We start from the raw sequence: 57,671 nt of genomic DNA, 5'->3' as shown, positions 1-57,671 counted from the left end.
GCACATGGAGATCATCCAGGAGCGTCTGGAGCGCGAATACGATCTCGATCTGATCACTACTGCACCGACGGTGGTGTATGAAGTCGTGACCACCAGCGGCGAAATCGTTCATGTCGACAGCCCATCCAAGCTGCCGGCACTGAACAATATCGAAGAGCTGCGTGAACCGATTGCCGAATGTCACATGCTGCTGCCGCAGGAGTATCTGGGCAACGTTATCACGCTCTGTATTGAGAAGCGTGGCGTGCAGACCAACATGGTTTACCACGGCAATCAGGTGGCACTGACTTACGAAATTCCGATGGCTGAAGTGGTACTCGACTTCTTTGACCGTCTGAAATCAACCTCGCGCGGTTATGCCTCGCTGGATTACAACTTTAAACGGTTCCAGCCTTCAGACATGGTACGCGTTGACGTACTGATTAACTCTGAGCGTGTGGATGCGCTGGCGCTGATTACCCACCGTGACAACGCGCCTTATCGCGGACGCGATCTGGTTGAGAAAATGAAAGAGCTCATCCCGCGTCAGCAGTTTGATATTGCGATTCAGGCTGCCATCGGCAACCACATTATCGCGCGTTCAACGGTGAAACAGCTGCGTAAAAACGTTCTCGCCAAGTGTTATGGCGGTGACGTCAGCCGTAAGAAGAAACTGTTGCAGAAACAGAAAGATGGTAAGAAGCGAATGAAGCAGGTTGGTAACGTTGAGCTGCCACAGGAAGCGTTCCTCGCCATTCTGCATGTCGGTAAGGACAGCAAATAAGGATTTCCAATGGCTAATATGTTCGCCCTGATTCTGGCGATAGCGACGCTGATTACTGGCATCGTATGGGTAATTGATCGTTTTAAATGGGCACCCGCGCGTCGCGCGAAACAGGCTGAGGCTCAGGCCCAGACCGGTAACGCGCTCGACAGCAAAACGCTGGCGAAGGTCGCTGCAAAGCCAGGCTGGGTTGAAACCACCGCATCTGTGTTCCCGGTGCTGGCCGTGGTTTTCATCGTGCGTTCGTTTATCTACGAACCGTTCCAGATTCCCTCTGGCTCGATGATGCCGACGCTGCTGATTGGTGACTTTATCCTGGTGGAGAAGTTTGCTTACGGCATCAAGGAGCCGATCACCCAGACGACGCTGATCCCAACCGGTCAGCCGAAGCGCGGCGATATCGCGGTATTTAAATACCCGAAAGATCCGAGCCTGGATTACATTAAGCGCGTTATCGGCCTGCCGGGCGACAAAGTCATTTATGATCCTTACAGCAAAACGCTGACGGTGAAACCGACCTGCTCCGATGATAAAGCCTGTGACACAGCGTTAGCGGTAACTTACACCGACGTTGAGCCAAGCAACTTTGTTCAGACCTTTAGCGGCTTTGATGGCAACGAAACCGGCAACGGTTTTTATCAGGTGCCGCAGGGCGATACGCTGCGCGGTGGTTTGCGCCTGGGAACCCGCAAAGAGACAATTGGTAACGTGACGCATGACATTCTGCTGGTAAACGAAGCGCAGAGTCAGGCAGGCATGTATTATCAGCAGCCGGGTCAGCCGCAGGCGAGCTGGGTCGTGCCGAAAGGGCAATACTTCATGATGGGCGACAACCGTGATAACAGCGCCGACAGCCGCTACTGGGGCTTTGTCCCGGAGCGTAATCTGGTCGGTAAAGCGGTCGCTATCTGGATGAGCTTTGAGAAACAAGAAGGCCAGTGGCCAACCGGCGTGCGATTCAGTCGCATCGGTGGTATCCACTAACATTATTGTCTGATTAACAGGCAAATCGGGTGGCCTCCTCAGGGAGGCCACTGCACACCAAACGGAACGTGTTGGATTACCAGCCCCGTTTGGTATGCAGAGTCACAGACGCAACAAAGAACTGGAATCGCATGAACCCCATCCTGATTAACAAGCTTCAGCGCAAACTGGGCTACACTTTTACTCATTCGGAACTGTTACAGCAGGCCCTGACTCACCGCAGCGCCAGCAGTAAGCACAACGAACGCCTGGAATTTCTTGGCGATTCTATTCTTAGCTATGTGATTGCTAATGCCCTTTATCACCGCTTCCCGCGGGTTGATGAAGGTGACATGAGCCGCATGCGCGCCACGCTGGTGCGGGGCAACACGCTGGCTGAAATGGCACGCGAATTTGATCTTGGCGAGTGCCTGCGCCTGGGACCCGGTGAGCTGAAAAGCGGCGGTTTCCGTCGTGAATCGATCCTGGCGGATACGGTGGAAGCGCTGATTGGCGGTATCTTCCTCGACAGCAGTATCGAGCGGGTAGAGCAGCTGATCCTCGACTGGTATCAGACCCGCCTCGACGAAATCAGTCCTGGCGACAAACAAAAAGATCCGAAAACGCGCCTGCAGGAGTATCTGCAGGGACGTCATCTGCCACTGCCAAGTTATCTGGTGGTACAGGTACGTGGCGAAGCCCACGATCAGGAATTCACCATCCACTGTCAGGTGAGTGGCATGGCCGAGCCGGTTGTCGGCGTCGGCTCCAGCCGTCGTAAAGCTGAGCAGGCAGCGGCTGAACAGGCACTGATAAAATTAGGTCTTGAATAGATCTGTCGGGATGACAGTGCCGGAACCGGCACTGAACCATTGACCCGACATTCTATCCCGGCGTCAGAAGACGCTGAATGACACATGACTCAAATAGCACTCTTTCGGCGCCGCATCAGGCGCTGAACAATTCAGGACTCGAATGAGCGAAAACGTTACTTATTGCGGCTTTGTCGCGATTGTTGGCCGACCAAACGTCGGTAAATCCACCTTACTGAACCAGTTGCTGGGGCAGAAGGTGTCGATCACCTCGCGTAAGCCGCAAACCACGCGCCACCGCATAATGGGCATTCATACCGAAGGCGAATATCAGGCGATCTACGTCGATACTCCCGGTCTGCACATGGAAGAGAAGCGCGCCATTAACCGTCTGATGAACCGCGCAGCCAGCAGTTCCATTGGCGACGTAGAACTGGTGATCTTCGTGGTTGAAGGCACCCGCTGGACGCCCGATGATGAGATGGTGTTGGGCAAACTGCGCGACAATAAAGTGCCGGTGGTGCTGGCGATCAATAAGGTCGATAACATCCAGGATAAAAGCATTCTGCTGCCGCATCTGCAGTTCCTGAGCCAGCAGATGAACTTCCTCGATATCGTGCCTATTTCTGCTGAGAGCGGCAAAAACGTCGATACCATTGCGGCAATTACCCGCAAGCATCTGCCGCAGGCCGATCATCACTTCCCGGAAGATTACATCACCGACCGCTCACAGCGTTTCATGGCGTCAGAGATGATCCGTGAAAAACTGATGCGCTTCCTGGGTGCTGAACTGCCTTACTCCGTTACGGTTGAGATCGAGCGCTTCGTCACCAACGAACGTGGCGGTTACGACATTCACGGTCTGATTCTGGTTGAGCGCGAAGGGCAGAAGAAGATGGTGATTGGCAACAAAGGTGCCAAAATCAAAGTTATCGGAACAGAAGCGCGCAGGGACATGGAAGAGATGTTCGAAGCGAAAGTGCATCTCGAACTGTGGGTGAAAGTGAAATCCGGCTGGGCAGATGACGAACGTGCGCTGCGCAGCCTGGGTTATACAGACGATCTCTGATTCAATGGAAGGCTGGCAACGCGCCTTTGTGCTGCATAGTCGCCCCTTCAGCGAAACCAGTCTGCTGCTCGACCTGTTCAGCGAAAGCGAAGGGCGGGTGCGGGTTCTGGCCAAGGGCGCACGTTCGCGGCGCTCGCAGCTGAAGGGGGCGTTACAGCCTTTTACCCCGCTGCTGGTTCGCTGGAGCGGGCGCGGGGAAGTCAAAACCCTGCGCAATGCCGAGGCGGTGTCGCTGGCCTTACCGCTCAGCGGCATCACGCTCTACTGCGGTCTCTACGTCAATGAGTTGGTCTCTCGCGTATTGCAGCAGGAATTCCCCTTCTCAGAACTCTTCTTCGACTATCTCAATTGCCTTCAGGCATTAGCCTCAACGCACGGCAAGCCCGAACCGGCACTGCGACGTTTTGAACTGGCGCTGCTCGGTCACCTGGGTTATGGCGTCGATTTCCTGCACTGCGCCGGCAGCGGCGAGCCGGTCAGCGACAACATGACGTACAGCTACCGCGAAGAGCGCGGCTTTATTGCCAGCCTGGTGGTCAATCAGCGTAGCTTTACCGGCCGCGAATTGCGCGCCCTGTGCGAGCGAGAGTTTCCCGATGCCGACACCCTGCGCGCCGCGAAGCGGTTTACCCGCATCGCCCTGAAGCCCTATCTTGGTGGCAAGCCGCTGAAGAGTCAGGAGCTGTTCCGCCAGTTTATCCCGAAGAAAAAGCCTGAACAGGCAGAAGAATAGCGCTGGTCGTACCGCCTGTTTCACTTTGCGCGGTACACTCAACATCACGATGAAAAAGAAGTGAGGATGGTCATGGCTGAGTTGCTGTTAGGCGTCAATATCGATCACATTGCTACGGTGCGTAACGCCCGTGGGACAAACTATCCCGATCCGGTGCAGGCGGCGTTTATCGCCGAGCAGGCGGGCGCAGACGGCATTACCGTGCACCTGCGCGAAGATCGCCGTCACATCACTGATCGCGACGTGCGTATCCTGCGTGACACTATCCAGACGCGGATGAATCTGGAGATGGCGGTCACCGATGAGATGATCGGCATCGCCTGTGATATCCAGCCCCATTTCTGTTGCCTGGTGCCGGAAAAGCGTCAGGAAGTGACCACTGAAGGTGGGCTGGATGTGGCGGGGCAGCAGGAGAAGATGAACGCGGCCGTACGACTGCTGAGTGACGCAGGCATTCTGGTTTCGCTGTTTATCGATGCCGATCACCGTCAGATTGAAGCGGCCGTGGCCAGCGGCGCGCCTTACATCGAAATTCATACCGGCGCTTACGCCGAAGCACCAGAGGGACTGGCGCGTGACGCTGAGCTGGCGCGTATCCGTCACGCCGCAACCTTTGCCGCCAGCCTGGGACTGAAGGTCAATGCCGGTCACGGTCTGACCTATCACAACGTGCTGCCGATTGCGGCGCTGCCGGAAATGCACGAGCTGAATATCGGCCATGCGATTATTGGTCGTGCGGTGATGAGTGGCCTGCCGGATGCGGTCAAAGAGATGAAGCAGCTGCTGCGTGAAGCCCGTCGCTGATGGCTATTCTGGGACTGGGTACGGACATCGTTGAGATTGAACGTATCGCCGGGGTGATAGAGCGCTCCGGCGACCGGCTGGCACGGCGGGTGCTGAGCGAAGCCGAATGGCAGCAATATCAGTCGCACAAGCAGCCGGTGCGCTTTCTCTCTAAACGCTTTGCGGTAAAAGAGGCGGCAGCAAAAGCCTTTGGCACCGGCATTCGCGGTGGTCTGGCGTTTAATCAGTTTGAAGTTTATAACGATGCGCTGGGAAAACCGGGATTACGCTTCTTTCAGCATGCCGCTGAAGTGGCAGAGAGGCTGGGCGTTAAACACGTTCACGTGACGCTGGCCGATGAGCGTCACTACGCCTGCGCCACGGTGATCATTGAAAGCTAGCCGTGCAGCAGCACGAACTTCTCCCACAGCGCATCACGTGATTCGGTGTGCTGTGGGTCAATGATGATGGTGTTGTCGATGGGGCATACCTGCTGACAGGTTGGCGTCTCATAGTGCCCGACGCATTCCGTGCAGCGGCTGACATCAATCTCATAGATCGCATCGCCCAGTGAAATGGCCTGGTTCGGGCACTCCGGTTCACACATATCGCAGTTAATGCATCTGGACGTAATCAACAGCGCCATTTTACCCACCTGATAACAACAGAAAAAGCGCGGGTATTATACGCGCTGCCGCTGATCAGACCAGCTTTTTCACCAGCGCTTCGCTGTGGCGAATATGACTGGACGCGCGTTCCGGATCGTTTTGCACCAGCGCCATAAACAGCAGATCGGTCAGGGCCAGCTGCGCCGTGGTCGAGGAGATGGCCGCGCTGCGGGTACTCTGCTCCTCCGCCACCGTATAGAGACAGTAACTGGCGCTCTGCTGCAGCGTATTCGGCGTAAAGCCGGTAAACGCCACCACATCGGCGCCTACCTGAACCGCCTCCTGCGCGGCCAGATTGATCTCCCGCCGTTCACCGGTGTAAGAGATGGCGAGCAGCACATCGCCTGGCCCCATCGCCTGCACGCTGGCCAGCAGGGCGTGCATATCCTGCTCCGCCACCGCATTAATGCCGATCTTCATCAGTTTCCAGGAGAAGTCCTTCGCCACCAGACCCGAAGCGCCGATGCCCACCAGTAAAATACGCCGGGCATTTTTCAGCAGCTGCAACACATCGTTGAGTTTCTCTTCGCTGTTGATATCCAGCGTGGCGCGGATCGCCGAGAGTTTCTCCGTCAGCAGCTTCTCACCCACCATTTTAAGGGGATCGTCGCTGAGGATATGGTTATGCACGGTAATGGCATCCTTGTCCGCCAGTGACTCACTCAGGGCCAGCTTAAGCGCCGGAAAACCTTTGTATCCCAGTTTCTGAGCAAACTTCACCACGCTCGACTGGCTGACGCCAGACTCTTCCGCCAGCTTTTGCGAACTCAGGTGGCGCGCCCGATCGGGTTGCGATAGTAAAAAATCAGCCAGCCGACGCTCGTTCAATGCCAGACGTGGATAAAGCTGGCGAATGCGCAGCAATGAACTCATGCCCAATCCTCGTAATTCAGGGATAATCTGTGAAGAATAAACTATTCATCAGGCATTGTAGTCATCGGAATTAAAAATGACAGTCATCGCCGTAGCGCCTGATGATGGCTACACTACTCTTTATCATTCCAGAATCAGCCTGAAGGAGAGTTGTTTGACCAGGGGAACACAACGTCGCGTCGTATTTTTTGACCTGGATGGCACTTTGCACCAGCAGGACATGTTCGGCACTTTTATGCGCTATCTGCTGCGTCGCCGACCGCTTAATCTGCTGCTGGTGGTGCCGTTATTGCCGGTAGTAGGTATCGGCTTGCTGTTTAAAGGCCGGGCGGCACGCTGGCCCATGAGCCTGCTGCTCTGGTCTATTACTTTTGGCCGTTCTGAGCGGACGCTGCTGCAACTCGAAGCCGAATTTGCGCAGTGGTTTCGCCTGCGCGTCAAAGCCTTTCCGGTGGTTCAGCAGCGTCTGACCGATTACCTCGGCAGTGATGATGCTGACGTCTGGCTCATCACCGGATCGCCACAGTCTCTGGTGGAGCAGGTCTATTACGACTCCGCGTTTCTGCCACGGGTGAAGCTGATTGCCAGTCAGATGCAGCGCGGCTGGGGCGGGCGGGTACTGGCAATGCGCTGCCTCGGCCATGAGAAAGTGGCACAGTTGGAAGAGAAAATCGGCACGCCGCTACAGCTCTACAGCGGCTATAGCGACAGCAAACAGGATAACCCGCTGCTGTTTTTCTGTCAGCATCGCTGGCGCGTAACACCCGCAGGTGAGCTGCAACAGCTGGAATAAGTTTCTAAAGGATCGGTGAGACCGCTATAATGCGCCGCTTTTCTGTCGCCCGGAGTGGTCAGCATGAAACAACAAGATGAATACTGGATGCGCCATGCGCTTGACCTGGCGCGCCGGGCGTGGGAGCAGGGCGAAGTGCCGGTGGGTGCGGTGCTGGTTCAGAATGACCGGGTGATCGGTGAAGGCTGGAACCGGCCCATCGGCCAGCACGATCCGACGGCGCATGCGGAGATTATGGCGTTGCGGCAGGGCGGTAAGGTACTGGAAAATTATCGTCTGCTGGACACCACGCTCTACGTGACGCTGGAGCCGTGCGTGATGTGCGCCGGCGCCATGGTTCACAGCCGCATCAGCCGGCTGGTCTACGGTGCGCACGATATCAAAAGTGGAGCGGCAGGATCGCTGCTCGATGTGCTGGGGCACCCCGGCATGAATCATCAGGTTGAATTACAGAGCGGCGTGCTGGCTGAAGAGTGTGCCGCTATGCTGAGCGACTTCTTCCGTATGCGTCGCGAGCAGAAAAAAGCGCTGCGTCAGGCGCAACGCCAGGATTAATTCATGGCGATCTTCGGTTCGACCGCCGGATAGCCTTTGGCCAGTTCGGCCTGTGCTTCTTGTGCTTCAGCCTGCTGCGCCAGGCGTTTTTCCTGCTCCTGCAGATAACCCACCAGGCTTAACTGATATTTGCGGATGTTCTCCACATAGTTATAGGCTTCATGCCCACGGGCATAGCCATAAGCCGTCTGGGTGTAGTAACGCTTCTGACTCAGCATGGGCAGACGCAGCTTCACATCCGCCCAGCTATCCGGATTACCCCCCTGGCGGGCAGTGAGTTTACGGACATCCAGCATATGGGCATAGCCCATGTTATAGGCCGCCAGCGCAAACCAGATGCGCTCATCTTCCGGGATGGTCTGCGGCACCTTCGCCATCATATCCTGCAGATACTGACTGCCGCCGCGAATGCTCTGTTCGGGATCGGTCCGGTCGCCCACATCCAGGCTCTCAGCGGTGTTACGGGTCAGCATCATCATGCCGCGCACGCCGGTAGGGGAGGTGGCCTGCGGGTTCCAGTGCGACTCCTGATAGGAGATCGCCGCCAGCAGTCGCCAGTCAATGCTGGTGGCGTACTTCTCAAACAGCGGTTTGATGTCAGGCAGCGTGTTGTCGATGGCGCGCAGGAAAGTGCGGGTATCGACATAATCAAAGGTGCCGACGTGGCCGAGATATTTCTCCTCCAGCCGCGCCATCGCCCCTTCTTCACCCATACCGTTAAAGAAGTCGAGCATCGCGGCATTCAGGCTGTCGTCATCGCTGTGCCGCACATACCAGGTGACCGGCTCTTCATCAGTGACGTCAAACGCCACCGCCAGCTGCGGATAAATGCGCTGCAACAGAGCGATGGTCACGGAGTCGCCAATCGTATAGTCGAGCTTGCCGTCTGCCACCGCTTCCAGCAGGGCTTTAGGACTTTGATCGGTGGAGATCGCCCAGTCCAGATCGGGGTACTGATTTGACCGCGCGCTCTTCAGCGTTGACAGATACGCCGATCCAGACGCAACAGTCAGCCGCCCCTTTAAGTCACCGAGGTTTTTAGGGCGCGGCTTATCCACGCGATAGACCAGCTGCTGCGAAACGTTGTAGTAGCCTGGCCCGGTCTGATAGCGGGTCAGGCGTTCGCTGTTGTAGTTCAGACCCGCAGCCAGCAAATCGGCTTTGCCATCATCTAAATCGTCAAACAGATCGCTCAGGTTGGGACGTACTGTCACCTTGAGTTTGACGCCCAGATAATCGGCGAAGCGTTTTGCCAGCTCATAATCCATACCGGCCGGAGATTGGTTCACTGTGTAGTAAGTCAACGGGGAATTGATGGTACTGACACGCAGTACTCCCCGTGATTTAATCTGTGAAATCTGGTCCTGCCCACCCCCATACCAGGGAATGGATGGCCATAGCGCTAACGCTAACAGCACGGCAACCAGACCGATAAACAGATAATTAAATTTTAGGCGTTTCAAATATTTATCTCTCGCTGGCTCTAAGGCCTCTGTCTTTTAAAGGCAGTATTTGTCTTCTTTGAACTCCCAGAGCGAGGGGCATTTTGCGCAACAAAATCACGCTGAGCAACTTTTATAGCAGCTTTTGCGCAAAATTCAGGCAAATCCGGGTCGCCAAAAATTGTGCGCAAACGGTTTCGTCGCGAGGTCGCTTTCTCTATAATACGCCCCGTTTTCCCTGTTGCGCCCAATGAAGCGTCGCCCGGCGCCCTGACGAGAGATTTATTAATGGAAATTCTGCGTGGTTCGCCCGCCCTGTCGGCATTTCGTGTAAACAAACTGCTGACCCGCTTTCAGGACGCTCATCTGCCGGTGAGTGATATTTACGCTGAGTACATCCATTTTGCTGATGTCAGCACGCCCTTAAGCGCTGACGAACAGAGCCGTCTGCAGCGCCTGCTGAAATATGGTCCCTCTCTCGCTGAACATGCCCCAAAGGGTCGTCTGCTGCTGGTGACGCCTCGTCCCGGCACCATTTCGCCCTGGTCATCCAAAGCCACTGACATTGCCCACAACTGCGGCCTGCCGCAGGTACGTCGTCTGGAGCGCGGCCTGGCCTTTTATGTGCAGGCCCCACAACTGACGGAAGCGCAGTGGCAAACGCTGGGCACACTGCTGCACGATCGGATGATGGAAACGGTCTTCGGCGATCTGGCGCAGGCTGAACAGCTGTTCGCGCATCACACGCCACAGCCGGTGAAAAGTGTCGATCTGCTGGGTGAGGGCCGTCAGGCGCTGGTTCAGGCGAATATCTCCCTGGGTCTGGCGCTGGCCGACGATGAAATCGACTACCTGGTGGCGGCGTTTACCGCACTGGGCCGCAATCCCAACGACATTGAACTCTATATGTTTGCGCAGGCGAACTCTGAGCACTGTCGTCACAAGATCTTCAACGCCGACTGGATTATCGACGGCGAGAAACAGCCAAAGTCGCTGTTTAAGATGATCAAAAACACCATGGAGCAGACGCCGGACTACGTGCTCTCTGCTTACAAAGATAACGCCGCCGTGATGGAAGGCTCAGAGGTTGGCCGCTTCTTTGCTGACGCCGGAGAGAGCGAATACCGCTGGCATCAGGAAGCCGCTCACATCCTGATGAAGGTGGAAACCCATAACCACCCAACGGCCATCTCGCCGTGGCCTGGTGCTGCGACCGGTTCCGGTGGTGAAATCCGTGATGAAGGCGCAACCGGAAGGGGTTCGAAGCCAAAAGCGGGCCTTGTCGGTTTCTCAGTATCGAACCTGCGTATCCCAGGCTTTGAACAGCCGTGGGAAGAGGACTTCGGCAAACCGGCCCGCATCGTCAGCGCGCTGGAAATTATGACCGATGGCCCGCTGGGCGGCGCTGCATTTAACAATGAATTTGGTCGTCCGGCTCTGAATGGTTACTTCCGTACCTATGAAGAGCAGGTCACCAGCCACAACGGCACTGAGCTGCGTGGCTACCATAAGCCGATTATGCTGGCGGGCGGCATCGGGAATATCCGTGCCGATCACGTGCAGAAAGGTGAAATCACCGTAGGCGCGAAGCTGGTGGTGCTGGGCGGTCCGGCAATGAACATCGGCCTGGGCGGCGGCGCGGCGTCATCGATGGCCTCGGGCCAGTCTGATGCCGATCTCGACTTTGCCTCGGTACAGCGTGACAACCCGGAGATGGAGCGCCGTTGTCAGGAAGTGATCGACCGCTGCTGGCAGCTGGGCGAAGAGAACCCGATTCTGTTTATCCACGACGTGGGCGCTGGCGGTCTCTCCAATGCGATGCCGGAGCTGGTCAGCGATGGCGGTCGTGGCGGCCGGTTTAACCTGCGTGACATCCTGAGTGATGAGCCAGGCATGAGTCCGCTGGAGGTCTGGTGTAACGAATCACAGGAACGTTATGTGATGGCAGTGGCACCCGATCAGCTGGCGCAGTTTGAGGCAATTTGTCAGCGCGAACGCGCACCGTTCGCGGTCATTGGTGAAGCTACCGAAGAGCTGCACCTGAGCCTGGAAGATAGTCATTTCGGTAATAAGCCGATCGATATGCCACTTGATGTCCTGCTGGGCAAAACGCCGAAGATGACGCGGGATGTGGTGACGCAGCAGACGCAGGGCACTGCCCTGCAGCGTGACGGCATTACGCTGGTCGATGCGGTGAACCGCGTGCTGCATCTGCCTGCCGTGGCGGAAAAAACCTTCCTGATCACCATCAGTGACCGCAGCGTGACCGGCATGGTGGCGCGCGACCAGATGGTGGGACCGTGGCAGATCCCGGTTGCCAACTGTGCGGTGACTACCGCCAGCCTCGACAGCTACCACGGCGAAGCGTTTGCACTGGGCGAACGTTCACCGGTTGCGCTGCTGGACTTCGCAGCGTCGGGTCGTCTGGCGGTCGGTGAAGCCCTGACCAACCTGGCAGCTACCCACATTGGTTCGCTGAAGCGTGTGAAGCTTTCCGCAAACTGGATGTCCGCAGCCGGTCATCCGGGTGAAGATGCCGGTTTATATGCGGCGGTGAAAGCGGTCGGCGAAGAGCTTTGCCCGGCGCTGGGGATCACCATCCCGGTCGGTAAAGATTCGATGTCGATGAAAACACGCTGGCAGGAAGGCAGCGAACAGCGCGAAATGACCTCACCGCTGTCGCTGGTGATTACCGCTTTTGCCCGCGTCGAAGATGTCCGTCGCACCGTCACGCCACAACTGCAGGCCGATCAGGATAACCTGCTGCTGCTGATCGATCTGGGCAACGGCGCGAATACGCTGGGCGCAACGGCGCTGTCACAGGTTTATCGTCAGCTTGGCGACAAACCTGCCGACGTGCGCGATGCCGCTCAGCTGGCGGGCTTCTTCAATGCCATCCAGGCGCTGGTGGCTGAGCAGAAACTGCTGGCTTATCACGATCGCTCCGACGGTGGTCTGCTGGTGACGCTGGCCGAGATGGCCTTTGCCGGTCACTGCGGTGTTGACGTTGACATCGCCTCGCTGGGTAACGATGCGCTGGCCGCCCTGTTTACCGAAGAGCTGGGTGCGGTGATTCAGATCAACGCCGGCGATCGCGCCGTGGTTGAGCAGATCCTGGCGGATCACGGCCTTGCCGGCTCGACACATCTGCTGGGCAGCGCGCAGCCGGGCGATCGCTTTGTGATCCGTTCTGGTGACAGCGCGGTCTATAGTGAAAGCCGCAACACGTTGCGTACCTGGTGGGCGGAAACCACCTGGCAGATGCAGCGTCTGCGCGACAACCCGGCGTGTGCCGATCAGGAACATGAAGCGAAGAAAAACGACAGCGATCCTGGACTGAACGTTAATCTGACCTTTAATCCACAGGAAGATGTTGCTGCCCCGATGATCGCCACTGGCGCACGTCCAAGGGTGGCGGTGCTGCGTGAGCAGGGCGTGAACTCCCATGTAGAGATGGCCGCCGCCTTTGATCGGGCAGGCTTCACCGCCATTGACGTTCACATGAGCGATCTGCTGGCCGGACGTCGCGGTCTGGAAGAGTTCCAGGCGCTGGTCGCCTGTGGCGGCTTCTCTTACGGTGATGTGCTGGGAGCCGGTGAGGGCTGGGCGAAATCGATTCTGTTTAATCCGCGCGTGCGTGACGAGTTCGAAACCTTCTTCCACCGTCCGCAAACCCTGGCGCTGGGCGTCTGCAACGGTTGCCAGATGATGTCTAATCTGCGTGAACTGATCCCAGGCAGCGATCTCTGGCCACGCTTTGTGCGTAACCAGTCTGAGCGCTTTGAAGCGCGCTTCAGTCTGGTAGAAGTGGCCGCCAGTCCCTCGCTGTTGCTGGACGGCATGGCCGGTTCGCATATGCCTATCGCGGTTTCGCACGGTGAAGGCTTTGTTGAAGTGCGTGATGCTTCACATCTGGCGGCGCTGGAGTCGAAAGGGCTGGTGGCACTGCGCTTTGTCGATAACTTCGGCAAGGTAACAGAAACCTATCCGGCTAACCCGAATGGCTCACCAAACGGCATCACTGCCGTGACCAATGAAAGTGGTCGCGTCACTATCATGATGCCGCATCCGGAGCGGGTGTTCCGCACCGTCAGCAACTCCTGGCATCCGGCAGAGTGGGGCGAAGATAGCCCGTGGATGCGTATTTTCCGCAATGCGCGTAAACAGCTGGGTTAATTTAATCCGCTGAAAAGAACAGGAGGCCAGTGTGCCTCCTGTTCTTTTTTGTGGCTCTGTTGGCAAATGGCGACAATGAGCATCTCGCACTGTCTCTTTATGGCGACATCTATCTCGTTGATTTTTAATGAGCGTCCATCAGGCGCGATTTCATGTCGCTCTGCGGAGACAGTTTTCACTTACTGTAATCAGATTTTGCGCAACAGTTGTCCGGTAAGCTTATTCAATCTGCTGAAAAATATAATGATTTATTTTCTGGCATGGAACTTGCTATACTCATGCAGCTGCTCATTCACCTGTTTATGATTGCCCCGCTTAGCGGAGAAGAGCTCATAAAGCCCGAATGACGCACCAAACGGAGCCTGCCGTCCAACTGACCGATAATCGCTTGCGTTATCAAACACCGGACGTAACGTTGAGTAAGGCTCCACCCATTTTTACGCGATGCATCACGCGTCGTGCCAGCGGCAGGCCATTGAGCCTGCCGTTTTCTTTTGTTCCCCTTTCTTCCGCCGACACCTTTCTTCCGCTGACAGAGTCCGTTAGCATCCAGACAGCAAATCTTAAGGAAGCGGCTGCGTGAAAAAATGGCGTTTATTTCCCCGTTCTCTGCGTCAGCTGGTGCTGATGGCGTTTGTACTGGTGCTGCTGCCGTTGCTGGTGCTGGCCTGGCAGGCGTGGGAAAGTCTCTCTGCATTAAGCGAACAGGCAGCGGATACCAACCGCAATACTTTCACCGACGTTCGCAGAAGTGAGGCGATGGCGCGAACGGCGGTGGAGCTGGAGCGCAGCTATCGCCAGTACTGCGTGCTGGATGATGCCTCGCTGGCGCGCCTTTATCAGACCCAGCACACCCGCTACAGCCAGATGCTGAGTTCGCACAGCGCCAGCCTGCCCGAGCTGCCCGCATTCCAGACTTTACAGGCGACATTGCCGCTGCTGACACCGTTAAAGTGCGATAACGGTAATCCGGTTACGCCTGCCGCAGAGGCGCTGGATCGTTTTTCTGCCACCAATGCGCAGATGGTGCAGGACACGCGCGAAGTGGTGTTTTCGCGCGGCCTTCAGCTGCAGCGCGAAATTGCCGATCGCGGCCAGTTTTTTGGCTGGCAGGCGCTGATTCTGTTTATCATCAGTCTGGCGTTGATGACGCTGTTTACCGGCATGATTATCGGGCCGGTCAAGCGTATTGAGCGGATGATCAACCGGCTTGGCGAAGGCCGGGAACTGGGTAACAGTGTGACATTTCGCGGCCCGCGCGAGTTACGCTCGCTGGGACAGCGCATCGTCTGGCTCAGCGAACGGCTTCAGTGGCTGGAATCGCAGCGCCATGAATTCCTGCGCCATCTTTCTCACGAACTGAAAACGCCGCTGGCCAGCCTGCGTGAAGGCACCGAACTGCTGGCGGACGAGGTAGCCGGGTCGCTGAACGCCGATCAAAAAGAGGTGGTCACTATCCTCGACGGCAGCAGCCGTCATCTGCAGCGGCTGATTGAACAGCTGCTTGATTACAACCGTAAACTGGCAGATGGCCCGATCCAGCTGGAACCGGTCAGCGTGGCGGAAATTGTGGAGGGGGTGGTGAACGCACACGCACTCTCGGCGCGCGCCAAACTCATGCAGACGGTTGTCGATCTGGCGGTCAGTCACTGCCTTGCCGAACCGATGTTACTGATGCGGGTCATCGATAATCTCTATTCGAACGCCGTGAACTACGGCAGCGAATCCGGTACCATCTGGCTGCGCAGTCAGCAGCAGGGCGATCGGGTCTGGATTGATGTCGCGAACAGCGGTACGCCGATCCCGCCGGAAGAACAGGCAATGATTTTCGAACCTTTTTTCCAGGGTAGCCAGCAGCGCAAAGGGCCGGTAAAAGGCAGCGGGCTGGGATTGAGTATTGCCAAAGATTGCCTGCGCCGTATGCATGGCGACCTGACGCTGGTCTCCTGCGAGCAGGCTGACGTCTGTTTTCGAATTGAACTGAACACCACAGCCGGGAATGTCTGACTGATGAAATATTTACCCGCTTTGCTGTTGAGCACACTGACCACGCTGCTGCTCAGCGGATGTACGACCTCCCCGGCCACCTCATCCCTGCCGTCAGGCCATCAGGTGGCGGAACCCGAGATCAGAGTGGCTGATTACCTGGCGACCCGCTGCAGTGACCTGTGGACGATAGAGAATAGTACGGCGCTGGGTAATCCCCTCTACTGGATGCGGGCGATCGATTGCGCTGAACGCCTTTCCCCCGCCGAGGCCCGAGCCGAAGCCCACCGCTGGCCGGTTGAGAGCTGGTCGCGCGCTTTCAAGCAGGGCGTGCTGATGTCGAACGGCAACGTGACGCCAGTGGAGCGTCGTCGCTATGTTGAAACCCTGGATCGCTACAGCAGCGATTTCCCGCAGTCTTTGCGTCCGCTGCTCCAGTTGTGGCGCAGTAATCAGGCCGCGCAGCTCGACCTGAGTGAAGCGCGCACCCGTTATGTCCATCTGCAACAGAGCAGCGATACCCAGCTGGAGGCGATACGCCAGCAGATGGTTAAACAGCAGCAGCAGCTCAGCGACACGCAGCATAAGCTGGAGCGGCTTACTGATATTGAGCGCCAGCTTTCATCGCGGAAAGCCCCGGATGTTTCTGACAGCGGCCATGGCACTGCGCTGCCGCAGGATGAGGAGCAATAATGGTCAGACAAGCGGCAAAACTGCTGCTGGTGGATGACGATCCCAGCCTGCTAAAGCTGCTGGGCATGCGTCTTCGCAGCGAAGGTTATCAGGTCACCACCGCGGCCAGCGGCCCCGAAGCGTTGCGTCTGTTGCAGAAAGAGAAGATCGAGCTGGTGATCAGCGACCTGCGAATGGATGAGATGGATGGTCTGGCGCTGTTTGGCGAGATCCAGAAACGCCATACCGGTCTGCCAGTGATTATCCTGACGGCGCACGGTTCTATCCCGGACGCGGTTTCCGCCACGCAGCAGGGCGTCTTCAGCTTCCTGACCAAGCCGGTGGATAAAGATGCGCTCTACAAAGCGATTGATGAAGCACTGGCTCAGCAGGCGCCAGTCAGCGATGACCGCTGGCGGGAAGCGATCGTCACCCGCAGCCCGCTGATGTTGCGGCTGCTGGAGCAGGCGCACATGGTGGCGCAGTCGGATGTCAGCGTGCTGATTAACGGGCAGAGCGGCACCGGTAAAGAGATGCTGGCACAGGCGATTCACGCCGCCAGCCCGCGAAACGGCAAGCCTTTTGTCGCCATTAACTGTGGCGCACTGCCGGAGCAGCTACTGGAGTCAGAGCTGTTCGGGCATGCCAAAGGGGCCTTTACCGGCGCAGTCAGTGCCCGTGACGGCCTGTTTAAAACTGCAGGTGGTGGCACGCTGTTCCTGGATGAGATTGGCGATATGCCGCAACCGCTACAGGTTAAGTTGCTGCGGGTGTTGCAGGAGCGTAAGGTCAGGCCGCTGGGCAGCGATCATGATATTGAGATCGACGTGCGCATTATTTCAGCCACGCATCGCGATTTGCCCAAGGCGATGGAGAAAAAGGAGTTTCGTGAGGATCTCTTCTATCGTCTTAATGTGGTGAACCTGAAGATTCCGGCGCTGCATCAGCGCACTGAAGATATTCCGCTGCTGGCTAATCATCTGTTGCGTCAGGCGGCGGAGCGGCATAAACCGCAGATCCGCAGTTTTTCCGTTGATGCGATGAAGCGGTTGATGGCAGCCAGCTGGCCGGGCAATGTGCGTCAGCTGGTTAACGTGATTGAGCAGTGTGTGGCGCTGAGCTCATCGCCGGTGATCAGCGATGCGCTGGTGGAGCAGGCGCTGAGCGGTGAGAACAGTGCTTTGCCGACCTTTGCTGAGGCGCGCAATCAGTTTGAGCTGAACTATCTGCGTAAGCTGTTGCAGATGACTAAAGGCAATGTGACCAATGCCGCACGTCTGGCTGGACGCAACCGCACGGAGTTCTATAAGCTGCTGTCTCGTCATGAGCTGGATGCCAGTGATTTCAAAGAGTAGCGGAGGCTGCGGCGTGATACCGGCAGGTTGCCTGCTCAGGCCCGAATCAGAATGGGTGCGGTCAGCATAATCTGACAGCGCTTGCGGCAACCTGAAGAATCCCGGATATTACCGCCCGACAGCGCCAGCAACATTTATACTTGATAAACCCTCTGACCATGGAGGGAGTGAAAAAGGGTCTGACATGAAAAAGATTGATGCGATTATCAAACCATTCAAACTCGATGATGTCCGTGAAGCCTTAGCGGAAGTCGGCATCACCGGGATGACCGTGAGTGAAGTGAAGGGTTTTGGCCGCCAGAAAGGGCACACCGAGCTTTACCGCGGCGCAGAGTATATGGTCGACTTTTTGCCTAAAGTGAAAATCGAGATGGTGGTGGGCGACGATATCGTTGATACCTGCGTCGAGACCATTATGCGCACTGCGCAGACCGGCAAAATCGGTGACGGTAAAATCTTTGTCTTCGACGTGGCGCGCGTGGTGCGCATCCGTACTGGCGAAGAGGATGAAGAGGCGATCTGATTGTCTCTTTATCAGCATAAAAAAGCCCGCGCTGCGGGCTTTTTTTATTGCTCAATTACATCCCTTTGTGCGGGCCAAAAAGTTCGTAATGAATGCGTGTGTCTTCCACGCTGGCATCGCGCAGTTGCGCCACCACATGCTGCATAAAGGGCAGCGGACCGCAGAGGTAGAAGTGGGTGTCGGGTGAGGCGAGACGTGCGGAGATCGCGGTGATATCCATCAGACCCTGCGCGTCATAGCGACCGGCATCTTCAGCGGCGGGATCGCGATACCAGACCTGACTGACGAAATCGGTGAGCTGCGCGCCCGTGGCTATCACTTCCGGGCCAAATGCATGCTGTTTGCCGTTCTCTGCTGCGTGCAGCCAGCTGACCGGCGCGCGGTGCTGGCGTGCCGCCAGGGCATGCAGCATGGCCAGCATCGGCGTCTGACCCACCCCCGCGGAAATCAGCGCCACCGGGGTTGCAGCATCGATCTCAAGGAAGAAGTCGCCATGCGGTGCGGCCAGCATCAGCTCATCACCCACTTTGCCATTCTGATGCAGCCAGCCGGAGACGGTGCCCTGCGCTTCACGTTTCACCGCAATCCGATAATCTTTGCCATTACTGAGATGAGTAAGCGAGTACTGACGAATCTGGTGATGTTCAAAACTGGCGGGCTGCAGATGCACCGTCAGATACTGACCCGGTTTAAAGGCCGCTACCGGGCCGCTATCTGCCGGACTGAAGGTAAAGCTTTTAATCACCTCGCTCTGTTGCTCAATAGCACTGATGCGAAACGCACGAGTGCCGCGCCAGCCACCGGTTTGCTGCTCCGTCGCCTGATAAATCTCCTCTTCGCGATTAATGAACACATCCGCCAGTACGCCATAGGCCCGGCCCCAGGCTGCCAGCGCCTCTTCACCCGGATTCAGCAGCTCTTTAATGGTTGCCAGCAGATTTTCACCGACGATGGCGTATTGCGCAGGCTGAATGTTCAGGCTGGTATGTTTCTGCGCAATCTTTTCCACTGCGGGCAGCAGCACGGCCAGGTTCTCCAGATTCGCACCATAAGCGCAAATGGCATTGAACAGCGCTTCACGCTGATCGCCAGTGCGCTGGTTGTTCATATTGAACACATTTTTGAGTTCAGGATGGTGCGACAGCATGCGGTCATAGAAGTGTGCGGTAAGCGCAGGACCACAGGCGGCGATGGCAGGCAGGGTCGATTTAACCGTGGCGATAGTGTGTGCATCAAGCATAAAAACGGCCTCTCATTTAAAGTTGTATTTTAAATGCATCTTATAGCCGTCTCGCCTGTTGTGTAAATAACCCGATAAATTTCCCGGTTGTCAGAGTGGCAACTTTTAGGTGCATCCTGAGAAACCGCCGTCACATCCTGAAGAAAAATTGTGGGGTATGAACAGGGTGAAAAGGTGTAAAAAAGCCCTGCCAGCAGCCAGCCAATCGTTTGCGTAAAAAGAGGAGGTTCACCCTACCTTCACCTGTTAAAACGGTTTACACTGTGGGCCTTCGCCCCTGAAGGGGGGTAAATACCGTCAGAAAGTTAGCTGAGTCAGGAGATCCGGATGTTAAAGCGTGATATGAACATTGCCGATTACGATGCCGAGTTGTGGCAGGCGATGGAGCAGGAGACAGTGCGTCAGGAAGAGCACATTGAACTGATTGCTTCTGAAAACTACACCAGCCCGCGTGTTATGCAGGCACAGGGTTCTCAGCTCACCAATAAATACGCTGAAGGGTATCCGGGCAAACGCTACTACGGCGGCTGTGAGTACGTTGATATCGTTGAGCAGCTGGCGATCGATCGCGCAAAAGAACTGTTTGGTGCCGATTACGCTAACGTACAGCCACACTCAGGTTCACAGGCTAACTTCGCGGTTTACACCGCGCTGCTGCAGCCGGGCGATACTATTCTGGGGATGAACCTGGCGCACGGTGGGCACCTGACTCACGGCTCACCGGTTAACCTGTCGGGCAAACTCTATAACGTCGTGGCTTACGGTATCGATGAGACCGGTAAAATTGACTACGACGAACTGGCTGAACTGGCGAAAACCCACAAGCCAAAAATGATCGTTGGCGGATTCTCAGCTTATTCCGGCGTTTGCGACTGGGCGAAAATGCGCGAAATCGCGGATAGCGTAGGTGCATGGCTGTTTGTGGACATGGCACACGTTGCCGGCCTGATTGCTGCAGACGTTTATCCAAGTCCGATCCCACATGCGCACATCGTGACCTCTACCACCCACAAAACGCTGGCGGGTCCGCGCGGTGGTATCATTCTGGCGAAAAACGGCGACGAAGATTTCTATAAGAAACTGAACTCTGCCGTCTTCCCTGGCGGTCAGGGCGGTCCTCTGATGCACGTTATCGCTGGTAAAGCGGTCGCGTTCAAAGAGGCGATGGAGCCGGAATTTAAAACCTACCAGCAGCAGGTGGCAAAAAACGCTAAAGCGATGGTTGAGGTGCTGATTGAGCGTGGCTATGACATCGTTTCTGGCGGCACGTATAACCATCTGTTCCTGATCGATCTGGTGAGCAAAAACCTGACCGGTAAAGAAGCGGATGCGGCGCTGGGCCGTGCCAACATCACGGTTAACAAAAACAGCGTGCCTAACGATCCGAAAAGCCCGTTTGTGACTTCCGGTATCCGTATCGGTACACCAGCTGTTACCCGTCGTGGCTTCAACGAAGCAGACGTGCGTGAGCTGGCTGGCTGGATCGCGGATGTGCTGGATAACATCAATGACGAAGCGACCATTGAGCGCACCAAGAAGAAAGTGCTGGAAATCTGCAGCCGTCTGCCGGTCTACGCTTAATCGTTAACCTGTTGTGAGACAGCATACAAAGGATGGCATCAGCCATCCTTTTTTATTGTTAAAAAACGAGTGCGTGTTAGCTGTGATACCGGAGTTGCTCAGGAAACGCGGTCAGATCGGAAAGTCGCTAAAGCCAATCCCTGGCCGCTCGGCCCGCGCGACTACGCACCTCATCCCTGAGGTGCGCCCGTAACCGGGCCAACGCTTTGCATTGTTCAAAAACGCTCCCGGCGTTTTTGTCCCTGGCGCGGGACGCTTTCCTCCTCTGACCGTGTTTCCTGCGCGTGAAATTCAGATGTAGCGGCAAGAGGCGCTCTGATTTGGATTGGTTAGTGTTCTGAAAGGATGGCATCAGCCATCCTTTTTTATTGCCTGTCCTGCGGCGCTCTGCCAGAGTAGCGCCCACTCATGCTGCCAGGCAGCACTCTTGCTGGAGGGAATATGGCAATCGGCTCTGCCAGATGGCTCGGATTGGGCTACTTCACTTACTTCTTCTGTTACGGCATCTATCTGCCATTCTGGGGCGTGTGGCTGAAAGGCACCGGTCTTGATGCTGAAAAGATTGGCCTGCTGCTCGGCTGTGGCATGGTGGCACGCTTTGTTGGCAGTCTGCTTATCGCCTCTCAGGTCAAAAATCCTTCACGGTTGATTACGGCGCTGCGTCTGCTGGCGCTGATGACCTGCCTGTTTGCTGCTGGTTTCTGGGTGGGTGAGCAGTGGATGTGGCTGCTGACGGTCATGATCGGCTTTAACCTCTTTTTCTCGCCGCTGGTCCCGCTCAGCGATGCGCTGGCTGCTACCTGGACACAGCAGATTGGGCTGGCGTATGGGCCGGTCAGGCTGTGGGGTTCGCTGGCCTTTGTGATCAGCTCGGCGTTAACCGGCGTGCTGGTCAGTGCTTACTCTTCAAACGCCATTTTGCTGCTGCTCTCCGTCGGCGTCATCTCTATGCTGGCAGGCATGATGCTGACCCCCGCCACCCAGCCACAGGGTAATGAACGGCAGGGCGCGGCGGGCGGCGGCTGGCAGGTGTGGCGTGAATTGCTGCGTGAGAATGCGGTATGGCGATTTATGCTCTGCGTAACACTGCTGCAGGGTGCGCACGCCGCCTATTACGGCTTCAGTGCTATATGGTGGCAGGAGAGTGGCTATTCCGCCTCCACGGTGGGTTATCTCTGGTCACTGGGCGTGGTGGCCGAGATCGTTGTGTTTGCTCTGAGCAACCGGTTGTTCCGCCGCTGGAGCGCGCGCGATCTGCTGCTGCTTTCGGGCATTTGTGCGTTGATCCGCTGGAGCCTGATGGGGGCCACTACCGCGCTGCCGCTGCTGATTGTGGCGCAAATTCTTCACTGTGGCAGTTTCACCGTCTGTCATCTGGCGGCGATGCGCTTTATCGCGGCGCGTCAGGGAGCGGAAGTGATCCGCCTGCAGTCGCTCTATTCCGCGCTGGCGATGGGGGGTGGCATTGCGATAATGACCATGATCTGCGGCGTGCTGTTCGCTCATCTGCAGGGGCATCTGTTCTGGGTGATGGCGCTGGTGGCACTGCCCGCGCTATTTCTGCGTCCCGGCTACGACTCCAGTAAATAACGAATGCGCTGCTGATGGTGTAACGTCAGCGGCAGCTCCGCATGCACCAGCGGCGGAGAGAAGAGTGGCAGCGAGGTGGGGTAGGGCGAAATGATGATGTCCACATCCCGCGGTGCGCCATCCCGCTGAAACTGTTTCACGTCCTGATAGGTAATATTGATCGGCAGCAGCGTGATCTCCCGGATCTGCTGCTCCACATCCTGCTCCAGATCGGTATCGTCACCCGTCAGAATCAGCACCTGCTTCTCCTGCAGCGCATTCTCCTGCATCAGCCAGGCACCAAAAATAACGGTGATTAAGCTCACCTCTTCCGGGCTGAACGCAATCCCATATTGCTGCTCAAACGCCTGCAGCGCCTGCTGAGTGGTGCGCAACAGGCGGGGATAGAGGCGGCTGACATCCAGCGCCACGCTGTTGTCGATGCCGATAGTGAAGTGGGTGCGATCCAGCGCCTGTGCCAGATGAGGATAGAGCTGGTTAAGCAGCTCGTCGCGATCAGCAAAAGTGATGTCGGCACACCGTTCAAAGTCATTAATCAACTGCTGGGTCGCAGCCATTAACTGCTGCTCAGCAGGATGGGCAATCGCATCCACGACAGGCGTATGTATCTGGCTGAACAGCAGTGTCCAGAAGTCGGTTTCACTGACGGGCGGCGCAAGGTGGCAGCGTTTTCGCCAGTGGTGAATTACATCCTCGGCGGCCTGCCGTTCAGCCTTCTGCTGCAGCCAGTGACACTGCGCCTCACTGAACAGCACCGGCTGGCGCTGGCACAATCCATATTTCATGAAAATCTGCAGAAAAAGCCGGTCGCGTTCGCTGAAATCGCGCTTCAGACGCAGGCTACAGTGCTGGATCAGCGCCTGTAAATTGGTCTCATCCCAGAGCGCTTTCTCAATCTTCATTACCTTCAGGCGCTGACGCAGGGGGGCTGCAAAATGCTCGCAGACGAAATCCTGCGATAAACGCAAACTGCGTCGCAGGTTGTGCAGCAGACAGAGGCGCCGATCCAACTCTCTGCCATGAAGACGAAAGCTGCCATCCACCATCTGATGCAATTCCAGCTGGTGATATCGCTGTATCTCAAGGCCCACATCCGCGATATCCTGTCGGGCAACAGCTGGATCGACACCATTCAGCTGGCAGACTTTTTCAAGCGTGAGCACGGGTGTCGGCAGAAACAGCAGCAATAAAAGATGGCACTGACGCTGTGAGCGGGTGAAGAGTGGTGCCAAAGGGGTAGCAGAACTCATCAATCAGATTTCCAGCAGGCTATTTTGAGCTAAGAATAGTCAACCCCGTCAGTGCCTGCGCGGTTTACGCGGTTTATTTGCCGGAGGTTTAAGGCGGGTCACAAAATTTTGTTACTTATAGATTCTTTTCATCGGGAACGTTACTTTATAACATTATGAAACGCACACTCTTTGCCCTCTTGATGGTCTTAAGTCCTGCTGTAATGGCCCATCCTCACAGCTTCATCGATATGAAAACCGAACTGGTGGCGCAGGATGACACCTTTACGGGATTGAAGATGACCTGGACCATGGATGAGATTACCTCCGCCGATCTGCTTTATGACGCGGGCGAGGCGAAACCAGGCAGCGTGGTGTGGAAGAAGCTGGCGGCAGGCGTGATGGCGAACGTGCTGGGCCAGCACTACTTTTCTGAAATCTGGCACAACCAACAGCGGGTAAAGTTTTTGAATCTGCCAACCGAATACAACCTGTCACGTAACGGCCATAAAGCGGTGCTGGAATTTATTCTGCCGCTGGCGGAACCCCCGAAGCTGACCGGGCAGCGCTTTGAGATCCTGACTTTTGATCCCACCTATTTCGTCGATATGTTCTATGACAATCCCGGTGCATTAACGCTGCCGCCGGCGCTGCAGGCGCGCTGCAAGTTCGCGCTGAACACGCCAAAGCCTAATGATTCGCTGAAGCAGTATGCGCTGTCGCTGGATAAAGCCGATGCGCCTGCAGAGGAGATGGATTTAGGCCGCCAGTTTGCCCAGACGGTGATACTGACATGTCAGTAATCTCCACTCCGTTAAGGGCTTCCCGCCTCTGGCCGCTGTGGCTGATGGCGGGCGTGCTGTTGAGCAGCGCGTTGCTGGTCTGGCTCTACTGGTCGCAGATTCTGATGCAGAGCGTACTGTGGCAGAAAGATCTGCATCGGCAGATGACTCAGCTGTTACAGCAGGTAGCGGAGCAGCCCCACCAGGCAGGCATTTCGCTGGTGATATTCAGCCTGCTGTATGGCGTACTGCACGCGCTGGGACCGGGCCATGGCAAAGTGGTGATCGCGACCTTTCTGGCGACCCATCCCACCAGAGTGAAAACCAGTATCAGGCTGACGCTGCTCGCCTCACTGCTGCAGGGTTCGGTGGCGATTGTCCTGGTGACGGTGATGCTGGTACTGCTGAAAACGTCATCGCGACAGCTGCATCTCAGCAGTTTCTGGCTGGAGAAAGGCAGTTATCTGCTGGTGATCGGGCTGGGCGTGATGATCGGTTATCGGGCGCTGCATTCGCTGTGGCGGGCATTGCGTCCACGTCCGGCCCCGGTATTTCGTGCCTTTAAACCTCACCATCAGCATGATGATCAGTGCGGATGCGGACACGCGCATCTTCCGACACCGCAGCAGATGAGCGGCAATCTCAGTATTAAAACCCAGTTGCTGGTGGTGGTGTCGATGGGATTACGTCCCTGTTCCGGCGCGATTATGATGCTGCTGTTTGCCAAAGTGATTGGTGTCTATGGCTGGGGAGTTATCTCTGCTGCGGTGATGGCGCTGGGTACGGCACTGACCATTTCGGCGATTGGCCTGCTGGTTCAGCAGGCGCGCACGGTGGCGCAACGGCTGGCTCAGCCTGGTGTTGCCGCAGGCATGACGCGACTGCTGATCCCCGCACTGGCCTTAACCGGCAGCCTGATTTTAATCGTAGCGGGTATCGCGCTATGGCAGTCAGCGCAGATGACGCTGGGTGGCGGAATTCGACCTTTCTGAATAAAAGCGCAGCGGAAATAAATTTGCCGCTGCGCTCTTCTCTTCGTTAATTATCTCTGAATTCATCTCTTTATTTTTTTCTCTGGCTGGTTTAGTGGTGAAATGACTATTCCCTGTCTACGCTGATAATACCAAAACGGCAATCCGCCGTCGGGATGATAAAAGATCAAGACCGCTTTCTGTTTATTGCGAGGAGTATATTTCATGGCTGATACCCGTATTAATAATGGCTACACCGAAACGCTGGCGACCGGGCCTGCTGGATTGCCGTTAAAACGTATTTCCTGGAGCGCCGTGTTTGCCGGTGTCATTTGTGCGTTGATCGTTCACATTATTCTGACGCTGCTGGGAACCGCCATTGGTGCCACCACCATTGATCCGATGAAAGAACAGAATCCACTCGACGGCCTGGGCACAGGCGCGCTGGTCTGGACTGCTATTGAAATGCTGGTCGCGATGGCTGCAGGTAGTTATGTTGCAGGCCGACTGGCTCAGCGCGAAGGCGCACTGCACGGTTTACTGATGTTTGGCCTTAGCACAATTTTCACTATTTACCTGGCTATTGCGCTGGCGACCAGTGTATTAGGCGGCGCGATGAATATTGTGGGCTCAGGCTTCCAGGCGCTGGGTAGTGGTATTTCCGCCGCTGCGCCATCCGTTACCCAAATGGCAAAAGATAAACTGCAGGAGAGTAATATTAATTTAGATAACCTGCAGAACGAACTGGAAACGACTTTACGTCAGACCGGTAAACCGGAATTACAGCCAGAGAACTTAAAGCAGGATGCAAATAAAGAAGCGCAGAATGCTGAAAACCAGGCTAACAATACCGCAAACCATCCACAGACAGCGGATACTGATCTGGCTAACTGGTTAAAAGGGGTGATGGATCGTCATTCAGATACCCTGCAGGCAGCCGATCGTGATGCGCTGAAAAATATTATCAAAGCGCGCACCGGCAAAAGCGATCAGGAAGTGGATCAGATCGTGGCCAAAACCGAGCAGAGCTATCAGCAGGCCGTTCAGAAGTATCAGGAACTGAAACAGCAGGCTGAACAGAAAGCGCGTGAAACCGGTGAAAAAGCCGCTGCCGCGACTGCGAAAGCGAGCTGGTATGCCCTGATTCTGCTGATCATCGAAGCGGTGCTGGCAGGCGTGATGGGTATGGTAGGTCGTCGTACTCAGCCTCGTCAGGTGCTGTCACACGAACGTCGTTAATCATCACTGAGTAACAGGCAATAAAAAAGGCGGCTGAGAAGCCGCCTTTTTCTGTACTGAGACTTAGCGTTTTAACGCTTCGCTCAGCTCATCACGCATGTTCGACAGCATCGATTTCACCACACGTGGGTTACCCGCGACCAGGTTACCTGACAGCAGATAGCCGTGGTTGCCGGTGAAGTCGGTCACCAGACCGCCCGCTTCACGGACCAGCAGTTCACCCGCCGCAAAATCCCACGGCTTCAGGCCAATCTCAAAATAGCCATCTACGCGACCGGCAGCCACATAGGCCAGATCCAGCGCAGCAGAACCGGTGCGGCGGAAGTCAGCACACTGGGTAAAGAGTTTGGTCATGATATTCATGTAAGCCGGCGCGTGCTGCTTCATTTTGAACGGGAAGCCGGTCGCCAGAACGGTGCCATCCAGATCGCGTGCCGTGCTGCCACGCAGACGATAGCCATTCAGCTGAGCGCCCTGACCGCGTGAAGAGGTGAAGAGTTCATTGCGCATTGGATCGTAAACGACGGCGACTTCAGTGCGGCCTTTAATGCGCACAGCGATAGAAACAGCAAAGTGGGGTAAACGTTTGATGAAGTTTGAGGTGCCATCCAGCGGATCGATAACCCATTGAACATCCTGATCTTCGCCCGCCAGTTCACCGCTTTCTTCGGTGATGATGGTATGTTTCGGGTAAGATTTACGAATAATTTCGATAATCAGGCGTTCTGCTTCGCGGTCAACATTCGTTACGAAGTCGTTGCTGCCTTTCTGGCTGGCTTCGACGGCGTCCGGGGTTTCATAATATTTGGCAATTAAATTTCCGGCCTTGCGCGCTGCGCGCACGGCAATGTTGAGCATTGGATGCATCGGTATCTCTCGCTGGATGTTAAAGAACGGGGAAAACGGCGCGGAGTATAGCAGCGTGTTCGGTAAATGTCCTGCTTTATGTTAATATTCTCTCTACTGATTTTACTGACCCCTTTCTGAGTATCCCTAATCATGTTGCAAAATATTCGTATCGTGCTGGTCGAGACTTCTCACACCGGTAACATGGGCTCCGTTGCGCGCGCCATGAAAACCATGGGCTTAACCAACCTCTATCTGGTTAATCCGCTGGTCAAGCCTGACTCACAGGCTATCTCACTCGCGGCCGGTGCCAGCGACGTTATCGGCGACGCAAAAATTGTCGACTCGCTGGATGAGGCCATTGCGGGATGCAGTCTGGTGGTCGGCACCAGCGCACGCTCCCGCTCGCTGCCCTGGCCGATGCTGGATGCGCGTGAATGCGGCGTGAAAAGCGTGGAAGAGGGTCAGCAGGCACCGGTTGCGCTGGTATTTGGTCGTGAACGTGTCGGCCTGACCAATGACGAGTTGCAGAAGTGCCACTATCACGTCGCGATTCAGGCAAACCCGGAATACAGCTCGCTGAACCTGGCGATGGCCGTACAGATTATCGCTTATGAAGTGCGCATGGCGTGGTTACAGGCGCAGGAGGAGGCCAGCCCGCCGCCGCAGTATGAAGAGTCACCTTATCCACTGGTGGATGACCTGGAGCGTTTCTATCAGCATATGGAACAGATGATGCTGAACAGCGGCTTTATCCGTGAAGCCAGTCCTGGCCAGGTGATGAGCAAACTGCGCCGTCTTTACACCCGCGCCCGCCCGGAACGCGATGAGCTGAACATCCTGCGCGGCATGCTTTCGTCGTTTGAAAAGCGAAAAAACGATAAAAAAGAAGCAGATAATAGTTGAGTGAATTACCAGGTTAAATACCTGACTAATTTACCAGGTTAAATAGTTGACCAATTTACTCGGGAATGGCAGACTTCAGAGCATCTGTTGCTAATCCTCCGATAACCGGACGCTATTGAGGTCGTACGCTATGAGACTGACATCCAAAGGACGTTATGCCGTTACTGCAATGCTGGACGTTGCCCTTCACTCCCATGAAGGCCCGGTCCCGCTGGCTGATATTTCAGAGCGTCAGGGCATTTCGCTCTCCTATCTGGAGCAGTTATTCTCCCGATTGCGTAAAAATGAGCTGGTTTCCAGCGTACGTGGTCCGGGCGGCGGTTATCTGTTGGGCAAAGCGTCTAATACCATCTCTGTCGGTGAAGTGATCACCGCCGTTGATGAGTCTGTTGATGCCACCAAGTGCCAGGGTAAAGAAGGCTGCCAGGGCGGCGAGCGTTGCCTGACTCACGTGCTGTGGCGCGATCTGAGCGTGCGCATCAGTGACTTCCTGAACAATATTACACTGGCTGAGCTGGTGAATAATCAGGAGATCCTGGATGTAGCCGATCGTCAGAATGCGATTGATAATCGTCGCTTCCAGAGCCCGCGCACGCAGGAAATTAACGTCAACCAACGCGCCTCGTAATCCCCGCTGTTGCGGCCCTTACTGCTAACGCGGTCAGGGCCGAATCTGCTATAAAGACGTATGATTTTTTATACGGAGCTGTAGCGAAATGAAATTACCGATTTACCTGGATTACGCCGCCACCACGCCGGCCGATCCGCGTGTGGCCAGCAAAATGATGCAGTTTCTGACGCTGGATGGCACGTTCGGTAATCCGGCCTCGCGATCGCACCGTTTTGGCTGGCAGTCTGAAGAAGCGGTTGATGTTGCGCGTAATCAGATCGCCGAGCTGGTCAATGCCGATCCGCGTGAAATCATCTTTACCTCAGGCGCCACTGAATCCGATAACCTCGCGATTAAAGGCGCAGCTCACGCCCATCAGGCGCGCGGCAAACATATCATCACCAGCCAGACAGAACACAAAGCGGTGCTTGATAGCTGCCAGCAGCTTGAGCGTGAAGGCTTTGCTGTCACTTATCTCACCCCGGCGGCTAACGGCATTATCTCGCCTGACCAGCTGCGTGCGGCGCTGCGCGACGACACGATTTTAGTCACCCTGATGCACGTTAATAATGAAACCGGGGTGATTCAGGATATCGCCGCCTTTGGCGAACTCTGCCGCGAACGTGAGATTTTGTTTCATGTGGATGCGACCCAGAGCGTCGGCAAGCTGCCTATCGATCTCAGCCAGTTACCGGTCGATTTGATGTCCTTTTCTGCCCACAAACTCTATGGCCCGAAAGGCATCGGCGCACTCTATGTCAGGCGTAAACCGCGTGTGCAGATTGCTGCGCAGATCCACGGCGGCGGACATGAGCGCGGTATGCGATCCGGGACATTGCCGGTGCATCAGATTGTCGGCATGGGCGAGGCGTATCGTATCGCAGCAGAAGAGCGCGAAACCGAGATGGCGCGGCTGCAGACTCTGCGCGATCGTCTGTGGCAGGGCATCAGCACACTGCCCGGCGTCACCCTCAATGGCGATCTGCATCAGAGCGCACCGAACATTCTTAACCTCAGTTTTGCTGACGTTGAGGGTGAATCACTGATCATGGCGCTGAAAGATCTGGCGCTCTCTTCCGGCTCGGCCTGCACCTCCGCCAGCCTGGAGCCTTCCTATGTATTGCGGGCGCTGGGCCTGAGTGAAGAGCTGGCGCACAGTTCGCTGCGCTTCTCGCTGGGACGCTTCACTACCGAGGAAGAGATCGACTACGCCATTACCCTGGTGCAGAAATCAGTGACCCGTCTGCGGGACTTAATGAAATCCTGATATCCGGTCATAGTCCGGAAATTGCGCCTATATTTGCACTTCGCTGGCAACACCTGACGGAATCTGTTATCAGGTCTCTCTGCGAATTATATTTAACATCTTATTAAAGCCGTTATAACAATCAGGCTGGATGAAACAGATAACGATTATGGAGCTTTTCGATGACCACACAACCCATGAATATTACGCTTAGCAGCCAGCCCGCCGATGCGCGCTGGGGCGAAAAAGCGATTCTCAGCAGCAACGACAGCGGCATGACACTGCATCTGACCGGCGCGGATGCGCTGAATAGCATTCAGCGTGCGGCTCACAAAATCGACAGCCAGGGGATCCGCCATGTGGCGCTGACCGGCGAAGGCTGGCACCTTGAGCAGTGCTGGGCATTCTGGCAGGGCTTCCGTGGTCCGAAAGGCCAGCGTCAGGTTGAGTGGCCGGAGCTGGGCGAACATGAGCAGGCGGAGTTTGATCGCCGTCTGAAAATTATCGACTGGGTGCGCAACGTTATTAACCTGCCTGCAGAAGATCTGGGGCCGGAACAGCTGGCGCACAATGCAGTCGATCTGATCAGTGAAGTGGGCGGCAGCGCTGTCAGCTATCGCATCACCAAAGGCGACGATCTGCGGGTACAGGGGTATATGGGCCTGCACACCGTTGGACGCGGTTCAAATCGTCCGCCGGTATTTCTTGCGCTCGATTACAACCCGACCGGCGATGACGATGCCCCCGTCTACGCCTGTCTGGTCGGTAAAGGCATCACCTTTGATACCGGTGGCTACAGCCTGAAGCAGAGCAGCTTCATGGACTCAATGAAATCTGACATGGGCGGCGCGGCGACCGTCACCGGCGCGCTGGCCATGGCGATTTCGCGCGGTCTTAACAAGCGCGTCAAACTCTACCTCTGCTGTGCCGATAACATGGTCAGCAGCAACGCCTTTAAACTGGGCGACATCATTCGCTATCGCAACGGTAAATCGGTGGAAGTGATGAACACCGATGCGGAAGGGCGTCTGGTCCTGGCCGACGGTTTAATCGACGCCAGCGAGCAGAACCCGACGATGATCATCGATGCTGCGACGCTGACCGGTGCGGCTAAGACGGCGCTGGGCAACGATTACCATGCGCTGTTTACCTTTGATGATGTGATGGCACAGTCGCTGATGGGCAGCGCGGTGAGTGAGAACGAACCTTTCTGGCGTCTGCCGCTGGCCGAATTCCATCGCAGCCATCTGCCGTCTAACTTCGCCGATCTTAATAACATCGCCAGCCCGTCACATGCGGCGGGTGCCAGCAGCGCGGCAGCGTTCCTGTCACACTTCGTCAGTAACTATCAGCAGGGCTGGCTGCATATCGACTGCTCCGCGACCTATCGCAAAGGCGCCGTTGACCAGTGGGCGGCGGGTGCAACAGGTCTTGGCGTGCGTACCCTCGCCAATCTGTTACTGAAATAAGCCGATCTCAGCGGTGGCTGATGCCGCCGCTGTTCAAAGGAAAACTATGAACCGTCTTGAAGAGGTGCTGAAGCTGGCGGCCACTGAGCCAGCTCACCGGCCCGAATTTTTTCAGCTGCTGCTGGAAGCTGATGCGTGGGTGCCAGGTGAAAGCACCACGCAACAGCTTGATGCCAGCACGCCCGTTGATCTGCAGCACTGGGAAAAAGAGGATGGCAGCAGCATCATTCCTTTTTTCACGTCAGAAGAGGCGATGAGTGAAGCGGTGAGCGGTGAGCAGTCCTGGCTGCGTCTGCCGGTACGCACGCTGTTTGAGATTACACGTGGCGAGACGCTGTTTCTCAATCCCAAACTGCCTTCCGGTAAAGAGTTTACTGCGGCCGAGATCACCCATCTGCTGGCTGAAGAGGGCAGTGCGCTAAGTCAGCAAACCGTGCTGGAAGGCGGACAGTCACTCTTGCTGTCTGAGGTGGCTGAACCCCCTGCGCAGATGATCGACTCACTGACTCAGCTCTTCAGTAAGCATAAGCAGGTGCGTCGCGCGTTTATCGCCAGTATCCGTGAGCGGGCTGACGAAGCGCCCAATCTGCTGATTGGCATTGAAGCGGACAGCAACATTGAGACGATCATTCAGGCGGCAGGTAGCGTGGCAACCGATACGCTGCCGGACGACGCGCCGGTTGATATCTGTGAGGTGACGCTGAACGATCGCGGCATCAGCCACTTCTTTACCGCCCACATTACGCCATTCTATGAGCGTCGCTGGGGCAGTTTCCTGCGCGACTTCAGGGGCAGTGAGCGGATTATCTGAGACAACAAAGTAAACAGGCGGCTCATGGGCCGCCTCATATAGCTGATATCCCGAATCAGGGGGAATCTGGCCGCAACGAATAAGCTTAACGCGCAGGGAACAGGGTCAGAGGAGGAAAGCGTCCCGCGCCATGGACAAAAACGCCGGGAGCGTTTTTGAACAACGCAACGCGTTGGCCCGGTTACGGGCGCACCTCAGGGATGAGGTGTGTAATCGCGCGGGCCGAGCGGCCAGGGAGTGGCTTTAGCGACTTTCCGATCTGACCCTGTTTCCTGTGCTACCTCGTTCTTACAGCTGATCGAATCCGACATTATTAAAAAAACAGGCGGCTCATGGGCCGCCTGTTTTTTATTTCGCGATAGGTAAGTCGTCGCGACTGCCCCATTCGCCCCAGGATCCGTCATAAAGCGTGACATCCCGTGCGCCCAGCGCCGTCAGCGCCAGAATCACCACCACCGCCGTCACGCCTGAGCCACAGCTGGCGACCACCGGTTGGGTAATATCGACGCCCGCATCGGCAAACAGCGTCTGAAGTTCCGCCTCCGGCTTGAGTTTTCCCTGTTCAACCAGGCTGTTCCACGGCACGTTCAGGCTGTTGGGAATATGTCCGCGATGCAATCCGGGACGTGGTTCATCCACTTCGGCGTTAAAGCGATTGGCAGGACGCGCATCAATAATCTGTGCGCCGCCTTCATGGCTGATCAGCAGTACGTCCGTCAGGCGCTTCACCCGGCTTTCATCTGCGTGGGCCTCAAACTCACCTTCCGGCAGATTCACTTCGCCGGTTGCCAGCACAAAACCCGCTTCTTTCCAGCCCTGCAAGCCCCCGGCCAGAATCGACACCTGAGCTACACCAAAGGTTTTCAGCATCCACCAGGCGCGTGGCGCAGAAAAGAGATTACCCTCGTCATACACCACCAGGTGCTTATCACTGCTGACACCCAGTTCACGCATCGCGACGGCAAAACTTTCGGCGCGGGGCAGCATATGGGGGTAAGGGCTGGTGTGATCGGAAAGCGCTTCAATATCGAAGTAAGGGGCGTCGGGTAAATGACCCGCCAGATATTCGGCCCGGACATCGCGAACCGCTTCCATCCCGGGTGGCAACAAACGTGCATCCAGCACCTGAAGCCGCTCATCGTTGTAGTGCTCTTGTAACCAGTCGGCGGACACAAACAGTGGCGTCGTCATAACAACCTCATCTCAGCAATCTGTCATACCAGTGTCAGGGAATGTGCGCACCATCTCAAGAGAAGCGTTGATTAAATGCGAGCATTGATATGAAATTGCGCGGCGTAATCAAACGACACTCCCTGCGTCCCGGTGAAGGAACTACCATGAAGAAACGCAATACCCGGCTGCTGCTCAGCATGCTGATCGGTGGCTCGCTGCTGTCAGCGACCCTGTTACCTGTTTTGCCTCTCCGGGCGGCAGAAGCACCCGCAACCGTCCAGATCAGCAAACCGCTGACGATTATCGATCTCTCGGAACTGCAGATCGATAATGCCGCTGCGCTGGTCTTAACCTTCAGTCAGCCGCTGGATGATAAACAGGATATCGCGCAAAAAGTCAGGCTGACCGACGATAAACAGGGCCGGGTGGATGGCGGCTGGGAGCTTTCTGCTAACCGCAAAACGTTGCGCTTCCGCCATCCCGAGCCGTCGCGTCACTTCACCGTCACGGTGGATGCGGGACTGCGCGCGGCCAGCGGTGAGACGCTTGCCGCCGATTACAGTCAGAAAATCACCACCCGTGATATCCAGCCGATGGTGGGCTTTGCCAGTCGCGGTTCACTGCTGCCGCTGCGTATCACTCAGGGACTGCCGGTGCTGGCGCTGAATGTTGACCAGGTCGATGTCGATTTCTTCCGGATAAAGAATGCCGGCCTGGCGGAATTTCTCTCGCAGTGGAATTACGGCAACAACCTCTCGAGCTGGCAGTCGCAGGAGCTGCTGAAAAGCAGCCAGCTGGTCTATAGCGGACGCTTTGAGCTCAACCCGGCGCGTAACACACGTGAAAAACTGCAACTGCCGATGCGTGACATTACCGCACTTCAGCAGCCGGGCGTCTATCTGGCGGTGATGAAGCAGGCCGGTACTTATCGCTATAGCCAGCCCGCCACGCTTTTCACCCTGAGCGATATTGGTCTGTCACTGCATCGCTTCCCGACCCGGTTCGAACTGTTCGCCCAGAGTCTGGCAGACGGTCAGCCGCTTTCCGGGATCAGCGTCAGGTTGCTGGATGAGAAGGGGCAGGTGCTGCAAAGCGGAACCAGTGACAGCACCGGTCATCTGAGCCTCAAGGCGGATGAAAAAGGCAAGCTCCTGCTGGCAATTCAGGGAGAACAGACCTCAATGATCGACCTGGCGCGTCCGGCGCTGGATCTCGCTGAGTTCCCGGTCGCCGGGCCGCAGGGCTATGACAAACAGCTGTTTGTTTTTGGTCCGCGCGATATCTATCGTCCTGGCGAAACGGTCATCGTGAATGCGCTGCTTCGCGATGCCGACGGACACCCCTTGCCTGCGCAGCCGATCAAAGCAGAGCTGGTGCAGCCCGATGGCCAGGTGATGCGGACTTTTGTCTGGCAGCCTGAAGCAGGATTCTACCAGCAGCGACTGGCGCTGCCCGCGTCGGCCATGACCGGCGACTGGATGTTGCGACTCAATACCGGCGATAACCTCAAGCGCGAGTGGAAGTTTCACGTCGAAGATTTTCTGCCGGAGCGTATGGCGTTAACCCTGAAAAACGACCCTCAGCCGCAGGCCGCTGATGCCAGTGTTGAGTTCGGTATTGAGGGGCGCTATCTCTATGGCGCCCCGGCAGCAGGTAACACGCTACAGGGTCAACTCTATCTGCGACCGGCACGCGAGGCGGTGACTGCACTGCCAGGCTACCAGTTTGGTGACATCACCGAAGAGGGGTTAAAGCGCACGCTGGATGAGGTGGATCTCAAGCTCGACGCCAGCGGTAAAGCACAACTCACGGTAGAAAATCAGTGGGATCAGCTCCACTCTCCGCTCAATCTGATCCTGCAGGCCAGCCTGCTGGAGACCGGCGGACGTCCGGTCACCCGTCGAGCCACCCAGGCCATCTGGCCCGCTGAAGCGCTGCCAGGTATCCGGCCGCTGTTTGGTAACAAGGCGGTTTATGACTTCCGCAGTGACAGCTATCACGATGAGCCGACCGTGCCGGAACAGAGCCTGGCCGAATTCGACATTGTCTATGCCAACAGTCAGGGCAAAAAACTGGCGGCAGAGAAGCTGGATGTTCGCCTGATCCGTGAACGCCATGATTACTACTGGAGCTTCTCTGACAGCGAAGGCTGGCAGTCGCAGTATAGCGACAAGGATCTGCAGGAAGATGAACGCGCCATCTCTGTCCCGGCTGATGGCAGCACCAAAGTCAGCTTCCCGGTCGAGTGGGGCCACTACCGGCTCGAAGTGCAGGCGGGCGAGAAGATCGTCAGCAGCGTGCGGTTCCAGGCGGGTTATGACTGGCAGGATAACACCAACGGCACGGGTGCATTGCGCCCGGATCAGGTCAGACTGAAGCTGGACAAAGCCGCTTACCAGCCGGGCGATACCGTGCATCTGCAGGTTGAGTCACCGGCGGCCGGTAAAGGTTACCTGATGGTGGAGTCGAGCAGCGGCACGCTCTGGTGGCAGCCACTGACCGTACCAAAGGGCGGCACAACGGTGGATGTCCCTGTTGCTGAGAGCTGGCAGCGTCACGATCTCTACTTCAGCGCCATCGTGGTGCGTGACGGCGATAAGGTCAGTGGCGCAACGCCAAAACGCGCGGTGGGGCTGTTGCATCTGCCGATGGCGACGGAGGCGCGCCGCTTAAATCTGACGCTGGATGCGCCCGATAAAATCCGTCCTGAGCAACGCCTGACGGTAAAAGTTCACGCCAGTCGTGACGGCGGCCCGCTGCCTGAAAAAGTGAATGTACTGCTGTCAGCCGTGGACAGCGGCGTTCTGAGCGTCACGGATTTTAAAACCCCCGATCCGTGGCAGGCTTTCTTTGGCCGTAAACGCTACAACGTCGATCAGTACGACGTCTTTGGCCAGCTGATCGAAGGCGGTGGCCGGCTCGCGGCGCTGCGTTTTGGTGGTGATGGCGAGGATGAATCGATGACGCGCGGCGGCAAAAAGCCAGTGACGCACGTCAATATCGTGGCGCAGCAGTTACAGGCGGTGACACTGGATAAAGAGGGCAACGGGTCGATTACGCTGCCGATCCCGGCCTTTAACGGTGAGCTGCGGCTGATGACCCAGGCCTGGAGCGATGACAGCTTCGGCGCGGCAGAGCGCAAACTGGTGGTTGCGGCGCCGCTGATCAGCGAACTGGCCACCCCGCGCTTCCTTGCCAGCGGCGATACAGCCTCACTGGCGCTGGATCTCACTAACCTGACCGATCTGCCGCAAACCCTGAACGTGGATCTGAGCAGCAGTGGCTTAGTGGATCTGGCCGGGGCTGCCAGCCAGAGCGTGACGCTGGCCAAAGGCGCACGTACCACACTTCAGATTCCGGTCATGGCAAAAGCCGGCTTTGGTGATGGCGAGGTCGCCGTACAGATTTCCGGTCTGAACCTGCCGGGCGAGCAGGTGAAGCCCAGCAAACAGCAGTGGAAAATCGGCGTCAGGCCACCTTATCCGGCCCGGACGCTGAATTTCAATGCCGTCATCAATCCCGATCAGCCCTGGCAGGTCGCGGCAGCCGCGTTTACCGGGCTGGATGCTCAGACCCTGAGTGGACAGCTGACGCTGAGCAATCGTCCGCCGCTCAATATCGCCAGCTATATCAGTGCGCTTTATGCCTATCCCTACGGCTGTCTGGAGCAGACCACCAGCGGCCTCTGGCCGTCGCTCTACACCAGCCATGCTGAGCTGACCGCGATGGGGATAAAAACCAGCAGTGATGAGGCACGCCGGGCCGCCGTCGACACCGGCATTGCCCGTCTGGCGGGTATGCAGCGGGCCAACGGTGGCTTCGGGCTGTGGGACAAACAGAGTGAGGAGGAGTTCTGGCTGACGCCTTACGTGACCGATTTCCTGCTTCGCGCCAGCGAGGCGGGCTATGCGCTGCCGGATAATGTAGTTGACCGCGCTAACGCACGGCTGCTGCGCTATCTGCAGGATCCCGCGCAGATCAGCGGCGGCGGCAGTGATAACAACGCCGCGCTGCAGTTCAGCGTGCAGGCTTACGCCGGACTGGTGCTGGCGCGTCAGCAGCGTGCGCCGCTGGGTGCGCTGCGCGCCTTGTATGAAAAGCGTGAGAAGGCCCGCTCCGGCCTGGCGCTGATGCAGCTTGGCGTGGCGCTGAAGCTGATGGGTGACGGGCAGCGCGCATCGCTTGCGATCATGCAGGGTGCCAGTCTGACGCGTTCAGATAAAGAGTGGTATGGCGACTATGGCAGCACGGTGCGCGATCAGGGGATGATGATAGCCCTGTTAGCAGAGAATAAGCTGCAGCCTGATTTGCAGAATAGTCTGCTGCTGTCGCTGTCAAAAGAGGTCAACGGCAAGCGCTGGTTCTCGACTCAGGAGAATAACGCGCTCTATTTAGCGGCGCATACGCTGCAGCGTGCGCAGGGCGGAAGCTGGCAGGCGCAGCTGTCGGGCAATGCACAGCCTCTGCAGGGCGATGCGCCACTGAATAAAGGGCTGGGGGCTGAACGACTGTTGCAGGGCTTAGCCGTCAGTAATCCGGGCAGTGCGCCGCTGTATGGTCGTCTGGATGTCACCGGTTATCCGCTGGCCGCGCCACAGCCGGAGAGCAATGTGCTCGGGATAAAACGTGAATACTTTACGCTGGATGGCAAAGCCGCCGATCTCAGCAATCTGCGCAGCGGTGAGTTGCTGGTGGTGCGTCTGACCGTTTCGTCGAAGCGCAGCATCACCGATGCGCTGGTGGTGGATCTGCTGCCTGCCGGTCTGGAGCTGGAAAACCAGAACCTGGCAGACAGCAGCGCCAGCCTCGGCGACAGTGCGGATGCGCTGAAGGAGAGCATGGGTGACATGCAGCAGGCTGACATCAGACACATTGAGTTCCGTGACGATCGCTTTGTGGCGGCACTGGCGGTGGATACTTATCGTCCCGCGACGCTGGTCTACCTGGCGCGGGCGGTCACACCGGGTCGCTATCTGATGCCACCACCGCAGGTCGAGTCGATGTATGTGCCGGAGTGGCGCGCCACCGGCAGCACGCCGTCGCAGCTGCATATTCAGTAAGTGACGCGACGCGTGGTAAACGTCAGCAGCATCAAAAAGTGGTGGCTCGCGCTGCCGCTTTTTTTTCTGGCGCTGTGGCTGGCGACATGGGGGCTGGATCGGCTTTTCCCGCTGCCGCTTAAACAGGTGCAGCCTGCGCGGGTGGTTGTTGCCAGCGACGGCACACCATTGTGGCGCTTTGCAGACAGCAAGGGGATCTGGCGCTATCCGGTCACGCCAGAGGAGGTGGCTCCGGCCTATCTGCAGGCGCTGCTGACCTATGAAGATCGCTGGTTCTGGTATCACCCCGGCATCAATCCCCTGGCTCTGCTGCGCGCCGCCTGGCAGGATCTGCGCCATCAGAGCGTCATTTCCGGAGGCAGCACGCTGACCATGCAGGTGGCACGCCTTATCGACCCGCAACCCCGGACGCTGCGCGGCAAGCTGATTCAGGCGTGGCGTGCGCTGCAGCTGGAGTGGCATCTTTCCAAACGTGACATCCTGACGCTCTACCTTAACCGTGCGCCCTTTGGCGGCACGCTGGAAGGGGTGGGCGCGGCAAGCTGGAGCTGGCTGGGAAAAGCCCCGTCGCAACTGACGCCGGGCGAGGCGGCGCTGCTGGCCGTTTTGCCGCAGGCACCCAGCCGTCTGCGGCCCGATCGCTGGCCGGAGCGGGCAGAAGCCGCACGCAACAAAGTGCTGGATCGGCTGGCGGAATACCGCATCTGGTCCGCTGAACAGGTGGCGGAAATCCGTCAGGAGCCGGTGTGGCTGCCGCCGCGCCAGATGCCACAGATGGCGCCGCTACTGGCCCGGCGGCTGCTGTCGATCAGCCACAGCGATAAGATTTTCTCTACGCTTGACCCCTCACTGCAGCGCGAACTGGAAAGCCTGGCGCTGAATGTTAAAAATCAGCTTCCTCCACGCACCTCGCTGGCGATGCTGGTGGTGGATCACACCACCATGGCTGTTCGCGGCTACGTCGGCTCGGCTGACTTTACCGATGACAGCCGTTTTGGCCATGTGGATATGATCGCCAGCGTGCGTTCGCCAGGCTCGGTGTTAAAACCCTTTATTTACGGGATGGCGCTGGATGAGGGGCTGATTCATGCTGAATCACTGCTGCAGGATGTGCCGCGTCGCTTTGGTGATTACCGGCCAGGCAACTTCGATACCGGATTTCACGGGCCGGTCAGCGCCAGTGACGCGCTGGTGCGGTCGCTGAATCTGCCTGCGGTGCAGCTTCTGGAGGCGCTGGGACCGAAAAACGTTGCAGCGCGCCTGCGCAATGTCGGTCTCAACTTACGTTTTCCCCCCGGCGCTGAACCTAATCTTTCCCTGATTCTCGGCGGCACCGGAGCGCGCATGGATGAGATCGTGGCAGCCTACAGCGCCTTTGCCCGCCACGGCAACGCCGGCCAGCTGCGCTGGATGCCCGATCAACCCTTACAGCAGCGGCCGCTGCTTTCGCCTGAGTCGGCGTGGATCATCCGGCGTATCCTGGCCGGGGAAGCGCAGCCCGCGGGCAATGGCAGCGTACCCGATGTGGTGCCACTGGCCTGGAAAACCGGCACCAGTTATGGCTACCGCGACGCCTGGTCGGTGGGGATCAATCCTCGTTATCTGATTGGCGTCTGGGTCGGAAGACCGGATGCCACGCCGGTTGCCGGGCAGTTTGGTTTTGCCTCTGCCGTGCCCGTCATGAATCAGATCAACAGCCTGCTGATGAGTCGCCTCGGCAGACGTGACGTTCCGGGCGATCCGCGCCCGGCCTCGGTGACGGTGGCGAGCATTTGCTGGCCTGGCGGTCAGCCGTTGCCCGCCGGAGACGAAAACTGTCGCCAGCGGCGGCAAAGCTGGGTCGCCGCCGACACGCTGCCGCCGACACTGCTGGCTCCCGGCCAGGAGAGCCTCAGCGGATTACGTCAGGGCTACTGGCAGAATGCGCAGGGACTGCGCGTCGCAGCTGATTGCCCCGGCGCCACCCGCCATGAACGGCTGGTCTGGCCGCTGCCGCTGGAAGCCTGGTTGCCGCCTCAGGAGCGGCGGGCGCAACGCCTGCCTCCTGTTGATGCCCGGTGTCCGCCATTACAGCAGGGCAGCAGCGCGCCGCTGATCGTTACCGGCGTGATTGAGGGGCAAATCGTCAGACCGCTGCCGGGCAGGAGCGCGCTGACGATCCCTGTCGCGGTGCAGGGAGGGCAGGGCGCGCAGCGCTGGTGGTTCCTGAATGGTGAGCCTCTGATGACGCAGAATGCCGCAGACAGCCTGCCGCTGCAGCTCGATCATCCGGGCGAGTATCAGCTGGTGGTGATGGATGAAGAGGGGCAACTTTTCTCGGTCACCTTCAGCCGGGGCTGACGCTTTTTTGCGCTAAATCATAACTATGGCGCGTCTGCTTCGACTCAGATCAAGATTTTTCATCAAATTAGGGATCTCTGATAGGCAACGCCGGACTCAGCCCCTATAATCGGCGCCGTTTCTTAACCGGGGCGGACGCCACCGGTTTCTTCAGAACGTCAAGACAGAGGTCATCATGGCAATCGAACGTACTTTTTCTATCATCAAGCCAAACGCCGTCGCTAAAAATGTGATTGGTGCTATCTACAACCGTTTTGAAAGCGCTGGCTTCAAAATCGTTGGCGCAAAAATGCTGCAGCTGAGCAAAGAGCAGGCTGAAGGTTTTTACGCTGAGCACCAGGGCAAGCCATTCTTCGATGGTCTGGTTGAATTCATGACCTCTGGCCCGGTTGTTGTTTCCGTGCTGGAAGGTGAAAATGCCGTTCAGCGTCACCGTGACCTGATGGGTGCCACTAACCCGGCAAACGCACTGGCTGGCACACTGCGTGCTGACTACGCTGACAGCTTCACCGAAAACGCCACGCACGGTTCAGATTCTGCTGAATCCGCTGCCCGCGAAATTGCTTATTTCTTTGGCGAAAACGAAATCTGCCCACGTACCCGTTAATCGCCTGGCGATAAACGTTACGTCGGCTTTACAAAAATCTGCGTAGGGGAGGTCACTCCCGCCTGTTATCAGGCTGCAGATGTTGTACAATATTGCGCCTTCATTGACTCAGCTTAATGAAGGCGCAATTTTTTTCACCTATCCCTGAACAGCGCCATAACGTGTAACAACGAGGCCAGAGAATATTATGTCCGAACAGATTGTGACGTCCGCGTCCGCATCCCCTATTGTCGTCTCCCCCAAAAGCCAGAAAATAAACCTGCTGGATCTCAACCGTCAGCAGATGCGCGAATTCTTCCTGTCGCTGGGCGAAAAGCCTTTCCGCGCCGATCAGGTCATGAAGTGGATTTATCACTACTGCTGCGATGACTTCGAGCAGATGACCGACATCAACAAAAAGCTGCGTAACCGACTGATGGAGCTGACGGAGATCCGCGCGCCAGAAGTGGCAGAAGAGATGCGCTCCACCGACGGCACCATCAAATGGGCCATTCGCGTGGGCGACCAGCTGGTGGAAACGGTCTATATCCCGGAAGGGGACCGCGCCACGCTCTGTGTCTCTTCACAGGTGGGTTGTGCGCTGGAGTGTAAATTCTGTTCGACCGCACAGCAGGGCTTTAACCGTAACCTGCGGGTGTCAGAAATTATTGGTCAGGTGTGGCGTGCGGCGAAAATTGTCGGCGCAGCGAAAATCACCGGCCAGCGTCCTATCACCAACGTGGTGATGATGGGCATGGGCGAGCCGCTGCTCAACCTCAATAACGTGGTTCCGGCGATGGAGATCATGCTGGATGACTTCGGTTTTGGTCTGTCGAAGCGTCGTGTGACCCTCTCCACCTCGGGTGTGGTGCCTGCGCTGGATAAACTGGGCGATATGATCGACGTCGCGCTGGCGATTTCCCTGCACGCGCCTAACGATAAGCTGCGTGATGATATTGTCCCGATCAATAAAAAGTACAATATCGAAACCTTCCTGGCGGCGGTGAAACGCTACATTGGCAAATCCAACGCCAATCAGGGACGCGTGACCATCGAGTACGTGTTGCTGGATCACGTCAATGACAGTACAGATGATGCGCATGAACTCGCCGCATTACTGAAAGAAACACCGTGTAAAATCAACCTGATCCCCTGGAACCCCTTCCCGGGCGCGCCTTATGGCCGTAGCTCCAACAGCCGCATCGATCGTTTTTCCAAAGTCCTGATGGACTATGGTTTTACTACCATCGTGCGTAAAACCCGTGGCGATGATATCGATGCCGCCTGTGGTCAGTTAGCCGGTGAGGTGATCGACCGTACCAAGCGTACGATGCGTAAAAAAATGGCGGGTGAGGCCATCTCTGTGAAGGCTCTCTAGAAGAGTGACTCAGAGCGTTTCCTGAAGTGATGACGCGTGGCAGGCTGCAGCCTGTCAACGTCAACCGGATGGAAACGATTATGCGTAACGGATTACCTGCAGTTTTACTGGCGCTGTTTGTTGTAAGCGGGTGTGTCAGCCAGCATCACGAACCCGGAGCAGAAGAGGTGCGTCTGCAGTTAGGGATGCACTATCTGGCGGGTGGCGACTATGCCGCGGCTGAGCGAAACTTTCTGCGGGCACAGGCCGCCGCGCCAGAGGATTACCGGGTCTCGCTTGCGCTGGCTCGACTGGCGCAGAAGCAGGGTAATCAGACAGCGGCGCAGGCACGGTTTATACTGGCACAGCAGCAGGCCCCGGATAATGGTTTTGTTGCTAACAATTACGGTGCGTTTCTCTGCGCTTTAAGGCAGTATGGCGAAGCGCATCAACAGTTTAGTCGGGCAAGCGCAGCACCGCAGTTTGATGCACGCAATGACGCGCTTGAACTGGCAGGGTTTTGTTATCTGCAGGCTGGCGATATTGCCGCTGCCCGCAGGACACTACGCCAGGCCATTGAGGCTGACAGACGCAAAGCTGATTCGCTGCTGTCGGAAGCTGAAAAGCAAATGGTAGATAACCATCTGGCGAAGGTGCAGATTTTGCTTGATGTTTACCAGCAACAGCTGCCCGCAACGGCACGAAGTCTGGCGTTACACTTACGTTTCGCCGCGCTACAGGGAGATGCCGCTGACGTTTCACGTTATGGCGACCAGTTAGCGCGACGTTTTCCGCAATCGATACAGTACCAGCGTTATTTAGCTAATGAATACTGAAGCCACTCAAGAAAACTCTGCATTACATTCAACAGGTGAACGCCTGCGTCTGGCCCGTGAGCAGATGGGGCTGACGCAGCAGAACGTCGCTGAACGCCTGTGCCTGAAACTTTCTACCGTGCGTGATATCGAGGAAGACAAATCGCCTGCCGATCTGGCCTCCACGTTCCTGCGCGGATACATTCGCTCCTACGCGCGTCTGGTGCACATTCCTGAAGAGGAACTGCTGCCGATGATGGCGAAACAGACACCGATTCGGGCTTCAAAGATCGAGCCGATGCAAAGTTTCTCACTGGGCAAACGCCGCAAGAAACGCGACGGCTGGTTGATGATTTTCACCTGGCTGGTGGTGTTTGTGGTGGTGGGTCTGACCGGTGCATGGTGGTGGCAGAATCATAAAGCGTCGCAGGATGATCTGGTGCCGATGACCGATCAGAGCAGCAGCGGTGATAGCGGCCAGTCGATTCCGCTGGGTGAATCCAGCGGTGACAGCGCGGCACCTGCCGCGCCTGACGAAAGCAATACCACCAGTGACAACAGCGCAGCCAGTGCGCCAGCGAGTGCGGCTCCGGCCGCCAGCGCCAGCAATAGCGCGACCACCGCACAGCCAGATACCACCAGCAATGCCGTGGTTTCGCCGAGCCAGGCGCCCGTAGACAACTCAGCGGCTGCACCTGCGGCCACGAATACCAATACCAGCACGGCACCTCAGATGCCAGTAGGTGCAGCGGCGGTCAGTGAACCGGCTGCTGATCCTAATGCGGTGGTGATGACCTTTAACGCCGACTGCTGGCTGGAAGTGAGCGATGCCACCGGCAAAAAACTGTTCAGCGGCATTCAGCGCAGTGGTGGTAAACTCAGCCTCGCAGGAACGCCTCCGTATCGTCTGAAAATTGGCGCGCCTTCCGCTGTTCAGGTGCAATATCAGAATCAGCCCGTTGATTTAAGTCGTTTTATCCGTAATAACCAGGTTGCTCGCCTGACGTTGGGTGCGCAATAACAGCGTATCGCGTACCGGGCAATTGTGGAGAAGAAATATGCATAACGAAGCACCCATTATCCGTCGTAAATCCAAACGCATTTACGTCGGCAAGGTGCCGGTCGGTGACGGCGCACCCATCGCTGTCCAGTCGATGACCAACACCCGCACCACTGACGTGGAGGCGACGGTAAATCAGATCAAAGCCCTTGAGCGAGTCGGTGTCGACATCGTTCGTATCTCGGTGCCTACCATGGATGCCGCAGAAGCATTCAGACTGATCAAACAGCAGGTAAACGTCCCGCTGGTTGCAGATATTCATTTTGACTACCGCATCGCCCTGAAAGTCGCCGAGTATGGCGTCGACTGCCTGCGCATCAATCCCGGTAATATCGGGAACAATGAGCGCATCCGCATGGTGGTCGACTGCGCGCGCGACAACAATATTCCGATTCGAATTGGCGTGAACGCCGGTTCGCTGGAAAAAGATCTGCAGGAAAAGTATGGCGAGCCGACGCCGCAGGCGCTGCTGGAATCTGCCATGCGCCATGTCGATCATCTCGACCGTCTTAACTTCGATCAATTCAAAGTCAGCGTCAAAGCCTCTGACGTCTTCCTCGCGGTTGAATCTTATCGTCTGCTGGCGAAACAGATTGAACAGCCACTGCATCTCGGTATCACCGAAGCGGGCGGCGCGCGGGCAGGCGCAGTGAAATCGGCGATTGGACTGGGTCTGCTGCTGTCAGAAGGGATCGGCGATACGCTGCGTATCTCGCTGGCCGCCGATCCGGTAGAAGAAGTCAAAGTCGGTTTCGATATCCTGAAGTCACTGCGCATCCGCTCTCGTGGCATCAACTTCATCGCCTGTCCGACCTGCTCACGTCAGGAGTTCGACGTTATCGGCACGGTCAACGCGCTGGAGCAGCGTCTGGAAGACCTGATCACCCCGATGGATGTCTCCATTATCGGCTGCGTGGTCAACGGACCTGGCGAGGCGACCCTCTCTACGCTGGGCGTGACCGGCGGCAGCAAGAAGAGTGGTTTCTACGAGGATGGTGTGCGTCAGCGCGATCGTCTCGACAACAATGACATGATCGATCAGCTGGAAGCGCGCATTCGTGCTAAAGCGTCGATGCTGGATGCCAGTCGCCGTATTGATGTGCAGCATCTGGAAAAATAATGGCGTACGCGGTCTGCGTGCGTGACTTTTTTGACTGAACCTGTGCGGTTTCATCCTCATAAGGTATGATGCCGGACAGGTTTTTTTGCATTAAGAGATTCTAACGTGGCGAAGAATATTCAGGCGATTCGCGGGATGAACGACTACCTGCCTGCGGATACCGCCCTCTGGCAACGGATTGAAGGCGTTCTCAAGCAGACGCTGGCGAGCTACGGTTACAGCGAAATTCGCTTACCGCTGGTGGAACAAACCCCACTGTTTAAACGCGCCATCGGTGAAGTCACCGACGTGGTTGAAAAAGAGATGTATACCTTCGAAGACCGCAACGGTGAAAGCCTGACGCTGCGTCCGGAAGGCACTGCAGGTTGCGTGCGAGCCGGTATTGAACACGGTTTACTCTACAACCAGGAGCAGCGCCTGTGGTATATGGGCCCGATGTTCCGCTATGAGCGTCCGCAGAAAGGCCGCTATCGTCAGTTCTACCAGATTGGCGTGGAAGTGTTTGGTCTGCAGGGACCGGACATCGATGCTGAACTGATCATGCTGAACGCCCGCTGGTGGAAAGCTCTGGGTATCTCTGAGCACGTTCGTCTGGAACTCAACTCTATCGGTTCGCTGGAAGCACGCGCGCATTATCGCGACGCGCTGGTCGCCTTCCTTGAACAGCATAAAGAGGTGCTGGATGAGGATTGCAAACGCCGCATGTACACCAATCCGATGCGCGTTCTCGACACTAAAAATCCCGATATTCAGCAGTTACTGAATGATGCGCCACAGCTTGGCGACTATCTTGATGACGAATCACGCGAACATTTCAGCGGCCTGTGTGCCCTTCTGGATGACGCCGGGATCAGCTACACCGTCAATCAGCGTCTGGTACGCGGGCTTGATTATTACAATCGCACCGTGATTGAGTGGGTCACCGATAGCCTGGGTTCACAGGGCACGGTATGTGGTGGTGGTCGCTATGATGGCCTGGTTGAGCAGCTCGGTGGCCGCGCAACACCTGCCGTTGGCTTTGCCATGGGCATGGAGCGTCTGGTGCTGCTGGTTCAGGCGGTTAATCCTGAATTTGAACCGACGAGCAATGTGGATGTCTATGTTATCGCTTCAGGTCAGGGCGTGCAGTCTGCAGCAATGCAGCTGGCTGAGAAATTGCGTGATGAGGCGCCAGAACTGAGGCTGATGACCAACTTTGGTGGCGGCAACTTCAAGAAACAATTTGCCCGTGCTGACAAGTGGGGCGCTCGCGTTGCACTGGTGTTAGGCGAGGATGAGGTCAAAGCCGGTCAGGTCGTCATTAAAGATCTGCGCCGTGGCGAGCAGCAAACGCTGGATCAGGCAGAGGCTGCTGCTGTCTTGCACTCGCTGTTACAGTAAGCGTGACACAGCACCAACCATAGAAAGGAGAGGGATTGCGTGGAAGTGTATAGCAATGAGAACGAGCAGACCGACGCGCTGCGCAACTTTTTTGCCAACAATGGCAAAGCGTTAGCTATTGGCGTGGTGATCGGCATTGCTGCGCTGGGCGGCTGGCGTTACTGGAGCAGTCATCAGGACGATACGGCGAAGACAGTATCAGCGCAGTATCAGCAGCTCACCAGCGCCATGCAGGCCGGCAAACCGGAGACGCTGGAAGCGGTAGACCGTTTTGCCAGTGAAAACAGCAACACCTACGGTGCGCTGGCTGCGATGGATCTGGCGAAGCAGTATGTTGACGCCGGTCAGCTTGATAAAGCCGCGACGCTGCTGCAAAACGGACTGAAAGATACCAAAGATGCCAATCTGCAGGCGGTGATTAACCTGCGCCTGGCACGCATTCAACTGCAACAGAATCAAGCGGATGCGGCGCTTAAAACCCTTGACGGTGTGAAGGGTGATGGCTGGACAGCCATTGTGGCCGATATTCGCGGCGAAGCGCTGCTGACCAAAGGTGACAAGCAGGGCGCGCGCGATGCCTGGAGTAAAGGGGTTGAATCTGACGCCTCTCCGGCATTGAAGCAAATGATGCAGATGAAGATGAATAACTTAAGCTAAGCCAGTCAAGAGAGAGCGCATGGAATTACGTAAATACCTGCTGCCGGGACTGATTTCAGTCACTTTGCTCAGCGGTTGTTCGCTGTTTAGCGGCGAAGAAGATGTAGTAAAAATGGCCCCGTTGCCGAAGGTGGAAAATCAGTTCACGCCACAGAAAGTGTGGAGCACCTCAGTAGGCGATGGTGTCGGTGATTTCTACTCAAATCTGCATCCTGCCTGGCAGGATAATACGGTTTATGCTGCCGACCGCTTTGGTATCGTCAAAGCGCTGGATGCCGCAGACGGTAAAGAAAAATGGAAAGTCGATCTCTCTGAGAAAACCGGCTTCTTCTCTAAAAACCGCTCAGCCATGTTATCAGGTGGCCTGACGGCTGATGGTGATCGTGTCTATGTTGGCAGCGAGCGCGGCCAGGTTTATGCCCTTAACAGCAGTGATGGCAGCCTGGCGTGGCAGACGAAAGTCGCCGGTGAAGCCCTGTCACGTCCGGTAGTCAGCGATGGTCTGGTGCTGGTTCATACCAGCAATGGCATGTTGCAGGGTCTGGATCAGAGCAGCGGTGCCGTGAAGTGGAGCGTCAACCTGGATATGCCAGCGTTGTCTCTGCGCGGTGAATCTGCTCCGGCTGTCGCTTTTGGTGGCGCGATTGTCGGGGGCGACAACGGTCGTGTCAGTGCCGTGGTGCTGAACCAGGGACAACTGATCTGGCAGCAGCGTATTTCCCAGGTCAGCGGTGCCACTGAGATCGATCGTCTTAACGATGTCGATACCACACCGGTTATCGTCAATGGCGTGGTTTACGCGCTGGCGTACAATGGCAATCTGACAGCACTGGATCTGCGTTCCGGCCAGATTTTGTGGAAACGCGAAATTGGCGGTGTGAAAGATCTGATTGTGGATGCCGGCCGCATCTATCTGGTCGATCAGGACGATCGTGTGATTGCGCTTAACGCTGACGGCGGTGTCGCCATCTGGCGTCAAAGCGATCTGCTGCATCGCAACCTGACTTCGCCGGTGCTCTACAACGGCTATCTGGTTGTCGGCGACAGCGAAGGTTATCTGCACTGGCTGAACACCACGGATGGTCGTTTTGTTGCGCAGCAGGAACTGGATAGCTCCGGCTTCCAGACCGAGCCGGTGGTCGCCAGCGATAAGCTGCTGATCCAGTCGAAAGATGGTGAGGTTTATGCGATTACCCGTTAACGGGTAAACGTCTGGCAGGTGAAATCCTCCGTTCCGACGGCTCCTGATTTAATCAGGGGCCGTTTCGTTTTTAGTCAGGCATGGTATTCTTTGCGCCTTAAGCCTGAACTTGACGGCCAGAGCCGTTATAATCACGCCATTCGGGCGATTAATTATTTATTGAGGCATTTTGTTATGGTACCTGTGGTCGCGCTGGTTGGGCGTCCCAATGTGGGAAAATCTACGCTATTTAACCGCTTAACCCGCACACGTGATGCGCTGGTAGCGGATTTTCCTGGACTGACTCGCGATCGCAAATATGGTCGCGCCGAAGTGGAAGGGCGCGAATTTATTGTTATTGATACCGGTGGTATCGACGGCACCGAAGAGGGTGTTGAAACGCGGATGGCCGAGCAGTCACTGCTGGCGATTGAAGAAGCGGATGTCGTGCTGTTTATGGTCGATGCGCGTGCGGGCATGATGGCCGCCGATCAGCAAATCGCTAAGCATCTCCGTTCCCGCCAGAAAGCGACTTTCCTGGTGGCCAACAAAACTGACGGGATGGATCCTGATCAGGCGGTTGTGGACTTCTATTCACTGGGCCTGGGCGAGATTCACGCCATTGCGGCATCGCATGGTCGTGGTGTCAGCAGCCTGATAGAAGAGGCACTGCTGCCATGGATGGACAAAGTTGAGACGGTCGAGCTCACGGAAGAAGAAGAGAATCAGGCGTACTGGGCTGCGCTTGAAGCTGACGAGATTGCTGAGCAGGAAGCCGCCGAGGAAGAAGAAAACTTCGACCCGACGGGCCTGCCAATCAAACTGGCGATTGTTGGCCGTCCTAACGTAGGTAAGTCAACGCTTACTAACCGTATTCTCGGTGAAGACCGCGTGGTGGTCTACGATATGCCGGGCACCACCCGCGACAGCATCTATATTCCGATGGAGCGTGATGGACGTGAATACGTTCTGATCGACACGGCGGGCGTGCGTAAGCGTGCCAAAATCTCTGACACCGTAGAGAAATTCTCGGTGATCAAGACGCTGCAGGCGATTGAAGATGCCAACGTGGTGATGCTGGTCATTGATGCCCATGCCGGTATTTCCGATCAGGATCTGTCGCTGCTTGGCTTCATTCTCAACAGTGGTCGTTCGCTGGTGATTGTGGTCAACAAATGGGATGGCCTGTCGCAGGAAGTGCGTGATGAAGTGAAAGAGACACTGGACTACCGTCTGGGCTTTATCGACTTCGCCCGCATCCACTTTATCTCTGCGCTGCACGGCAGCGGCGTCGGTAATCTGTTTGAGTCGATCACTGAAGCCTATGACTGTTCGACGAAGCGTGTAAACACCTCGCTGCTGACCCGTATCATGAATATGGCGGCAGACGATCACCAGCCACCGCTGGTGCGCAGTCGTCGCGTTAAGCTTAAATACGCGCATGCCGGTGGTTATAACCCGCCTATCGTGGTAATCCACGGTAATCAGGTTAAGGATCTGCCCGATTCTTACAAGCGCTACCTGATGAACTATTTCCGTAAATCACTCAACGTGATGGGAACGCCAATTCGTATTCAGTTCAAAGAGGGTGATAACCCTTATGAAGGCAAACGTAACCTGCTGACGCCAACGCAGCAGCGTAAACGTAAGCGTCTGCTGGCGCATATGAAAAAGAACAAGCGTTAAGAATAGAGGGCCATCTGGCCCTCTTTTTTTTGCCCTGAATAAACCGGAGCAGGGAGAAAATAGTGACTATTATTTGCGAAAAATGTCAGCAACCGCTGTCGCTCAGTGATGGTGAATTTATCTGTATTACCTGCGGTACGCATTACCCCGCACAACCCTGCTGTCCGGAGTGTCATCAGCCGCTTGAGGTGCTTAAAGCCTGCGGCGCGGTGGACTATTTTTGCCGGAACGGACATGGTCTCATCTCCCGCAAGCGCGTCCTTTTCCAGCCGCCAGGTCACTGACGTCGCTTTCAGCTACGCTTAAAACGTCTGAGAGTGCAGAGCGACGACTGGCTTATTTTGTAGCAAAAATGCTATTGCGCCGTAACAAATGGGTTGTAGATGTTCACTCTGTAATGTACCAGGTGGTACAATCCTGCCGCGTCGTGGGAGGGGCCAGCCACATCCGTGTTCTTCCGGCCCATCGATCTCACGGACGCGGGTCTGTTTATATTTGATTTGAAACCGAGCGGTGCCCGGCGCGGACTGACTTAACGCGCCGGCGTCCGGATGGCATCTGTCCGGGCGCTCTGTTTATTCAGGAGAGTAAGTATTATGGCTGAAACATCCTCCCGCTCCGGAAAGGGGCTGGGAATAGCATCCGTGCTGCTCGGACTGGTGCTGCTTGCCACCGGTCTGTTTTTTGCAATTGGCGGCGGCAAACTGGTTGCACTTGGTGGCAGCGGGTACTTTTTAATTGCGGGTATCGTCACTGTACTCTCCGCAATTCAGTTCTTCCGTCGCAAATCCTCGGCAGTGGTTCTGTTCCTGCTGGTCTTTGTCGGCACCCTGATCTGGTCGCTGTTCGACGCGGGCCTGGAGTTCTGGCCGCTGGTATCACGCCTGATGGTGCCTGCCGGACTGATGCTACTTGCCTTCCTGATCTGGCCTTCACTGCGTAAGCATGAAGGTAAGCACTCACTGGCAAAACCCTCTTATGCGTTCTCTGCGCTGCTGGCGGCAGGCATGGTTGTTACGCTGGTGCAGATGTTCCAGCCACATCCTACCGTTGCAGGCACGGGCGAAGAGCTGCCGCTGATCCCGGTAGATAAAGCGAAACAGCAGAAAGACTGGGATAACTACGGTAATACCCCTCAGGGCAGCCGCTTTGTGGCGCTGGATCAAATCACCCGCGACAACGTGAAAGATCTGCAGGTGGCCTGGACTTTCCGCACCGGTGATATCCCTGTCAGCCCGACCGGCAACGGCGCAGAAGATCAGCAGACACCGTTGCAGATTGGCAATACCCTTTATCTCTGCACACCGCACAACAACGTCATCGCCGTTGAAGCCAACAGCGGTAAGCAGATCTGGAAACGTGAAATCAATGCCAAAGCGGAAGTCTGGCCGCGCTGTCGTGGTCTGGCTTACTTTGACGCCACGAAACCGCTGCAGCAGCCAGTTAAGCCGGGGTCTTCACCTGTGACTGCCGCAGTGTTGCCAGCCGGTGACAGCTGTCAGCGTCGTATTCTGATGAACACCATCGACGCGCGTCTGATTGCGATCAATGCTGACAACGGTGAGTTCTGTGAAAACTTTGGCGATCACGGCATCGTTGATCTCAAAGCGGGCATGGGCAAGGCACCGGATCCGCAATATCAGCTGACCTCAGCGCCAACCCTGGCTGGCACCACTGTGGTGGTCGGCGGTCGCGTAGCGGATAACGTGCAGACGGATATGCCGGGTGGCGTGTTGCGTGGCTTTGACGTTATCACCGGCCAGATGCGCTGGGCGTTTGACCCAGGCAATGTTGACCCGAATGCGATATTGATGCCGGGTAAAGATTATACCCGCAGTACGCCAAATTCATGGGCACCGATGTCTTACGACCCGGCAATGAACACCGTGTTCATTCCAATGGGCAGTTCGTCGGTTGACCTCTGGGGTGCGAACCGTACTGAACTGGATCACAAATATGGCGCATCGGTTCTGGCGCTGGATGCCACGACCGGTAAAGAGAAGTGGGTCTATCAGACCGTGCATAACGATCTGTGGGACTTTGACCTGCCGATGCAGCCAAGCCTGATCGACTTCCCGCAAAAAGATGGCACTACCACACCAGCGGTAGTGATTGGCGGCAAAACCGGCATGATCTTCGTTCTTGACCGTATGACCGGCAAGCCGCTGACCAAAGTCGAAGAACTGCCGATGCCGCAGGGCCATATCCCGAACGAGCAGTACACTAAAACGCAGCCACACTCGACCGGGATGCCGCAAATTGGCAACCAGACGCTGAAAGAGTCTGACATGTGGGGTGCCACGCCGTTTGATCAGCTGGCCTGCCGCATTGGCTTCAAATCCATGCGCTATGATGGCCTGTTCACCGTGCCGGACACCGACAAGTCTCTGAGCTTCCCGGGTTCGCTGGGCGGTATGAACTGGGGCAGCATGTCGGTCGATCCGAACAACCACCTGTTGTTCGTCAATGATATGCGTCTGGGTCTGTGGGTTCAGATGATCCCGGCTGATACCAGCAATATTGCGCGCGGCAGCAACGGCGGCGAAGCGATCAACACCGGTATGGGTGCCGTTCCGCTGAAAGGTACGCCATATGCTGTAAATAAAAATCGCTTTATGTCACCGCTGGGTATCCCATGTCAGAAACCGCCATTTGGTACGCTGTCGGCGATTGACATGAAAACGCAGAAAATCGTCTGGCAGGTGCCGGTCGGCACGGTGCAGGATACCGGACCATTCGGTATCAAGATGCGCGTGAAAATGCCGGTTGGCATGCCAACGCTGGGCGGTACGCTGGCCACGCAGGGCGGACTGGTGTTCATCGCAGGTACGCAGGATTACTATCTGCGCGCCTTTGACTCTTCAACCGGGAAAGAGGTGTGGAAAGCACGTCTGCCGGTGGGCAGTCAGGGTAGCCCGATGAGCTACGTCTCACCGAAAGATGGTAAGCAGTACATCCTGATCTCGGCAGGTGGCGCACGTCAGTCACCGGACCGTGGTGATTATGTGATTGCTTACGCGCTGCCAGACAGCAAGTAACAACGCTTAATGAAAAGGGCCGACATTGTCGGCCCTTTTTTACGGAAAAGTCTTGCCTGGTTTGCTGTAAGCCCGAGCATGCTCAGGGAACACGGTCAGATCGGAAAGTCGCAAAATCGTCATCCATGACTGCTCGGCCCGCGCCGTCCATGGCGCGGGACGCTTTCCTCCTCTGAACGTGTTACCTTCGCTTTAAGCTCATTTGTCGCTAACAGATGAACATCGGATTATCAGCAGTCTGAGGGCCGACATAATAGTCGGCCCTTTTTTTTGCTTATTTACCGTCGCGCCACAGCGCCTGCAACTCAGGCGGCGCCACCTGTTCCGGAATCAACAGCACTATCGTCCCGACCTCGCGGTGGGTTGCATACTGAATCTGGATGCGAAAATAGCGCTGGTCGCCACTGCCCACCTGCGCGGCTTTCTCCTCGGGTTCACCCAGCGGCATCGCCTGCTGCAGCGCATGGCAGACGCGCTCTCTTTCTGGCGGCGGCAGATCGCCCAGCATAAAGCGTCGTTCGGCGCGTAGCCCCGGAATAAAAGCCATGCCGCCTTCACGCGCGACGATGATGGTGGCGTCATCAGTGAGTTCGGGCAGGTCACTCATAGCACGCCAACCTCCTTCCACGCCTGTTCAATGGCACTGCCAACCGATTCATTGAACCGTTTTTTACCATGCTGAACGGTGAAGCGGGCAAAGGTCTTAAAGTCAGCATCCTGTGGCAGTTCGTCGTCACACACCGTGTCATACCAGGCATATCCCGCCTGTTCCCACGCATAACCACCCAGCGCTGTTGCTGCCAGATAAAAAGCCCGGTTAGGAATACCGGAATTGATATGAACCCCGCCATTATCTTCGCGTGTCTTCACGTAGTGATCCATGTGCGCCGGTTGCGGATCTTTGCCCAGCATCGGGTCATCATAGGCGGAACCAGGTTCAGACATTGAGCGCAGACCACGCCCATTGATGCCGCTTGCCAGCAGGCCTTCGCCGATAATCCAGTCCGCCTCATCGGCACGCTGTTTTTTACTGAACTGTTTCACCAGCGAGCCAAACACATCTGACAGCGACTCGTTCAGTGCACCAGCCTGCTCAAAGTAGATCAAGCCGGCTTCATTTTCCGTCACGCCATGCGCCAGTTCGTGCGCCACAACGTCAATCGCGATGGTGAAGCGATTAAAGATTTCGCCGTCACCATCACCAAATACCATTTGCTGACCGTTCCAGAAGGCGTTCTGGTACTTGTCACCGTAGTGCACGGTACCGAGCAACTTCAGCCCCTGATTATCCAGCGAGTTACGCTGATAAGCCTGCCAGAAGAAGTCATAGGTTACGCCAAGATAGTTCCAGGCTTCCTCAGCCGCCACGTCGTCATTGCCGGGCTGGCCCTCCTGACGAATCAGCTTACCTGGCAGGGTCTGCTGACTTTGCGCATCATAAATTTCACGATCCACGTGGCCGCCTGCCGCGGTTTTTGCCACCGGCTGCTTTTGCCAGTGTTCCGCCATCAGGTGCTGAACGTGTGTCAGGGTGCGACGCGCCTGCTCCTGCTGGTGGCCGGAACCGTGCGCGATGATTTTGCGAAGGATATAGGGAGGAATAACGCAATAAGCCATCTGAAACTCCTTGGCATTAGGAATGTGCCAGAAAGTATAGACCCGTCAGGCGGGTTAGACCTCATTAGTGAGGCCAGCGTTAAGTGTAAAAGTGTGAGTTGACGGGCAGAGTCAGGAGACGGTTTTGCGGCGGCGCTTTTTCTCAGGCAGTAACTGCGTCACCTGGCTTTCAACCCAGCCATCATCAAGACGGGTACGGAGCAGGTCGCCGCTCTGGAGCTGTGCGGTTTTCTTCACCACCTGTCCGGCGGTGTCGGTGGTCACGCTAAAACCACGCGCCAGCGTCGCCAGCGGGCTGACGCCTTCCAGCTGCGCCACCAACTTACCAAAGTGCTGTTTGCTGGTGCTCAGCTGTTTTGTCATGCTCTGCTGCAGGCGGTAGTGCCAGCTTTGCAGCTGTTTTTGCGCATCGAACAGCCGCTGCTGAGGCTGCTGGGAGTTGAGCCGATGCGACAGGCGATCCTGCTGACGCGTAGCGTGACGCAGGCGGGTTTCCATCGCTTCTCCCAGACGCTGCTGCAGGCGAAACAGGGCGGTCTGCTGACGGGCCAGACGCAGCTGCGGATGCTGCTGTTGCAGACGATGCTCAAGGCGGGAGTAAAGCCGCTGCTGACGTGCCAGGTAGTAATCCATCGCCATCTCCAGCCGCTGTTGCTGTGACTGCAACTGACGCAGCAACTCCAGCTGGTTACGGCTGACAATTTCAGCCGCGGCGGAAGGGGTGGGTGCGCGTAAATCGGCGACGAAATCGGCAATGGTGACATCGGTTTCATGACCCACCGCGCTGACGATGGGAATGTGGCTGGCAAAAATGGCGCGCGCCACGCGTTCATCGTTAAAGCCCCACAAATCTTCCAGCGAACCGCCGCCGCGTCCGACAATTAATACGTCGCACTCGTTGCGCAGGTTGGCGATTTCAATCGCGCGGACGATAGCCGCTGGCGCATCGACGCCCTGAACCACGGTCGGATAGATGACCACGGGCAGGGAGGGATCACGGCGATGCAGCACGCGTAACACATCGTGCAGCGCCGCGCCGGTGGAAGAGGTGATCACCCCGACCTGACGCGCCGGTTCCGGCAGCGGTTGCTTATGCTGCGGATCAAACAGTCCTTCGGTGGCCAGTTTTGCTTTCAGCAGTTCAAACTGCTGCTGCAGCAAGCCTTCACCCGCCGGATGCATACTTTCGGCAATCAGCTGATAGTCACCGCGTGGCTCATAGAGAGTGATGTTGGCGCGCACCAGCACCTGCTGACCATGCTGCGGACGGAAGGTGACGCGTCGGTTGCTGTTGCGGAACATAGCACAGCGAACCTGAGCGCCATCATCTTTCAGCGTGAAGTACCAGTGACCAGATGCCGGTTGCGTGAAGTTGGAGATCTCGGCGCTGATCCAGACCAGGCCCATCTCTTTCTCCAGCAGCTGACGCACTGTCGTATTGAGACGGCTGACGGTAAAAATATTGGCGATGGGTGGCAGCGACATGTGACGAAGATCAAATTCCAAATCAGCAGGTTAATTCATCGATACTACAGGGCTGTCAGTGCGGATCAAGAGTTTTTCGTAAATAATGCTGGAGGCAATCGATTACGGCCTGTATAATGCCGCGGCAATATTTTATCTATTCTCAATCACCCGAGGTGGAGTATTGCCATGTTAAGAATCGCTAAAGAAGCACTCACTTTTGACGACGTTCTGCTCGTCCCTGCACACTCCACCGTCCTGCCTAATACGGCCGATCTCAGCACCCAGCTGACCAAAAATATCCGTTTAAATATTCCTATGCTTTCCGCTGCCATGGACACCGTGACCGAATCGGGTCTGGCGATTGCGCTGGCACAGGAAGGCGGCCTTGGCTTCATCCATAAAAATATGTCAATCGAACGCCAGGCGGACGAAGTGCGCAAGGTGAAGAA

48 protein-coding genes (2 of these 48 running past the window's edge) are annotated in these 57,671 nt (G+C 56.6%); 38 read left to right on the top strand and 10 right to left on the bottom strand.

The annotated features are described in order from the left end of the window. From lepA to acpS, 7 genes are all read left to right on the top strand, one after another. Window positions 1-763 carry the 3' end of a translation elongation factor 4 gene (lepA, locus tag FOV68_RS20255; RefSeq protein ID WP_010257661.1) on the top strand. 1,037 nt of this gene lie to the left of the window's left edge, so the window shows 763 of its 1,800 coding nt (coding positions 1,038-1,800); the start codon falls outside the window, past its left edge; the stop codon is at window positions 761-763. 9 nt (window positions 764-772) lie between these two features. Next, window positions 773-1,747 carry a signal peptidase I gene (gene lepB, locus FOV68_RS20250; RefSeq protein WP_143991416.1) on the top strand — a complete coding sequence of 325 codons (975 nt, stop codon included), beginning with the start codon at window positions 773-775 and terminating at the stop codon, window positions 1,745-1,747. Window positions 1,748-1,878: 131 nt separating this feature from the next. Continuing rightward, window positions 1,879-2,559 (top strand): ribonuclease III, encoded by a 681-nt coding sequence (gene rnc, locus FOV68_RS20245; protein WP_010257656.1) that lies wholly within the window; start codon window positions 1,879-1,881, stop codon window positions 2,557-2,559. A 142-nt stretch (window positions 2,560-2,701) separates the two neighbouring features. Further along, window positions 2,702-3,607 (top strand): GTPase Era, encoded by a 906-nt coding sequence (era, locus tag FOV68_RS20240; protein ID WP_010257653.1) that lies wholly within the window; start codon window positions 2,702-2,704, stop codon window positions 3,605-3,607. Window positions 3,608-3,611: 4 nt separating this feature from the next. After that, entirely contained in the window at window positions 3,612-4,340 is a 729-nt protein-coding gene (recO, locus tag FOV68_RS20235; protein WP_010257651.1) for a DNA repair protein RecO, read from the top strand. A gap of 72 nt (window positions 4,341-4,412) precedes the next feature. Next, a complete protein-coding gene (gene pdxJ / locus FOV68_RS20230) occupies window positions 4,413-5,144 on the top strand; it encodes a pyridoxine 5'-phosphate synthase (RefSeq protein ID WP_010257647.1) in 732 nt (243 codons plus the stop codon). Beyond that, the gene (gene acpS, locus FOV68_RS20225; RefSeq protein ID WP_033758661.1) at window positions 5,144-5,524 is read left to right on the top strand and encodes a holo-ACP synthase; all 381 of its coding nucleotides are present in this window, start codon (window positions 5,144-5,146) and stop codon (window positions 5,522-5,524) included. The genes pdxJ and acpS overlap by 1 nt, the downstream gene beginning before the upstream one ends. On the opposite strand, the gene FOV68_RS20220 is transcribed toward acpS, so the two are convergent. Beyond that, entirely contained in the window at window positions 5,521-5,769 is a 249-nt protein-coding gene (locus tag FOV68_RS20220) for a YfhL family 4Fe-4S dicluster ferredoxin (RefSeq protein WP_010671305.1), read from the bottom strand. The genes acpS and FOV68_RS20220 overlap by 4 nt on opposite strands. Window positions 5,770-5,824: 55 nt before the next feature. Then, window positions 5,825-6,664 (bottom strand): MurR/RpiR family transcriptional regulator, encoded by an 840-nt coding sequence (locus FOV68_RS20215; protein ID WP_010257643.1) that lies wholly within the window; start codon window positions 6,662-6,664, stop codon window positions 5,825-5,827. Window positions 6,665-6,818: 154 nt separating this feature from the next. Between FOV68_RS20215 and yfhb the strand changes: the two genes are divergently transcribed. Then, the gene (gene yfhb, locus FOV68_RS20210) at window positions 6,819-7,457 is read left to right on the top strand and encodes a phosphatidylglycerophosphatase C (RefSeq protein ID WP_010257641.1); all 639 of its coding nucleotides are present in this window, start codon (window positions 6,819-6,821) and stop codon (window positions 7,455-7,457) included. Window positions 7,458-7,520: 63 nt separating this feature from the next. Further along, window positions 7,521-8,012 (top strand): tRNA adenosine(34) deaminase TadA, encoded by a 492-nt coding sequence (gene tadA / locus FOV68_RS20205; RefSeq protein WP_010671307.1) that lies wholly within the window; start codon window positions 7,521-7,523, stop codon window positions 8,010-8,012. On the opposite strand, the gene mltF is transcribed toward tadA, so the two are convergent. Beyond that, a complete protein-coding gene (gene mltF / locus FOV68_RS20200; RefSeq protein ID WP_010257637.1) occupies window positions 8,009-9,475 on the bottom strand; it encodes a membrane-bound lytic murein transglycosylase MltF in 1,467 nt (488 codons plus the stop codon). The genes tadA and mltF overlap by 4 nt on opposite strands. Before the next feature lie 267 nt (window positions 9,476-9,742). Here mltF and purL point away from each other — a divergent pair, with 267 nt between their 5' ends. The 5 genes from purL to glnB all read left to right on the top strand — a co-directional run bounded on the left by purL (window position 9,743) and on the right by glnB (window position 18,166). Continuing rightward, on the top strand, window positions 9,743-13,630 hold the full coding sequence (purL, locus tag FOV68_RS20195; RefSeq protein ID WP_143991415.1) for a phosphoribosylformylglycinamidine synthase: 3,888 nt from the start codon (window positions 9,743-9,745) through the stop codon (window positions 13,628-13,630). Between the two features lie 579 nt (window positions 13,631-14,209). Then, window positions 14,210-15,637 carry a HAMP domain-containing sensor histidine kinase gene (locus FOV68_RS20190; RefSeq protein WP_064690323.1) on the top strand — a complete coding sequence of 476 codons (1,428 nt, stop codon included), beginning with the start codon at window positions 14,210-14,212 and terminating at the stop codon, window positions 15,635-15,637. A 3-nt stretch (window positions 15,638-15,640) separates the two neighbouring features. Next, window positions 15,641-16,309: a two-component system QseEF-associated lipoprotein QseG gene (gene qseG, locus FOV68_RS20185; RefSeq protein ID WP_143991414.1), complete on the top strand. Its 669-nt coding sequence runs from the start codon at window positions 15,641-15,643 to the stop codon at window positions 16,307-16,309. Then, window positions 16,309-17,643, top strand: coding sequence for a two-component system response regulator GlrR (glrR, locus tag FOV68_RS20180; RefSeq protein ID WP_010257627.1), 1,335 nt, complete (start codon window positions 16,309-16,311; stop codon window positions 17,641-17,643). The genes qseG and glrR overlap by 1 nt, the downstream gene beginning before the upstream one ends. Window positions 17,644-17,827: 184 nt before the next feature. Beyond that, window positions 17,828-18,166 carry a nitrogen regulatory protein P-II gene (gene glnB, locus FOV68_RS20175; RefSeq protein ID WP_003848647.1) on the top strand — a complete coding sequence of 113 codons (339 nt, stop codon included), beginning with the start codon at window positions 17,828-17,830 and terminating at the stop codon, window positions 18,164-18,166. A gap of 55 nt (window positions 18,167-18,221) precedes the next feature. On the opposite strand, the gene hmpA is transcribed toward glnB, so the two are convergent. Beyond that, entirely contained in the window at window positions 18,222-19,406 is a 1,185-nt protein-coding gene (gene hmpA, locus FOV68_RS20170; RefSeq protein ID WP_115763824.1) for an NO-inducible flavohemoprotein, read from the bottom strand. 327 nt (window positions 19,407-19,733) lie between these two features. Between hmpA and glyA the strand changes: the two genes are divergently transcribed. Next, window positions 19,734-20,987: a serine hydroxymethyltransferase gene (gene glyA, locus FOV68_RS20165; RefSeq protein ID WP_031592500.1), complete on the top strand. Its 1,254-nt coding sequence runs from the start codon at window positions 19,734-19,736 to the stop codon at window positions 20,985-20,987. A gap of 441 nt (window positions 20,988-21,428) precedes the next feature. Beyond that, complete coding sequence (locus FOV68_RS20155; RefSeq protein WP_064703312.1) at window positions 21,429-22,577, top strand: 3-phenylpropionate MFS transporter; 1,149 nt, start codon at window positions 21,429-21,431, stop codon at window positions 22,575-22,577. Here the strand turns inward: FOV68_RS20155 and csiE are convergent. After that, window positions 22,559-23,827 carry a stationary phase inducible protein CsiE gene (csiE, locus tag FOV68_RS20150; protein WP_031592496.1) on the bottom strand — a complete coding sequence of 423 codons (1,269 nt, stop codon included), beginning with the start codon at window positions 23,825-23,827 and terminating at the stop codon, window positions 22,559-22,561. The two genes, FOV68_RS20155 and csiE, sit on opposite strands and share 19 nt — an antisense overlap. A 155-nt stretch (window positions 23,828-23,982) precedes the next feature. On the opposite strand from csiE, the gene FOV68_RS20145 reads away from it, so the two are divergent. The 3 genes from FOV68_RS20145 to FOV68_RS20135 all read left to right on the top strand — a co-directional run bounded on the left by FOV68_RS20145 (window position 23,983) and on the right by FOV68_RS20135 (window position 26,798). Then, window positions 23,983-24,609 carry a DUF1007 family protein gene (locus FOV68_RS20145; protein ID WP_045139748.1) on the top strand — a complete coding sequence of 209 codons (627 nt, stop codon included), beginning with the start codon at window positions 23,983-23,985 and terminating at the stop codon, window positions 24,607-24,609. Beyond that, entirely contained in the window at window positions 24,600-25,580 is a 981-nt protein-coding gene (locus FOV68_RS20140; protein ID WP_143991412.1) for a nickel/cobalt transporter, read from the top strand. Before FOV68_RS20145 ends, FOV68_RS20140 begins: the two co-directional genes overlap by 10 nt. A gap of 204 nt (window positions 25,581-25,784) precedes the next feature. Beyond that, window positions 25,785-26,798 (top strand): TIGR04086 family membrane protein, encoded by a 1,014-nt coding sequence (locus FOV68_RS20135; RefSeq protein ID WP_143991411.1) that lies wholly within the window; start codon window positions 25,785-25,787, stop codon window positions 26,796-26,798. 63 nt (window positions 26,799-26,861) lie between these two features. Here FOV68_RS20135 and suhB read toward each other — a convergent pair whose 3' ends face one another. Further along, window positions 26,862-27,665 carry an inositol-1-monophosphatase gene (gene suhB / locus FOV68_RS20130; RefSeq protein WP_008926709.1) on the bottom strand — a complete coding sequence of 268 codons (804 nt, stop codon included), beginning with the start codon at window positions 27,663-27,665 and terminating at the stop codon, window positions 26,862-26,864. A 132-nt stretch (window positions 27,666-27,797) separates the two neighbouring features. Here suhB and trmJ point away from each other — a divergent pair, with 132 nt between their 5' ends. The 5 genes from trmJ to sseB all read left to right on the top strand — a co-directional run bounded on the left by trmJ (window position 27,798) and on the right by sseB (window position 32,686). Further along, window positions 27,798-28,550: a tRNA (cytosine(32)/uridine(32)-2'-O)-methyltransferase TrmJ gene (trmJ, locus tag FOV68_RS20125; RefSeq protein WP_031592491.1), complete on the top strand. Its 753-nt coding sequence runs from the start codon at window positions 27,798-27,800 to the stop codon at window positions 28,548-28,550. A gap of 130 nt (window positions 28,551-28,680) precedes the next feature. Next, window positions 28,681-29,178: a Fe-S cluster assembly transcriptional regulator IscR gene (gene iscR, locus FOV68_RS20120; RefSeq protein WP_010257591.1), complete on the top strand. Its 498-nt coding sequence runs from the start codon at window positions 28,681-28,683 to the stop codon at window positions 29,176-29,178. Window positions 29,179-29,266: 88 nt separating this feature from the next. Further along, a complete protein-coding gene (locus FOV68_RS20115; protein WP_069025283.1) occupies window positions 29,267-30,427 on the top strand; it encodes an IscS subfamily cysteine desulfurase in 1,161 nt (386 codons plus the stop codon). Window positions 30,428-30,588: 161 nt separating this feature from the next. After that, entirely contained in the window at window positions 30,589-31,875 is a 1,287-nt protein-coding gene (gene pepB, locus FOV68_RS20110; protein ID WP_031592488.1) for an aminopeptidase PepB, read from the top strand. A 46-nt stretch (window positions 31,876-31,921) separates the two neighbouring features. Beyond that, entirely contained in the window at window positions 31,922-32,686 is a 765-nt protein-coding gene (gene sseB / locus FOV68_RS20105) for an enhanced serine sensitivity protein SseB (protein WP_143991410.1), read from the top strand. A gap of 348 nt (window positions 32,687-33,034) precedes the next feature. On the opposite strand, the gene sseA is transcribed toward sseB, so the two are convergent. Next, a complete protein-coding gene (gene sseA, locus FOV68_RS20100) occupies window positions 33,035-33,877 on the bottom strand; it encodes a 3-mercaptopyruvate sulfurtransferase (protein ID WP_115757906.1) in 843 nt (280 codons plus the stop codon). 146 nt (window positions 33,878-34,023) lie between these two features. Here sseA and FOV68_RS20095 point away from each other — a divergent pair, with 146 nt between their 5' ends. The 13 genes from FOV68_RS20095 (at window position 34,024) to FOV68_RS20035 (ending at window position 54,138) form a co-directional block, all read left to right on the top strand. After that, window positions 34,024-38,919, top strand: a complete 4,896-nt coding sequence (locus tag FOV68_RS20095; protein WP_143991409.1) for an alpha-2-macroglobulin — start codon at window positions 34,024-34,026, stop codon at window positions 38,917-38,919. Continuing rightward, complete coding sequence (gene pbpC, locus FOV68_RS20090; protein ID WP_143991408.1) at window positions 38,920-41,259, top strand: peptidoglycan glycosyltransferase PbpC; 2,340 nt, start codon at window positions 38,920-38,922, stop codon at window positions 41,257-41,259. A 175-nt stretch (window positions 41,260-41,434) separates the two neighbouring features. Further along, window positions 41,435-41,866, top strand: coding sequence for a nucleoside-diphosphate kinase (ndk, locus tag FOV68_RS20085; RefSeq protein ID WP_003848684.1), 432 nt, complete (start codon window positions 41,435-41,437; stop codon window positions 41,864-41,866). 187 nt (window positions 41,867-42,053) lie between these two features. Then, entirely contained in the window at window positions 42,054-43,223 is a 1,170-nt protein-coding gene (locus FOV68_RS20080) for a bifunctional tRNA (adenosine(37)-C2)-methyltransferase TrmG/ribosomal RNA large subunit methyltransferase RlmN (RefSeq protein ID WP_010257560.1), read from the top strand. 80 nt (window positions 43,224-43,303) lie between these two features. Further along, on the top strand, window positions 43,304-44,038 hold the full coding sequence (pilW, locus tag FOV68_RS20075) for a type IV pilus biogenesis/stability protein PilW (protein ID WP_143991407.1): 735 nt from the start codon (window positions 43,304-43,306) through the stop codon (window positions 44,036-44,038). After that, window positions 44,028-45,038 (top strand): cytoskeleton protein RodZ, encoded by a 1,011-nt coding sequence (gene rodZ / locus FOV68_RS20070; RefSeq protein ID WP_064703319.1) that lies wholly within the window; start codon window positions 44,028-44,030, stop codon window positions 45,036-45,038. The genes pilW and rodZ overlap by 11 nt, the downstream gene beginning before the upstream one ends. A gap of 37 nt (window positions 45,039-45,075) precedes the next feature. After that, a complete protein-coding gene (gene ispG, locus FOV68_RS20065) occupies window positions 45,076-46,197 on the top strand; it encodes a flavodoxin-dependent (E)-4-hydroxy-3-methylbut-2-enyl-diphosphate synthase (protein ID WP_003848692.1) in 1,122 nt (373 codons plus the stop codon). A gap of 105 nt (window positions 46,198-46,302) precedes the next feature. After that, window positions 46,303-47,577 carry a histidine--tRNA ligase gene (hisS, locus tag FOV68_RS20060; RefSeq protein ID WP_143991406.1) on the top strand — a complete coding sequence of 425 codons (1,275 nt, stop codon included), beginning with the start codon at window positions 46,303-46,305 and terminating at the stop codon, window positions 47,575-47,577. A 39-nt stretch (window positions 47,578-47,616) separates the two neighbouring features. Next, on the top strand, window positions 47,617-48,234 hold the full coding sequence (locus FOV68_RS20055; protein ID WP_039390780.1) for a YfgM family protein: 618 nt from the start codon (window positions 47,617-47,619) through the stop codon (window positions 48,232-48,234). A gap of 19 nt (window positions 48,235-48,253) precedes the next feature. Beyond that, window positions 48,254-49,435, top strand: coding sequence for an outer membrane protein assembly factor BamB (gene bamB / locus FOV68_RS20050; RefSeq protein WP_031594239.1), 1,182 nt, complete (start codon window positions 48,254-48,256; stop codon window positions 49,433-49,435). Window positions 49,436-49,609: 174 nt separating this feature from the next. Then, window positions 49,610-51,100: a ribosome biogenesis GTPase Der gene (gene der, locus FOV68_RS20045; RefSeq protein ID WP_010257536.1), complete on the top strand. Its 1,491-nt coding sequence runs from the start codon at window positions 49,610-49,612 to the stop codon at window positions 51,098-51,100. Window positions 51,101-51,162: 62 nt separating this feature from the next. Then, window positions 51,163-51,384 (top strand): zinc ribbon domain-containing protein, encoded by a 222-nt coding sequence (locus FOV68_RS20040; RefSeq protein WP_031594238.1) that lies wholly within the window; start codon window positions 51,163-51,165, stop codon window positions 51,382-51,384. Between the two features lie 312 nt (window positions 51,385-51,696). Then, window positions 51,697-54,138, top strand: a complete 2,442-nt coding sequence (locus FOV68_RS20035) for a glucose/quinate/shikimate family membrane-bound PQQ-dependent dehydrogenase (protein ID WP_143991405.1) — start codon at window positions 51,697-51,699, stop codon at window positions 54,136-54,138. A gap of 274 nt (window positions 54,139-54,412) precedes the next feature. Here the strand turns inward: FOV68_RS20035 and FOV68_RS20030 are convergent, their stop codons facing one another. From FOV68_RS20030 to xseA, 3 genes are all read right to left on the bottom strand, one after another. After that, complete coding sequence (locus FOV68_RS20030) at window positions 54,413-54,745, bottom strand: protealysin inhibitor emfourin (protein WP_010671321.1); 333 nt, start codon at window positions 54,743-54,745, stop codon at window positions 54,413-54,415. Beyond that, window positions 54,742-55,755: a M4 family metallopeptidase gene (locus tag FOV68_RS20025; protein ID WP_010257519.1), complete on the bottom strand. Its 1,014-nt coding sequence runs from the start codon at window positions 55,753-55,755 to the stop codon at window positions 54,742-54,744. The genes FOV68_RS20030 and FOV68_RS20025 overlap by 4 nt, the downstream gene beginning before the upstream one ends. Window positions 55,756-55,866: 111 nt before the next feature. Next, entirely contained in the window at window positions 55,867-57,240 is a 1,374-nt protein-coding gene (gene xseA / locus FOV68_RS20020; protein ID WP_143991441.1) for an exodeoxyribonuclease VII large subunit, read from the bottom strand. Between the two features lie 168 nt (window positions 57,241-57,408). On the opposite strand from xseA, the gene guaB reads away from it, so the two are divergent. Then, on the top strand, window positions 57,409-57,671 hold the 5' end (the start) of the coding sequence (gene guaB / locus FOV68_RS20015) for an IMP dehydrogenase (protein ID WP_039390792.1). 1,204 nt of this gene lie beyond the right edge of the window; 263 of the gene's 1,467 nt are visible here — the first part of the coding sequence; its start codon is at window positions 57,409-57,411; its stop codon lies beyond the right edge, outside the window.

The sequence above is a fragment of the Pantoea sp. paga genome, assembly GCF_007558755.1.
Taxonomy (GTDB): Bacteria; Pseudomonadota; Gammaproteobacteria; order Enterobacterales; family Enterobacteriaceae; genus Pantoea; species Pantoea agglomerans.
The sequence above is the reverse complement of the archived record's forward strand: the minus strand, read 5'-3'. Positions and strand labels throughout refer to the sequence as shown.

What these genes read in the sequence shown, in the direction of transcription:
- era (WP_010257653.1), top strand. Translation starts at nt 2,702, where the DNA reads ATGAGCGAAAACGTTACTTATTGCGGCTTTGTCGCGATTGTTGGCCGA.
- FOV68_RS20080 (WP_010257560.1), top strand. Translation starts at nt 42,054, where the DNA reads ATGTCCGAACAGATTGTGACGTCCGCGTCCGCATCCCCTATTGTCGTC.
- FOV68_RS20135 (WP_143991411.1), top strand. Translation starts at nt 25,785, where the DNA reads ATGGCTGATACCCGTATTAATAATGGCTACACCGAAACGCTGGCGACC.
- pdxJ (WP_010257647.1), top strand. Translation starts at nt 4,413, where the DNA reads ATGGCTGAGTTGCTGTTAGGCGTCAATATCGATCACATTGCTACGGTG.
- glyA (WP_031592500.1), top strand. Translation starts at nt 19,734, where the DNA reads ATGTTAAAGCGTGATATGAACATTGCCGATTACGATGCCGAGTTGTGG.
- der (WP_010257536.1), top strand. Translation starts at nt 49,610, where the DNA reads ATGGTACCTGTGGTCGCGCTGGTTGGGCGTCCCAATGTGGGAAAATCT.
- suhB (WP_008926709.1), bottom strand. Translation starts at nt 27,665, where the DNA reads ATGCATCCAATGCTCAACATTGCCGTGCGCGCAGCGCGCAAGGCCGGA.
- FOV68_RS20155 (WP_064703312.1), top strand. Translation starts at nt 21,429, where the DNA reads ATGGCAATCGGCTCTGCCAGATGGCTCGGATTGGGCTACTTCACTTAC.
- pilW (WP_143991407.1), top strand. Translation starts at nt 43,304, where the DNA reads ATGCGTAACGGATTACCTGCAGTTTTACTGGCGCTGTTTGTTGTAAGC.
- FOV68_RS20140 (WP_143991412.1), top strand. Translation starts at nt 24,600, where the DNA reads ATGTCAGTAATCTCCACTCCGTTAAGGGCTTCCCGCCTCTGGCCGCTG.
- iscR (WP_010257591.1), top strand. Translation starts at nt 28,681, where the DNA reads ATGAGACTGACATCCAAAGGACGTTATGCCGTTACTGCAATGCTGGAC.
- recO (WP_010257651.1), top strand. Translation starts at nt 3,612, where the DNA reads ATGGAAGGCTGGCAACGCGCCTTTGTGCTGCATAGTCGCCCCTTCAGC.
- FOV68_RS20115 (WP_069025283.1), top strand. Translation starts at nt 29,267, where the DNA reads ATGAAATTACCGATTTACCTGGATTACGCCGCCACCACGCCGGCCGAT.
- glrR (WP_010257627.1), top strand. Translation starts at nt 16,309, where the DNA reads ATGGTCAGACAAGCGGCAAAACTGCTGCTGGTGGATGACGATCCCAGC.
- FOV68_RS20025 (WP_010257519.1), bottom strand. Translation starts at nt 55,755, where the DNA reads ATGGCTTATTGCGTTATTCCTCCCTATATCCTTCGCAAAATCATCGCG.
- glnB (WP_003848647.1), top strand. Translation starts at nt 17,828, where the DNA reads ATGAAAAAGATTGATGCGATTATCAAACCATTCAAACTCGATGATGTC.
- rnc (WP_010257656.1), top strand. Translation starts at nt 1,879, where the DNA reads ATGAACCCCATCCTGATTAACAAGCTTCAGCGCAAACTGGGCTACACT.
- qseG (WP_143991414.1), top strand. Translation starts at nt 15,641, where the DNA reads ATGAAATATTTACCCGCTTTGCTGTTGAGCACACTGACCACGCTGCTG.
- FOV68_RS20220 (WP_010671305.1), bottom strand. Translation starts at nt 5,769, where the DNA reads ATGGCGCTGTTGATTACGTCCAGATGCATTAACTGCGATATGTGTGAA.
- ndk (WP_003848684.1), top strand. Translation starts at nt 41,435, where the DNA reads ATGGCAATCGAACGTACTTTTTCTATCATCAAGCCAAACGCCGTCGCT.
- rodZ (WP_064703319.1), top strand. Translation starts at nt 44,028, where the DNA reads ATGAATACTGAAGCCACTCAAGAAAACTCTGCATTACATTCAACAGGT.
- lepB (WP_143991416.1), top strand. Translation starts at nt 773, where the DNA reads ATGGCTAATATGTTCGCCCTGATTCTGGCGATAGCGACGCTGATTACT.
- xseA (WP_143991441.1), bottom strand. Translation starts at nt 57,240, where the DNA reads ATGTCGCTGCCACCCATCGCCAATATTTTTACCGTCAGCCGTCTCAAT.
- trmJ (WP_031592491.1), top strand. Translation starts at nt 27,798, where the DNA reads ATGTTGCAAAATATTCGTATCGTGCTGGTCGAGACTTCTCACACCGGT.
- tadA (WP_010671307.1), top strand. Translation starts at nt 7,521, where the DNA reads ATGAAACAACAAGATGAATACTGGATGCGCCATGCGCTTGACCTGGCG.
- hmpA (WP_115763824.1), bottom strand. Translation starts at nt 19,406, where the DNA reads ATGCTTGATGCACACACTATCGCCACGGTTAAATCGACCCTGCCTGCC.
- FOV68_RS20030 (WP_010671321.1), bottom strand. Translation starts at nt 54,745, where the DNA reads ATGAGTGACCTGCCCGAACTCACTGATGACGCCACCATCATCGTCGCG.
- purL (WP_143991415.1), top strand. Translation starts at nt 9,743, where the DNA reads ATGGAAATTCTGCGTGGTTCGCCCGCCCTGTCGGCATTTCGTGTAAAC.
- ispG (WP_003848692.1), top strand. Translation starts at nt 45,076, where the DNA reads ATGCATAACGAAGCACCCATTATCCGTCGTAAATCCAAACGCATTTAC.
- sseB (WP_143991410.1), top strand. Translation starts at nt 31,922, where the DNA reads ATGAACCGTCTTGAAGAGGTGCTGAAGCTGGCGGCCACTGAGCCAGCT.
- FOV68_RS20215 (WP_010257643.1), bottom strand. Translation starts at nt 6,664, where the DNA reads ATGAGTTCATTGCTGCGCATTCGCCAGCTTTATCCACGTCTGGCATTG.
- bamB (WP_031594239.1), top strand. Translation starts at nt 48,254, where the DNA reads ATGGAATTACGTAAATACCTGCTGCCGGGACTGATTTCAGTCACTTTG.
- FOV68_RS20145 (WP_045139748.1), top strand. Translation starts at nt 23,983, where the DNA reads ATGAAACGCACACTCTTTGCCCTCTTGATGGTCTTAAGTCCTGCTGTA.
- FOV68_RS20095 (WP_143991409.1), top strand. Translation starts at nt 34,024, where the DNA reads ATGAAGAAACGCAATACCCGGCTGCTGCTCAGCATGCTGATCGGTGGC.
- sseA (WP_115757906.1), bottom strand. Translation starts at nt 33,877, where the DNA reads ATGACGACGCCACTGTTTGTGTCCGCCGACTGGTTACAAGAGCACTAC.
- csiE (WP_031592496.1), bottom strand. Translation starts at nt 23,827, where the DNA reads ATGAGTTCTGCTACCCCTTTGGCACCACTCTTCACCCGCTCACAGCGT.
- pepB (WP_031592488.1), top strand. Translation starts at nt 30,589, where the DNA reads ATGACCACACAACCCATGAATATTACGCTTAGCAGCCAGCCCGCCGAT.
- FOV68_RS20035 (WP_143991405.1), top strand. Translation starts at nt 51,697, where the DNA reads ATGGCTGAAACATCCTCCCGCTCCGGAAAGGGGCTGGGAATAGCATCC.
- acpS (WP_033758661.1), top strand. Translation starts at nt 5,144, where the DNA reads ATGGCTATTCTGGGACTGGGTACGGACATCGTTGAGATTGAACGTATC.